40 protein-coding genes are annotated in these 42,999 nt (G+C 73.4%); 18 read left to right on the forward strand and 22 right to left on the reverse strand.

All coding sequences use genetic code 11. The features are described from left to right. Nucleotides 1–1,405, forward strand: a 1,405-nt coding sequence (locus AB0E02_RS14270) for a transketolase C-terminal domain-containing protein (protein WP_362138768.1), incomplete at its 5' end; no start/stop codon positions are given. A gap of 198 nt (nt 1,406–1,603) precedes the next feature. Continuing rightward, entirely contained in the window at nt 1,604–3,139 is a 1,536-nt protein-coding gene (locus AB0E02_RS14275) for an amino acid permease (RefSeq protein WP_362138770.1), read from the forward strand. Nucleotides 3,140–3,233: 94 nt separating this feature from the next. On the opposite strand, the gene AB0E02_RS14280 is transcribed toward AB0E02_RS14275, so the two are convergent. Then, on the reverse strand, nt 3,234–4,217 hold the full coding sequence (locus AB0E02_RS14280) for an NAD(P)-dependent oxidoreductase (RefSeq protein ID WP_362138772.1): 984 nt from the start codon (nt 4,215–4,217) through the stop codon (nt 3,234–3,236). Nucleotides 4,218–4,246: 29 nt separating this feature from the next. On the opposite strand from AB0E02_RS14280, the gene AB0E02_RS14285 reads away from it, so the two are divergent. After that, on the forward strand, nt 4,247–5,116 hold the full coding sequence (locus AB0E02_RS14285) for a helix-turn-helix transcriptional regulator (protein WP_362138774.1): 870 nt from the start codon (nt 4,247–4,249) through the stop codon (nt 5,114–5,116). Nucleotides 5,117–5,159: 43 nt separating this feature from the next. Here the strand turns inward: AB0E02_RS14285 and AB0E02_RS14290 are convergent, their stop codons facing one another. The 3 genes from AB0E02_RS14290 to AB0E02_RS14300 form a co-directional block, all read right to left on the reverse strand. Beyond that, on the reverse strand, nt 5,160–5,546 hold the full coding sequence (locus tag AB0E02_RS14290) for an NTP pyrophosphohydrolase (protein ID WP_362138776.1): 387 nt from the start codon (nt 5,544–5,546) through the stop codon (nt 5,160–5,162). A 102-nt stretch (nt 5,547–5,648) separates the two neighbouring features. Further along, complete coding sequence (locus AB0E02_RS14295) at nt 5,649–7,784, reverse strand: 3-hydroxyacyl-CoA dehydrogenase NAD-binding domain-containing protein (protein WP_362138778.1); 2,136 nt, start codon at nt 7,782–7,784, stop codon at nt 5,649–5,651. Then, nucleotides 7,781–9,007: an acetyl-CoA C-acyltransferase gene (locus AB0E02_RS14300; RefSeq protein WP_362138781.1), complete on the reverse strand. Its 1,227-nt coding sequence runs from the start codon at nt 9,005–9,007 to the stop codon at nt 7,781–7,783. Before AB0E02_RS14300 ends, AB0E02_RS14295 begins: the two co-directional genes overlap by 4 nt. A gap of 262 nt (nt 9,008–9,269) precedes the next feature. Here AB0E02_RS14300 and AB0E02_RS14305 point away from each other — a divergent pair, with 262 nt between their 5' ends. Further along, on the forward strand, nt 9,270–9,929 hold the full coding sequence (locus tag AB0E02_RS14305) for a PepSY domain-containing protein (RefSeq protein WP_362138783.1): 660 nt from the start codon (nt 9,270–9,272) through the stop codon (nt 9,927–9,929). A 44-nt stretch (nt 9,930–9,973) separates the two neighbouring features. Here the strand turns inward: AB0E02_RS14305 and AB0E02_RS14310 are convergent, their stop codons facing one another. From AB0E02_RS14310 to AB0E02_RS14320, 3 genes are all read right to left on the reverse strand, one after another. Further along, on the reverse strand, nt 9,974–11,254 hold the full coding sequence (locus AB0E02_RS14310) for a ribonuclease D (protein WP_362138785.1): 1,281 nt from the start codon (nt 11,252–11,254) through the stop codon (nt 9,974–9,976). Nucleotides 11,255–11,332: 78 nt separating this feature from the next. Then, nucleotides 11,333–11,995, reverse strand: a complete 663-nt coding sequence (locus AB0E02_RS14315; protein ID WP_006602452.1) for a response regulator transcription factor — start codon at nt 11,993–11,995, stop codon at nt 11,333–11,335. 253 nt (nt 11,996–12,248) lie between these two features. Further along, on the reverse strand, nt 12,249–12,905 hold the full coding sequence (locus AB0E02_RS14320) for a DUF3000 domain-containing protein (protein WP_030416214.1): 657 nt from the start codon (nt 12,903–12,905) through the stop codon (nt 12,249–12,251). A gap of 102 nt (nt 12,906–13,007) precedes the next feature. Between AB0E02_RS14320 and hemE the strand changes: the two genes are divergently transcribed. Next, nucleotides 13,008–14,075: a uroporphyrinogen decarboxylase gene (gene hemE / locus AB0E02_RS14325; protein ID WP_362138788.1), complete on the forward strand. Its 1,068-nt coding sequence runs from the start codon at nt 13,008–13,010 to the stop codon at nt 14,073–14,075. Between the two features lie 30 nt (nt 14,076–14,105). Here hemE and AB0E02_RS14330 read toward each other — a convergent pair whose 3' ends face one another. Further along, nucleotides 14,106–15,491 carry an FAD-dependent oxidoreductase gene (locus AB0E02_RS14330; RefSeq protein WP_362138790.1) on the reverse strand — a complete coding sequence of 462 codons (1,386 nt, stop codon included), beginning with the start codon at nt 15,489–15,491 and terminating at the stop codon, nt 14,106–14,108. Between the two features lie 215 nt (nt 15,492–15,706). Between AB0E02_RS14330 and AB0E02_RS14335 the strand changes: the two genes are divergently transcribed. Then, the gene (locus tag AB0E02_RS14335; RefSeq protein WP_362138793.1) at nt 15,707–16,237 is read left to right on the forward strand and encodes a hypothetical protein; all 531 of its coding nucleotides are present in this window, start codon (nt 15,707–15,709) and stop codon (nt 16,235–16,237) included. A gap of 33 nt (nt 16,238–16,270) precedes the next feature. On the opposite strand, the gene AB0E02_RS14340 is transcribed toward AB0E02_RS14335, so the two are convergent. Further along, nucleotides 16,271–17,467: a thiolase family protein gene (locus tag AB0E02_RS14340; protein WP_362138795.1), complete on the reverse strand. Its 1,197-nt coding sequence runs from the start codon at nt 17,465–17,467 to the stop codon at nt 16,271–16,273. 96 nt (nt 17,468–17,563) lie between these two features. After that, nucleotides 17,564–18,679, reverse strand: a complete 1,116-nt coding sequence (locus tag AB0E02_RS14345; RefSeq protein WP_362138797.1) for a DUF4349 domain-containing protein — start codon at nt 18,677–18,679, stop codon at nt 17,564–17,566. A 140-nt stretch (nt 18,680–18,819) separates the two neighbouring features. Between AB0E02_RS14345 and hemG the strand changes: the two genes are divergently transcribed. Next, nucleotides 18,820–20,295: a protoporphyrinogen oxidase gene (gene hemG / locus AB0E02_RS14350; protein ID WP_362138799.1), complete on the forward strand. Its 1,476-nt coding sequence runs from the start codon at nt 18,820–18,822 to the stop codon at nt 20,293–20,295. An 11-nt stretch (nt 20,296–20,306) separates the two neighbouring features. Then, complete coding sequence (gene hemQ / locus AB0E02_RS14355) at nt 20,307–21,059, forward strand: hydrogen peroxide-dependent heme synthase (protein WP_037809834.1); 753 nt, start codon at nt 20,307–20,309, stop codon at nt 21,057–21,059. Between the two features lie 64 nt (nt 21,060–21,123). Here hemQ and AB0E02_RS14360 read toward each other — a convergent pair whose 3' ends face one another. From AB0E02_RS14360 to AB0E02_RS14390, 7 genes are all read right to left on the reverse strand, one after another. Continuing rightward, entirely contained in the window at nt 21,124–22,809 is a 1,686-nt protein-coding gene (locus AB0E02_RS14360; RefSeq protein WP_362138802.1) for an alpha/beta hydrolase, read from the reverse strand. 84 nt (nt 22,810–22,893) lie between these two features. After that, a complete protein-coding gene (locus AB0E02_RS14365; protein WP_362138805.1) occupies nt 22,894–23,712 on the reverse strand; it encodes a TIGR04222 domain-containing membrane protein in 819 nt (272 codons plus the stop codon). A gap of 136 nt (nt 23,713–23,848) precedes the next feature. Further along, entirely contained in the window at nt 23,849–24,880 is a 1,032-nt protein-coding gene (locus AB0E02_RS14370; protein ID WP_362138808.1) for a TIGR04222 domain-containing membrane protein, read from the reverse strand. After that, nucleotides 24,880–25,410 carry a hypothetical protein gene (locus AB0E02_RS14375; protein ID WP_362138811.1) on the reverse strand — a complete coding sequence of 177 codons (531 nt, stop codon included), beginning with the start codon at nt 25,408–25,410 and terminating at the stop codon, nt 24,880–24,882. Before AB0E02_RS14375 ends, AB0E02_RS14370 begins: the two co-directional genes overlap by 1 nt. Then, nucleotides 25,394–26,257 carry a DUF692 domain-containing protein gene (locus tag AB0E02_RS14380; protein ID WP_362138813.1) on the reverse strand — a complete coding sequence of 288 codons (864 nt, stop codon included), beginning with the start codon at nt 26,255–26,257 and terminating at the stop codon, nt 25,394–25,396. The genes AB0E02_RS14375 and AB0E02_RS14380 overlap by 17 nt, the downstream gene beginning before the upstream one ends. Before the next feature lie 145 nt (nt 26,258–26,402). After that, nucleotides 26,403–27,074 carry a LysE family translocator gene (locus AB0E02_RS14385; protein WP_362138816.1) on the reverse strand — a complete coding sequence of 224 codons (672 nt, stop codon included), beginning with the start codon at nt 27,072–27,074 and terminating at the stop codon, nt 26,403–26,405. A gap of 7 nt (nt 27,075–27,081) precedes the next feature. Next, nucleotides 27,082–27,834 carry an aminoacyl-tRNA hydrolase gene (locus tag AB0E02_RS14390; RefSeq protein ID WP_362138818.1) on the reverse strand — a complete coding sequence of 251 codons (753 nt, stop codon included), beginning with the start codon at nt 27,832–27,834 and terminating at the stop codon, nt 27,082–27,084. A 403-nt stretch (nt 27,835–28,237) separates the two neighbouring features. Between AB0E02_RS14390 and AB0E02_RS14395 the strand changes: the two genes are divergently transcribed. The 3 genes from AB0E02_RS14395 (at nt 28,238) to AB0E02_RS14405 (ending at nt 30,215) form a co-directional block, all read left to right on the forward strand. Next, entirely contained in the window at nt 28,238–29,245 is a 1,008-nt protein-coding gene (locus tag AB0E02_RS14395) for an ATP-binding cassette domain-containing protein (protein WP_362138820.1), read from the forward strand. Further along, entirely contained in the window at nt 29,242–29,910 is a 669-nt protein-coding gene (locus AB0E02_RS14400; RefSeq protein ID WP_362138822.1) for an ABC transporter, read from the forward strand. Before AB0E02_RS14395 ends, AB0E02_RS14400 begins: the two co-directional genes overlap by 4 nt. Nucleotides 29,911–30,029: 119 nt before the next feature. Next, nucleotides 30,030–30,215, forward strand: a complete 186-nt coding sequence (locus tag AB0E02_RS14405; protein WP_362138824.1) for a hypothetical protein — start codon at nt 30,030–30,032, stop codon at nt 30,213–30,215. A 199-nt stretch (nt 30,216–30,414) separates the two neighbouring features. Here the strand turns inward: AB0E02_RS14405 and zapE are convergent, their stop codons facing one another. Next, nucleotides 30,415–31,557 carry a cell division protein ZapE gene (zapE, locus tag AB0E02_RS14410; RefSeq protein ID WP_362138826.1) on the reverse strand — a complete coding sequence of 381 codons (1,143 nt, stop codon included), beginning with the start codon at nt 31,555–31,557 and terminating at the stop codon, nt 30,415–30,417. 67 nt (nt 31,558–31,624) lie between these two features. On the opposite strand from zapE, the gene AB0E02_RS14415 reads away from it, so the two are divergent. Then, nucleotides 31,625–32,449 (forward strand): dihydrofolate reductase family protein, encoded by an 825-nt coding sequence (locus AB0E02_RS14415; protein ID WP_362138829.1) that lies wholly within the window; start codon nt 31,625–31,627, stop codon nt 32,447–32,449. Nucleotides 32,450–32,585: 136 nt separating this feature from the next. Continuing rightward, nucleotides 32,586–33,083, forward strand: coding sequence for a hypothetical protein (locus AB0E02_RS14420; protein WP_030803677.1), 498 nt, complete (start codon nt 32,586–32,588; stop codon nt 33,081–33,083). 30 nt (nt 33,084–33,113) lie between these two features. Here the strand turns inward: AB0E02_RS14420 and AB0E02_RS14425 are convergent, their stop codons facing one another. Both AB0E02_RS14425 and AB0E02_RS14430 read right to left on the reverse strand, forming a co-directional pair. After that, entirely contained in the window at nt 33,114–33,800 is a 687-nt protein-coding gene (locus tag AB0E02_RS14425; RefSeq protein ID WP_362138833.1) for an ABC transporter ATP-binding protein, read from the reverse strand. Next, nucleotides 33,797–34,879 carry an ABC transporter permease gene (locus AB0E02_RS14430; RefSeq protein ID WP_362139049.1) on the reverse strand — a complete coding sequence of 361 codons (1,083 nt, stop codon included), beginning with the start codon at nt 34,877–34,879 and terminating at the stop codon, nt 33,797–33,799. The genes AB0E02_RS14425 and AB0E02_RS14430 overlap by 4 nt, the downstream gene beginning before the upstream one ends. A gap of 185 nt (nt 34,880–35,064) precedes the next feature. Between AB0E02_RS14430 and AB0E02_RS14435 the strand changes: the two genes are divergently transcribed. The 5 genes from AB0E02_RS14435 (at nt 35,065) to AB0E02_RS14455 (ending at nt 40,312) form a co-directional block, all read left to right on the forward strand. Next, nucleotides 35,065–36,300, forward strand: a complete 1,236-nt coding sequence (locus AB0E02_RS14435) for a sensor histidine kinase (protein ID WP_362138837.1) — start codon at nt 35,065–35,067, stop codon at nt 36,298–36,300. Between the two features lie 8 nt (nt 36,301–36,308). Continuing rightward, on the forward strand, nt 36,309–36,950 hold the full coding sequence (locus tag AB0E02_RS14440) for a response regulator transcription factor (RefSeq protein WP_362139051.1): 642 nt from the start codon (nt 36,309–36,311) through the stop codon (nt 36,948–36,950). A gap of 350 nt (nt 36,951–37,300) precedes the next feature. Beyond that, the gene (murC, locus tag AB0E02_RS14445) at nt 37,301–38,701 is read left to right on the forward strand and encodes a UDP-N-acetylmuramate--L-alanine ligase (protein WP_362138839.1); all 1,401 of its coding nucleotides are present in this window, start codon (nt 37,301–37,303) and stop codon (nt 38,699–38,701) included. A gap of 17 nt (nt 38,702–38,718) precedes the next feature. Continuing rightward, complete coding sequence (gene msrB, locus AB0E02_RS14450; RefSeq protein WP_362138841.1) at nt 38,719–39,156, forward strand: peptide-methionine (R)-S-oxide reductase MsrB; 438 nt, start codon at nt 38,719–38,721, stop codon at nt 39,154–39,156. A 559-nt stretch (nt 39,157–39,715) separates the two neighbouring features. Beyond that, nucleotides 39,716–40,312, forward strand: a complete 597-nt coding sequence (locus AB0E02_RS14455) for a hypothetical protein (protein WP_362138843.1) — start codon at nt 39,716–39,718, stop codon at nt 40,310–40,312. 629 nt (nt 40,313–40,941) lie between these two features. Here the strand turns inward: AB0E02_RS14455 and AB0E02_RS14460 are convergent. Continuing rightward, on the reverse strand, nt 40,942–41,601 hold the full coding sequence (locus AB0E02_RS14460; protein ID WP_362138845.1) for a 4'-phosphopantetheinyl transferase superfamily protein: 660 nt from the start codon (nt 41,599–41,601) through the stop codon (nt 40,942–40,944). Beyond that, on the reverse strand, nt 41,598–42,452 hold the full coding sequence (locus AB0E02_RS14465; RefSeq protein ID WP_362139053.1) for a metallophosphoesterase: 855 nt from the start codon (nt 42,450–42,452) through the stop codon (nt 41,598–41,600). The genes AB0E02_RS14460 and AB0E02_RS14465 overlap by 4 nt, the downstream gene beginning before the upstream one ends. Between the last annotated feature and the right edge of the window lie 547 nt (nt 42,453–42,999).

The raw sequence follows: 42,999 nt of genomic DNA on the forward strand, positions 1-42,999 counted from the left end.
CGCCACCCTGCGCACCACCGACGGCTACGAGCGTTTCCTGGCCCGCGGCAAGGACCTGCTGGAGCGCACCCCGGTCGTCGGCAAACCGCTCTACGAGACCCTGCACGGCGCCAAGAAGGGCCTGAAGGACTTCATCGCGCCGCAGGGCATGTTCGAGGACCTGGGCCTGAAGTACGTCGGCCCGATCGACGGCCATGACATGGAGGCGCTGGAGTCCGCGCTGCAGCGTGCCAAGCGGTTCGGCGGCCCGGTCATCGTGCACTGCCTCACCGAGAAGGGCCGCGGCTACAAGCCGGCCGAGCAGGACGAGGCGGACCGTTTCCACGGCATCGGCGTCATCCACCCCGACACGGGGCTGCCGGTGGCCTCCGGCGGCGCCAGCTGGACCTCCGTCTTCGGCGACGAGATGGTCGAGCTGGGCCGGGAGCGCGAGGACATCGTGGCGATCACCGCGGCGATGCTGCAGCCGGTCGGCCTGGGCAAGTTCGCCAAGGCGTTCCCCGACCGGGTCTACGACGTGGGCATCGCCGAACAGCACGCGGCCGTCTCCGCGGCGGGCCTGGCCACCGGCGGCCTGCACCCGGTCTTCGCGGTCTACGCCACCTTCCTCAACCGCGCCTTCGACCAGATCCTGATGGACGTCGCTCTGCACAAGTGCGGCGTGACCTTCGTCCTGGACCGGGCCGGCGTCACCGGCGACGACGGCGCCTCGCACAACGGCATGTGGGACATGTCCCTGCTCCAGGTCGTCCCGGGCCTGCGGATCGCCGCCCCGCGCGACGCCGACCAGGTGCGCGCGCAGCTGCGCGAGGCCGTCGAGGTCAAGGACGCACCGACCGTCGTGCGCTACTCCAAGGGCAAGGTCGGCCCCGCCGTCGAGGCGGTGCGCCGGGTCGGCGGCATGGACGTGCTGCGCGAGCCCGCCAGTGCCGTCGAGCGGCCGGACGTGCTGCTGGTGTCCGTGGGCGCGCTCGCCCCGATGTGCCTGGAGATCGCCGACCTCCTCGACAAGCAGGGCATCTCCACGACCGTCGTGGACCCGCGGTGGGTCAAGCCGGTCGACGAGGCGCTGCCCGGCCTGGCGGCCCGGCACCGGGTCGTCATCACCGTCGAGGACAACTCCCGGAGCGGCGGCGTCGGTTCGGCGATCGCGCAGGCGCTGCGGGACGCCGGTGTGGACCTGCCGCTGCGGGACTTCGGCATCCCCGAGCGGTTCCTGGACCACGCCTCCCGCAAGGAGGTCATGGCGGAGATCGGGCTCACCGCCCCCGACATCGCCCGCCAGGTGACCGGCCTGGTCGCCAAGATCGACAACCGCGACGAGGACACCGCCGGTGCCGCGTCGACCGAGGACGCCGCCGGTGCCCAGGGCACGGCGGAGCCCGCCGAGGTCGCCCGCGACTGACCCCCGCGCACTGCCGCCGATGGGCCGGCCGGTCATCCGTACGGATGTTCCGCCCGGCCCATCGGCATCACGGCAACCGCACCCCATCGGGTGAATCCCCACCGCCCGGGGGCCCGCCGAAGCTGACTGTTTCACGCCATTGCGGAGACTCGGTCAGTTCAGGAGAGTTGCCAGGGTCGTCCAGGCGGAGGTTCGCCCATGAGCACACAGCACGGACCACACATCGGACCACGACACACGGCGCGGCGGGACAGCGGCCTGTTCCGCACCAAATCCGTCGAGCAGTCGATCCAGGACACCGAAGAGCCGGAACACACCCTCAAGAAGTCCCTCTCGGCGCTCGACCTGACCGTGTTCGGCGTCGGTGTCATCATCGGCACCGGCATCTTCGTCCTCACCGGAAAGATCGCCAAGGAACAGGCCGGACCGGCCGTCGCGCTGTCCTTCATCGCCGCCGGCGTGGTCTGCGCGCTGGCGGCCCTGTGTTACGCGGAGTTCGCCTCCACCGTGCCGGTCGCCGGATCGGCCTACACCTTCTCCTACGCCTCACTGGGCGAGCTGCCCGCCTGGATCATCGGCTGGGACCTGATCCTGGAACTCGCCCTGGGGTGCGCGGTGGTCGCGGTCGGCTGGTCCGGCTACATCCGCTCCCTGCTGGACACCGCCGGTTGGCATCTGCCCGCCGGCCTCGCCGGCACCCACGAGGGCCACTTCGGGTTCGATCTGCTCGCCTGCGTCCTCGTGCTCGTCCTGACCGGCATCCTCGTCCTCGGGATGAAGCTGTCCTCCCGGGTGACCGGCGTGGTCGTGGCGATCAAGGTGACCGTGGTCCTGCTGGTCATCATCGCCGGGGCCTTCCTGATCAGCGGCGCCAACTACCACCCGTTCGTCCCGCCCAGCCAGCCGACCGCGGCCGGCGCCGGGGTGTCCGCACCCCTGATCGAGCTCATCTTCGGGTTCACCCCGTCCCACTTCGGCACCATGGGCATCTTCGCCGGGGCGGCCGTGGTCTTCTTCGCGTTCATCGGCTTCGACGTCGTCGCCACCGCCGCCGAGGAGACCCGCCACCCGCAGCGCGACGTGCCGCGCGGCATCCTCGGCTCCCTGGCCATCTGCACCCTGCTGTACGTCGCGGTCTCGGTCGTGGTCACCGGCATGGAGAACTACCACAGGCTCTCGGTCGACGCCCCGCTCGCGGACGCGTTCAAGGACCTCGGCAAGCCGTTCTTCGCCGACGTCATCAGCTTCGGCGCCGCGGTCGGCCTGACCTCGGTCTGCATGATCCTGCTGCTCGGCCAGAGCCGGGTGTTCTTCGCGATGAGCCGGGACGGGCTGCTGCCGCGGGTGTTCTCCCGCGCCCACCCGCGGTTCGGCACGCCCTACCGCTCGACCATCGCGCTCGGCGTCATCGTCGCCGTCGTCTCCGGCTTCACCTCGATCGACGTGCTCGCCGAACTGGTCAACATCGGCACGCTCTTCGCGTTCGTGGTCGTCGCCGTCGGCGTCATCCTGCTCCGCCGCTCCCGCCCCGACCTGCCGCGCTCCTTCCGCACCCCGTGGGTGCCGGTGGTGCCGGTACTGTCGGTCCTCGCCTCGCTCTGGCTGATGCTCAACCTGCCCGCCGAGACCTGGATCCGGTTCGCGATCTGGATGGCGATCGGCTTCGTCATCTACTTCCTCTACGGCAGATCGCACAGCCGCCTCGGCCTGCGCAACCGGCAGAAGAACGGCTAGCGCGGCCCGTCCCACGGATCACCCGGGCCGGCCGGGACCCCGACCGGACCTGCCCGACCCGGGTGATCCGTGAGAACTCCCTGCGCAACGACCCCTACGAACCGGCCGCCGTCGGGTTGACCGTGCTCCAGTCCTCCTTGCCGCGGCCCTCGGCCAGTGCCGTACCGAACAGGGACAGCACGCCGTCCAGGACCGGATGCGGGAGTCCGCCGGCCATGCGGGCCGCGTACTCAAGGTCCTTGTGGGCCCACTCCGCCGAGAAGTTGACCGGCTCCGGCGGGGTCAGATAGCTGCTCCAGGCCAGCTCGGTGACCACGCCGCCGGGCCGGTCCAGCAGGGCCGCGCCGACCTGCCCGGTGTCCAGCCCGGCCGCCTCCGCCAGCCGCAGCGCCTCCCCGAAGCCCGCCAGGTGGATCGCCTGGAGGGCGTTCAGCACCAGCTTGAAGCGGGTGCCCGCGCCGGCCGGCCCGAAGTGCTTGACCTCCTTGGAGACCGCGTCGAGCACCGGCGCGAGCGGCGGCAGCGCCTCCTGGTCACCGCCGGCCAGCAGCACCAGGTTTCCGGTCCGGGCGCCGGCCGCGCCACCGGTGAGCGGCATGTCGAAGAAGACGGACCCGCGGTCGGCGCACGCCGCGGCGAGCTCCTCCACCCACCCCACGGACAGCGTCGCCGAGGTGATCAGCACCGCCGGCGCCGGGGCCCCCGCCAGGATGCCGTCGGTCCCCAGCCACACCTCGCGGGAGGAGGTGTCGTCGGCCGTGACCTCGAAGACCACCTCCGCGCGGGCGACCGCGGCCGCCGGGCTCCCGGCCACCACGGCCCCGGCCGCCTCCAGGTCCGCGGCCCGCTCCGGGGTGCGGTTCCAGACCACCACCTCGTGCCCGTTCTTCAGCAGGTTCTCGGCCATGCCCCGGCCCATGATGCCCAGGCCCACCACTGCGACGCTCGCCACTTCGACTCTCCCGTTCCGCCGGCCCGCCGACGCGGTCCGGCACCTCCTCGGTACGGAAGAAGTCTGCGCCCCGGGGCCCCGGACGTGGGAGACCCGCCCAAGGGGGGCCCTCGCAGGGCCCCGCACCAGGATCCGGCGAGGGGCATACTCAACGGGTGGAGAACGACACGGGGTTGGGAGAGTTCCTGCGCGCCCGCCGCGCCCGGGTGGCCCCGCAGGACGCGGGTCTGCCGGGCACCACCGGCCGACGCCGCACCGCGGGCCTGCGCCGGGAGGAGGTGGCGATGCTCGCCGGGGTGAGCATCGAGTACTACCGGCGCCTGGAGCAGGGCAAGCAGAACCGTCCGAGCGCGGCGGTCCTGGAGGCCGTCGCAGGCGTGCTGCGCCTCGACGACGACGAGCGGGCGCACCTCTTCGCGCTCGCCCGCGCGGCGTCCCCGGCCGCCCCCGGCCCGTCCCGGGAACCGGAACCCCCGTCGCGGACCCTGCGCCGGGACGTCCTGCGGATGCTCGACATCGTCGCGCCCTGCCCGGCGTACGTACTGGGCCGGTCCAACGACCTGCTGGCCGCCAACACCGCCGGGATGCGGCTGCTGCCCGGCATCGAGGAGTGGCCGGTCCGGCAGCGCAACACCGCGCGCTACACCTTCCTGCACCCGCGCGCCCGCACCCTCTACGGCAACTGGGACGAGGTCGCCGCGGCGACGGTGGCCCATCTGCGGGCCGTCTCCGGCGCCCACCCGGACGCGCCCGACCTCACCACCCTGATCGGTGAACTCACCGTCAAGAGCGGGGAGTTCGCGACCCTCTGGCAGCGTTACGACGTGCGCTCACGGACCAACGGCCGCAAGTGCTTCGCGGATTCGGCGGTCGGGCGGATGGACCTGAGCTACGAGGCGTACACGGTGGCCCGTACCGAGGGCCACCGCCTCGTCGTCTACCAGGCCGAGCCCGGCACCCCGGACCACGACGCGATGCTTCTGCTGAGCCTCGCGGACGCACCGGCCGCCCCGTCGGCGCCCTGACCCGGGCCGCAGTCGCCTCGTCCGGGCGCGGCCGCCGCGCGCGTCACGCGCGTCCGCGCCCCCGGACCGCCCGCGGCCCGGTCACCCGGGCGCCCAGCGCCTGGACGCGGTCGCGCAGTCCACGGTCCGCGGTGACCACCAGGCAGTCCCGCCCGGCGCCCTCGTCCGCGACCAGTTCCACGATCTTGTCGTCGCCGCTGCCGGGCGCCGGAACCACCCGCACGCCCGCCACGGACGTCACCCCGCGCGCCGCGCCCTCCACCACGAGGACCAGCTCCAGGGGCGGTTGGGCGAGGCCCGGCAGCCCGTCCGCGGCGTAGGCCGGCAGGGTGTCGCGCAGCCGTTCCGCCGCCCCGTGCCGGTCCCGCCACCAGCCGTCGGGGACCGAGCCCACGACGTTCGCGGCATCGACGATGACCAAGGTATCCATGGCGCCACCCTGCCATGCCGGGGCGCCGGCGGCTCCCGCCCGGACATACGGCAGCGCGGGCCGGCTCCGCCGAGCCGGCCCGCGCCTTCGTACCGAGCCGCGTTACGCGGGCACGCTGGCCACGCCCGGGGCCAGGAACTTCTTGCCGGTCACCCGCTCGGCGACGCCCTCACGGTCCAGGTACGGCGTGATGCCGCCCAGGTGGAAGGGCCAGCCGGCGCCGGTGATCAGGCACAGGTCGATGTCCTGCGCCTCGGCCACCACGCCCTCGTCGAGCATGATGCCGATCTCCTCGGCGACCGCGTCGAGCACCCGGTCGCGGACCTGGGTCTCGGTCAGCACCGAGTCGCCCTGCTTGAGCAGCGCGGCGACCTCGGGGTCCAGCTCCGGCTTGCCGCTGTCGTAGACGTAGAAGCCGCGCTTGCCGGCCTCGACGACCGCCTTGAGGTTCGGCGAGACCTTGAAGCGGTCCGGGAAGGCCCGGTTGAGGGTCTCCGAGACGTGCAGGCCGATCGCGGGGCCGACCAGCTCCAGCAGCACCAGCGGGGACATCGGCAGGCCCAGCGGCTCGATGGCCTTCTCGGCGACCTCGACCGGGGTGCCCTCGTCGATGACGTTCTGGATCTCGCCCATGAAGCGGGTCAGGATGCGGTTCACGACGAACGCCGGGGCGTCCTTGGTGAGGACCGCGGTCTTCTTCAGCTTCTTGGCGACGCCGAAGGCCGTGGCCAGCGCGGCATCATCGGTCTTCTCGCCGCGCACGATCTCCAGCAGCGGCAGGATCGCGACCGGGTTGAAGAAGTGGAAGCCGACGACCCGCTCGGGGTGCTGGAGCTTCGACGCCATCTCGGTCACCGACAGCGAGGAGGTGTTGGTGGCGAGGATCGCGTGCGCCGGGGCGACCGCCTCGACCTCGGCGAACACCTGCTGCTTGACGCCGATCTCCTCGAAGACGGCCTCGATGATGAAGTCCGCGTCCGCGAAGCCCTCGGCCTTGTCGAGGACACCGGTCACCAGGGCCTTGAGGCGGTTGGCCTTGTCCTGGTTGATCCGGCCCTTGCCCAGCAGCTTGTCGATCTCGCCGTGGACGTAGCCGACGCCCTTGTCGATGCGCTCCTGGTCGATGTCGGTGAGGACCACCGGCACCTCCAGGCGGCGCAGGAACAGCAGCGCCAGCTGAGAGGCCATCAGACCGGCGCCGACCACGCCGACCTTGCTGACCGGGCGGGCCAGGTTCTTGTCCGGGGCGCCCGCGGGCCGCTTGGCGCGCTTCTGCACCAGGTTGAACGAGTAGATGCCGGCGCGGAGTTCGCCGCCCATGATGAGGTCGGCGAGCGCCTGGTCCTCGGCGTCGAAACCGGCCTGCAGGTCACCGCTCTTGGCGGCCGCGATGATGTCCAGCGCGCGGTAGGCGGCCGGGGCGGCGCCGTGCACCTTGCCGTCGGCGATGAAGCGGCCCTTGGCGACGGCCTGGTCCCAGGCCTCGCCGCGGTCGACCTCGGGACGCTCGACGGTGACGTCACCCTTGAGCACCTGCGCGGTCCAGATCAGCGACTGCTCCAGGAAGTCCGCGCCCTCGAAGATCGCGTCGGCGATGCCGAGGTCGAAGACCTGCTGGCCCTTGAGCTGCTTGTTCTGGTTGAGCGAGTTCTCGATGATGACCGAGACGGCCTTGTCCGCACCGATGAGGTTCGGCAGCAGGGCGCAGCCGCCCCAGCCGGGCACCAGGCCGAGGAAGACCTCGGGCAGCGAGAAGGCCGGCAGGGCCTTGGAGACCGTGCGGTACGAGCAGTGCAGACCGACCTCGACGCCACCGCCCATCGCGGCACCGTTGTAGTACGCGAAGGTCGGCACGGCGAGCCCGGAGAGCCGCTTGAAGACCTCGTGGCCGCCCTTGCCGATGGCCAGCGCGTCCTCGTGCTTCTTCAGCAGCTCGACGCCCTTGAGGTCGGCGCCGACCGCGAAGATGAACGGCTTGCCGGTGATGCCGGCGCCGACGATCTCGCCGTCCGCGGCCTCCTTCTCGACCTGGTCGAGCGCGGCGTTGAGGTTCGCCAGCGAGCCCGGGCCGAAGGTGGTCGGCTTGGTGTGGTCGAAGCCGTTGTCCAGCGTGATGAGGGCGAACCGGCCCGCACCGAAGGGCAGATCGAGGTGGCGGACGTGCGCCGACGTCACGACCTCGTCCGGGAACAGCTCGGCCGCGCCCTTGAGCAGCTCGGCGGTGGTGGTGGTGCTCACTTGCTGCCTCCGGCGTCCTTGTGGTTCGGGTTCTCCCAGATGACCGTCGCGCCCATGCCGAAGCCGACGCACATGGTGGTCAGGCCGTAGCGGACCTCGGGCTGCTCCTCGAACTGGCGGGCCAGCTGGGTCATCAGCCGGACGCCGGAGGAGGCCAGCGGGTGGCCGAAGGCGATGGCGCCGCCGTACTGGTTGACCCGCTGGTCGTCGTCCGCGATGCCGTAGTGGTCGAGGAAGGCGAGGACCTGGACGGCGAACGCCTCGTTGATCTCGAACAGGCCGATGTCGCCGATGCCGAGGCCCGCCTTGGCGAGCGCCTTCTCCGTCGCCGGGATCGGGCCGTAGCCCATGACCTCGGGCTCGACGCCCGCGAAGGCGTAGGAGACCAGGCGCATCTTCACCGGGAGGTCGTGCTCCCGGGCGAAGTCCTCGGACGCGATGATCGAGGCGGTGGCACCGTCGTTGAGACCGGCGGCGTTGCCGGCGGTGACCCGGCCGTGCGTACGGAACGGGGTCTTGAGGCCCGCGAGGTTCTCCAGGGTGGTGCCCGGGCGCATCGGCTCGTCGGCGGTGACCAGACCCCAACCGGTCTCGCCCACCTCGGCGTTGGTGTTGCGCACCGAGATCGGGACCAGGTCCTGCTGGATCTTGCCGTTGGCGTACGCCTTCGCGGCCTTCTCCTGCGAGCGCACCGCGTACTCGTCGGCGCGCAGCTTGGTGATCTGCGGATAGCGGTCGTGGAGGTTCTCCGCGGTCATGCCCATGAACAGGGCCGACTCGTCGACCAGCTTCTCGCTGACGAAGCGGGGGTTGGGGTCGACCGCCTCGCCCATGGGGTGGCGGCCCATGTGCTCGACACCGCCGGCGATGACGGCGTCGTAGGCGCCGAAGGCGATGGAGCCCGCGGTGGTCGTGACGGCCGTCAGCGCACCGGCACACATGCGGTCGATGGAGTAGCCGGGCACCGACTGCGGGAGGCCCGCGAGGATGCCGGCGGTGCGGCCGAGGGTCAGGCCCTGGTCGCCGATCTGGGTGGTGGCGGCGATGGCGACCTCGTCGATCTTCGCCGGGTCGAGACCGGGGTTGCGGCGCAGCAGCTCCCGGATCGACTTCACGACCAGGTCGTCGGCGCGGGTCTCGTGGTAGATGCCCTTCGGGCCCGCCTTGCCGAACGGGGTGCGGACGCCGTCGACGAAGACGACGTCCCTAGCGGTACGAGGCACGTTGGCTCTCCTCCAGGTGCGGGATGGCACTGCTGCGGGGCGCCCCCAGGGACGCTTCCCACCGACATGCTACTTACGGGTAACCAGCCTGCCCACCCCCACCGCCCGGAGCGGTGAAGGTCACACCGGATGGAGGTGTGGGGCAGGCCGGGACGGCGCGTCACCGACGGGGAACGGGGCGGCGGAGAGCCGGCGATCGAAAACGTCCGGATGCCGTCGGGTCCTGGCGCAAACCACACCAAGCCACACTTAAAGTGACGGTATGGACACAAAGAGGAGTGCGGCGCTCTGCACCGCCGTCGCCCTGGGCGGCACCCTGCTGGTGGGCTGCGGAAACGGGAACACCATGGGCACCGGGACGCCCGGCCGGGACAGCGCGGCCCCTTCCCGGGCGGTGGCCGCCTCGGCCCCCGGCTCACCGGGCGCCACGCTCACCGCGGACCAGACCGAACGGAAGGCGCTCATCCCGGCCGCCAAGGTGGACTACGCACGGGCCCTGAAGGCGGCGGTCGCCGCGGTGCCGGCCTCGGAGCCGGTCGCGGCCGAACTCAAGGGCACGCCGAAGAGCCCCTACTGGCGGACGGTGGTCGCGACGTCCGACGGAACCGCGTACGCCGTCCGCGTCAACGCGGTCTCCGGGAAGGCCGACCCGCCGCACACCGAGTCGGACGACGCCGACGACAAGAAGGAACTGGCCGCCCGGCTCGACGAGGCCACCGTCACCGCGCAGCAGGCCGCCGAAACGGCCACCGCGAAGACGAAGGGCACGGTCAGCTCCCTGGAGCTGGGCGAGGCCGACAACGGCAGCAGGAAGGCGGCCTGGTCCGTCGCCGTGGTCACCACCGACGACTGGAACCAGACCACTTACGACATCGACGCGACCAACCGCAAGGTCCTCCGGATGCACGTCGACCAGGACTGATCCGACGGATCGGTCCTGGTCGAGGCGGTGATGGGCCGGGCGGCTCAGCCTTCCTCGGCGCCCGTCAGCAGGGCCTCGGTGAGGATCGGGGCGACCTGCTCGATCTGCCAGGGGCGGGCGCCGTGGCCGGTGAGGATCTCGGCGACCGTCTCGCGGCTGGGTGCGGCGGGCGGCTCCCAGCACAGCCGGCGCACGGTGTCCGGCGTGATGAGGTTCTCCTGCGGCAGGTTGAGCTCCTCGGCCAGCGCGGTGACCGCGGCGCGGGCGGCCGCCAGCCGGGCCGCGGCGACCGGGTCCTTGTCGGCCCAGGAGCGGGGCGGCGGGGGGCCGTTGAGCGGCTGGCCGGGCTGCGGCAGCTCGCTCTCGGGCAGCGCGCGGGCACGGTCGACGGCGGCCTGCCACTGCTCCAGCTGGCGACGGCCCATGCGGTGGCCGAAGCCGGGCAGCGCGGCCAGCGCGTGGCTGTTGGGCGGGAGGTTCAGCGCCGCCTCCACGATCGCGGCGTCGCCCAGCACCTTGCCCGGCGAGACGTCGCGCCGCTGGGCGACCTGGTCGCGGGCCGTCCACAACTCCCGTACGACCGCCATCTGGCGGCGCCGGCGGACCTTGTGCATACCGGACGTGCGGCGCCAGGGGTCCTTGCGGGGCGGCGCCGGGGGAGCGGCGGCGATCGCCGCGAACTCCTGGTGGGCCCACTCCAGCTTCCCCTGCCGGGTCAGCTCCTCCTCCAGCGCGTCACGCAGGTCCACCAGCAGCTCGACGTCGAGCGCGGCGTAGCGCAGCCAAGGCTCGGGCAGCGGGCGGGTGGACCAGTCGACCGCGGAGTGGCCCTTCTCCAGCGCGAAGCCGAGGACGTTCTCGACCATCGCCCCGAGACCGACCCGGGCGAAGCCGGCCAGCCGCCCGGCCAGCTCGGTGTCGAACAGCCGGGTGGGGACCATCCCTATGTCACGCAGGCACGGCAGGTCCTGGGTGGCGGCGTGCAGCACCCACTCGGCGTCGCCGATCGCCTCGCCCAGGGCCGTCAGGTCGGGACAGCCGACCGGGTCGATCAGCGCGCTGCCGGCGCCCTCGCGGCGCAGCTGCACGAGGTAGGCGCGCTGGCCGTAGCGGTAGCCCGAGGCGCGCTCGGCGTCGACGGCCACCGGGCCGGTGCCGGCCGCGAAGGCCGTCACCACCTCGGCGAGCGCCTCGTCCGTCGCGACCACCGGGGGAATGCCCTCACGGGGCTCCAGGAGAGGGACCGGCGCCGGTCGGGTATCCGGAGGGGAGTCTCCGGGGGCTCGCAGTGTCGTGTCTGCTGCGGTCTTTTGGGCGTCGGTCACCAGTCAAGGGTATCTGTGTATGCACGTCGCCCGTCGAGGGAACGTTCCCTCGACGGGCGAGCCGGTCGTGTAAAGGGGTCAGTGGATGATGCCGGTGCGCAGCGCGACCGCGACCATTCCGGCCCGGTCGCCGGTGCCGAGCTTGCGGGCGATGCGGGCGAGGTGGCTCTTGACGGTGAGGGCGGAAAGCCCCATCGACACGCCGATGGCCTTGTTGGACTGGCCCTCCGCCACCAGCCGCAACACCTCGACCTCACGGCCCGACAACTCCCGGTAGCCGCCGGGGTGCCCGGGGGCGCCCGGAGGACGGCGCTGCATACGGGCCGCGTTGGCCCCGATGGGAGAGGTGCCCGGCCGGCCCGGGATGCCCAGGTTGGTGCGGGTTCCGGTGACGACATAGCCCTTGACGCCGCCGGCCAGGGCGTTGCGGACGGCGCCGATGTCGTCGGCGGCGGAGAGGGCGAGGCCGTTGGGCCAGCCGGCCGCCCGGGTCTCGGACAGCAGGGTGAGGCCGGAGCCGTCGGGAAGGTGGACGTCGGCAACGCAGATGTCACGCGGGTTGCCGACGCGGGGGCGCGCCTCCGCGATGGACGACGCCTCGATCACGTCACGCACTCCGAGGGCCCACAGGTGGCGGGTGACGGTGGAGCGGACGCGGGGGTCGGCCACGACGACCATGGCCGTCGGCTTGTTCGGGCGGTAGGCGACCAGGCTCGAAGGTTGCTCAAGGAGAACAGACACCGGGCCTCCTGGGGGAGTGGCGGGGGGGGACGGAAGCCGGCTGGGGGGAGCCGGAATGATCCGTGTTTGAAGGGTCACTGACCTCTTCGGCAGCAATCCGGCGGGACTTTAGACTTTGATCACGATTTAGTTAGGGGCAATTCGGGCAAATCGGATGCGTGATCGATCAGGTGGGCACCCAGTGCATACCGAGGTGATCAGAGCCGGCGCGAACGTGATCAATACGGCCGGAGCGCGCCCGCCGCGACGGCGGTCAGCGGGGATGGGCACCGCGGCGCTGCGGCAACGGCACGACCCCGCCGCGCGGTGCCGCGTCCGGCGCGGCCGGCGGCAGCCCCGCCACCTGCGCCAGCAGATCGCACCAGGCCGCCAGGTGCACGCCCAGGTCCAGCGCACCACCGGGCCCCTCGGCCGGTGTCCAGGACGCCCGGATCTCGATCTGTGTCGCCGGCTCGCGCGCCGCGAGCCCCCCGAAGTAGTACGACCCGGCCCGGGTCACCGTGCCGCTAGGCGCGCCGTACCGCACCCCCCGGGCCTCCAGCGCACCCGTCAGCCAGGACCAGGACACCTCCGGCAGCAGCGGGTCGGCGCCCATCTCCGGCTCCAGCTCCGCCCGCACCAGCGTCACCAGACGGAACGTGCCGTGCCACGCGTCCTCGCCGGCCGGATTGTGCAGCAGCACCAGCCGGCCGTCCGCCAGGTCCCGGTCCTCCTCGCCCGGCGCCGTCGCCCGCTCGACGACCGCCGCCTCCAGCGCGTACGCGTACGGGGCGAGCCGTCTCGGCGCGGGTGCCGGGTCGATCTCGACCTCCGGCCGCAGTCGTGCCGCGCGGAGCGCCTCGACCGCCTGACGGAAGGGGATCGGGGCCTCGTCCGCGCTGTCCGCGAGGTGTTCGTGAGCCGCAGCCATGCCCGGAAGATTAGGCGGAACCGGGCCCGCATACGGGGAGGACACCCGGTACACGCGTCGCCCATTCGGAGGCGCCCCGGAGCGCATGCGAAGATTTGGGGCGTGAGCGCCAACCACAGCCCCGAGGGCACGCAGCAGACCGCTACCCACGACTCGGCCTTCCTCCGGGCCTGCCGGCGCGAACCGGTACCGCACACGCCGGTGTGGTTCATGCGCCAGGCCGGCCGCTCGCTGCCCGAGTACCGCAAGGTGCGCGAGGGCATTCCGATGCTGGACTCGTGCATGCGGCCCGACCTGGTCACCGAGATCACGCTGCAGCCGGTGCGCCGCCACAACGTGGACGCGGCGATCTACTACAGCGACATCGTCGTCCCGCTCAAGGCCATCGGCATCGACCTCGACATCAAGCCCGGCGTCGGCCCCGTCATCGCCGACCCGATCCGTTCGCGTGCCGACCTGGCGCAGCTGCGTGATCTGACTCCGGAGGACGTCTCGTACGTCACCGAGGCCATCGGGCTGCTCACCGCCGAGCTCGGCCCGACGCCGCTGATCGGCTTCGCGGGTGCCCCGTTCACGCTCGCCAGCTACCTCGTGGAGGGCGGCCCGTCCCGCAACCACGAGCACACCAAGGCCCTCATGTACGGGGACCCGCAGCTGTGGGCCGACCTCCTCGACCGGCTCGCGGAGATCACCTCGGCGTTCCTGAAGGTGCAGATCGAGGCCGGTGCGAGCGCCGTGCAGCTCTTCGACTCGTGGGTGGGCGCGCTCGCCCCGGCCGACTACCGCCGGTCCGTGATGCCCGCCTCGGCGAAGGTCTTCCGGGCCGTCGAGTCGTACGGCGTGCCGCGCATCCACTTCGGTGTCGGCACCGGTGAGCTGCTCGGTCTGATGGGCGAGGCGGGCGCGGACGTCGTCGGCGTCGACTGGCGGGTGCCGCTCGACGAGGCCGCGCGCCGCGTCGGCCCCGGCAAGGCGCTGCAGGGCAACTTCGACCCGGCGATCCTCTTCTCCACGCCCGAGGCGGTCGAGGTCAAGGCCCGCGAGGTGCTCGACGCGGCGGCCGGACTGGAGGGCCATGTCTTCAACCTCGGCCACGGCGTCCCGCCGACCACCGACCCGGACGCGCTGACCCGGCTCGTGGAGTACGTGCACACGCAGACCGCGCGCTGACCGGTACCTGAGCGGTACGCCGGGCCGCGGTCAGGCGCCCGCCGCCCGCACCGCACCCGCGGCCTTGCGGGCGGCCACCAGGACCGGGTCCCAGACCGGGGAGAACGGCGGGGCGTAGCCCAGGTCGAGGGCGGTCATCCGCTCCACCGTCATCCCGGCGGTGAGCGCGACCGCGGCGATGTCCACGCGCTTGCCGGCGCCCTCCCGGCCGACGATCTGCACACCGAGCAGCCGGCCGGTCCGGCGCTCGGCGAGCATCTTGACGGTCATCGGCCGGGTGCCGGGGTAGTAGCCGGCCCGGCTGGTGGCCTCGACGGTGACCGCGACGAACTGCAGCCCGGCGGCGTGCGCCTGGCTCTCCAGCAGCCCGGTCCGGGCGATCTCCAGGTCGCAGACCTTGCTGACGGCCGTGCCGACCACGCCCGGGAAGGTCGCATAACCACCGGCCACGTTGGCGCCGATGACCTGGCCGTGCTTGTTGGCATGGGTGCCCAGCGCGATGTGGCGGGTGCGGCCCGAGACCAGGTCCAGGACCTCGACGCAGTCGCCGCCGGCCCACACCGTTTCGTGGCCGCGCACCCGCATCGCCAGATCGGTGAGCAGCCCGCCGGACTCGCCCAGCGGCAGCCCCGCCGCCTCGGCCAGTGTGGTCTCCGGCCGGACGCCGAGGCCCAGGACCACCACGTCCGCCGGGTACTCGGCGTCCTCGGTGGTGACCGCTCGGGCCCGGCCGTCCTCATCGGTCAGTACGCCGGTGACGGTGGCGCCGAGCACCGTCTCGATGCCCATCCGGCACATCGCCTCGTGGACCAGCGCCCCCATGTCCGGGTCGAGGGTCGACATCGGCTGGTCGGCCTGCTCCAGGACGGTCACCTCGTAACCACGGTGGATCAGCGCCTCGGCCATCTCCACGCCGATGTAGCCCGCCCCGACGACCACGGCCCGCCGGCCCGCGGACTTCTCCAGGGTGTCCAGCAGCGCCTGGCCGTCGTCCAGGGTCTGCACGCCGTGCACGCCGGGGGCGTCGATCCCCGGCAACGGGGGCCGCTTGGGCGTCGCGCCGGTGGCCAGCACCAGCTTGTCGAAGCCGGTCCAGGTCTCCCGCCCGCCGTCGTCCAGCTCCCGGCTGCGCACCCGCCCCCGGTCCAGGTCGAGTTCGGTGACCTCGGTGCGCATCCGCAGGTCGATGTCCCGGGCGCGGTGCTCCTTCGCCGTACGGGCCACCAGCGCGTCCGGCCCGTCGACCTGGCCGCCGACCCAGTAGGGGATGCCGCAGGCGGAGTAGGACGTGAAGTGGCTGCGCTCGAACGCGGTGATCGCGAGCTCCTCGGGCTTCTTCAGCCGGCGCGCCTGCGACGCGGCCGCCATCCCCGCCGCATCGCCCCCGACGATCACCAGCCGCTCGGCCGTCGCCATGTCATGTCCCTTCGTCCAAAAGTGCCTGATGTGCCTGGTATGCCTGATGTGCCGGTCCGTTGCTTGCTGGGTACCCGGTCGCCCGGCGCGTCTACCGCGTGCCCGTGAGGCGGTGCCGGATCGCCCCCGGGGCGGGTGGTGTTCCGCCGCGCGGGGGAGCGGTGATGCGCCCGTGGGGCGATGTGCGGCCGGGGCGCGGTGGCCACCCTGGAACGGTGACTGGACACCGCAATTCCGTGACCGCCCCCGCCCGCCGGCCCCCGCTGGACGTGCCGCGGTGGGCGCGGCTCGCCGCCCACGCCGTACCGCTCGTCATCCTGCCGTCCGGGCTCTGGCGGATCGGCGTCATGCTCGCCGTCCCGGGCTTCGGCAGCGCCGCGGCCCGGGCCCAGGGCACCGGGACGCATCTGTACCTGCTGGTCCTCGTGATCGTCTCCGAGGGGCTCGGGCTGCTGACGCTGGGGCTGGTCCGGCCGTGGGGGGAGCTGGTGCCGCGCCGGGTGCCGCTGCTGGGCGGGCGCACCCTGCCGCCGCCGGCCGCGGTGGTCCCGGCCGCCCTCGGCGCCCTCGCCGCCACCGGAGTCGTCTGCTACTTCTTCGCCTCCGTACTGCTGACGGGCTTCCCGCCCGGCCACACCCCCACCGAAGAACTGATCCTGACGGTCTGTTACCTGCCGCTGCTGGCCTGGGGACCGCTGGTCGGCGTGCTGGCGTACGCCTACCACCGGCGCCGGGCGGGCAGCTGAGCCGACCGGGCCCGCCGCCGCACGGACGTCCCGCTACCGCTCCAGTACGAGCGCCAGGCCCTGGCCCACTCCGATGCACAGGGCGGCCAGGCCGGTGCCGGAGCCCGCGGCGGCGAGCTGGTGGGCGACCGCGCCGGCCAGACGGGCGCCGGAGGCGCCGAGGGGGTGGCCGATGGCGATCGCGCCGCCGCGCGGGTTCACCACGGACGGATCGAGCTCCGGCCACTGGCCCAGACAGCCCAGCGCCTGGGCCGCGAACGCCTCGTTCAGCTCGAACGTGGCCAGATCGCCGAAGCCGCGCCCGGACCGGTCCAGCGCGCGCCGGACCGCCTCCACCGGGCCCAGCCCGAACAACTGCGGCTCGATACCGGTCACCGCGCTCGCCCGGATCCGGGCCAGCGGCTCCCGCCCGGTGGCGCGCAGCCCCTCCTCGTCGACCAACAGGAGGGCGGCCGCACCGTCGTTGAGCGGTGAGGAGTTGCCGGCGGTGACCGTGCCCCCGGCCGTCCGGAACACCGGCTTCAGCTTGGACAGCGCCTCCAGGGAGGAGCCCTCACGGATCGTCTCGTCACGGTGCAGCTCGACGCCGGGAAGCGGTACCACCTCGGCGTCGTAACCGCCCTCCCGCCAGGCCCGTACCGCCTTCTGGTGGCTGGCCAGCGCGAACACGTCCTGCTGTTCCCGGGTGATGCCGTGCGCGTCGGCGATCAGCTCGGCGCCCTCGCCCAGCGCCACCGTCCACTCCGGGCGCATCCGCGGATTGACCATCCGCCAGCCCAGCGTCGAGGAGAACATCTCCTGATGGCCGGCCGGGAAGGCCCGCTCGGGCTTGCGCAGGACGTACGGCGCGCGGCTCATCGACTCCACCCCGCCCGCCACCACGACCTGCGCATCGCCGTGCGCGATCGCCCGGGCCCCCTGGATGACCGCCTCCAGGCCGGAGCCGCACAGGCGGTTGACGGTGACGCCGGGCACGGTCACCGGCAGCCCGGCGAGCAGCACGGCCATCCGCGCGACGTTGCGGTTGTCCTCGCCGGCGCCGTTGGCGTCACCGAAGCAGACGTCGTCGATCCGCGCCGGATCGAGGTCGGGGGTGCGGTCGACCAGGGAGCGCACCACATGGGCGGCGAGGTCGTCGGGCCGGACACCGGCCAGCGCGCCGCCGTATTTGCCGACGGGGGTCCGTACGGCGTCGACGATGTAGACATCCCGCAGGCGTGGCTCGGTCATCAGGCGCTGTCCTCGCTGTCCCGGCTCTCGAACGGTCGGCGGACGGTACGAAGATCGCCGCCGCCGAACCGAGTCTTTGCCCGCCGCCGCCCGCTGTCAACGGGGTCCTCGGTCACCCTCCCCGGCCGGCCCGGTCCGGTCGGGGGCTCCCGGCGCGTTCGCCGGCCCGTCGTCCGCGGCACGGTCCCCGGCGGCCGGTCCCGGCCCGTCCCGCTTCTCCGCGGCCCGGGCCCGGCGCCGGAGCGCCGACGGCAGCCGGCCGCGGACCAGCCGCAACAGGCCGTACAGCAGGCCCACCGCCACCGCGAACGGCAGCACCGCGCCGAGCGCCACCAGCAGCCACTTCACGGCGGCCAGGAAGGCGTGCCAGCCGCCGGACAGCGCGTCCCCGAAGGACCTCGTGTCGTCTTCGGAGGCGCCGTCGGGGGTGGCGTCCGGCTGCCGCAGCAGCAGCGTGACGGTGGCCATCGCGGTCCGGTCCTTGAGCGATTTCAGCTGCGCCTCCAAGGACTCCAGATCCGCCTGCCGGCTGCTCAGTTCGGACTCCAGCGAGACGATGTCGCCGATCGACGTCGCCTTCTCCATCAGCGCCCGGACCCGCGCCACGCTCGCCCGCTGCGTCCGGACCCGGCTGTCGACGTCCACCACCTGATCGGTGACGTCCTTCGCCGAGACCTCACGGGACACCACGGTGCCCAGGCGGGCCAGCCGCCCCAGTACGGCGTCGTACTCCGCCGTCGGCACCCGGAGCACCAGCCGCGACCGCTCATGCCCCTCCGGGTCCCGGTCGGTGGTCTCCGCGGCCGGGTAGCCGCCCGCGCCGTCGACGACCGCCCGCGCCCGGGCCACCGTCCCGGAGACGTCCTCGGCCTGCACGGTGAGCGTCGCGGTCCGGACGAGCTGCGACGAGGCCGCCCTCGGCACCTTGGCGAGCCTGCCGCCGGGGCGGGCGACGGCGCCCTGCGCGGGGCCTTCCGCGGGGCCTTCCGCGGGGCCCTCCGCGGCGCCCTCCGCGGCGCCCCGGGCACCGGTCCGGCCCTCGGCCGCGCCGGTCCGGCCGTCCGTCGCCGCCCGGCTCGGCGCCGCCGTGCCGGGCCGCGCCGCCCCGGTCGTTTCCGGGCCGGCCGACGCGCTGCATCCGGCAGCCGTCAGGGCGACGGCGAGCAGCAGCCCCGCCGTCGCCGTTCGCCCGGCCCGTGCTGTTCCCCGCATGTGCGCTCCCCGCGAAGTGATGTTCCGGTGGCGCTACTTCGACCGGCCCTTCTTCGACGGGGGCGCCCGGAGCGGGGTTGTGCTGTGCCGGGTCGCGATCCGGTCACGGCGCTGTCAGTGCCCTTTGAGAGAGTGGAGCCATGAGCGCAGCGCACACGAGTACGCCCCCCGGGACCGGCGGCGGGCAGGTCGTCGTCATCGGCGGCGGTATCTCCGGACTGGCGGCCGCCCACCGGCTGCTCGAAGGCGGCGCCCGGGTGACCGTCCTGGAGGCGTCCGACCGGCTCGGCGGCAAGCTGCGGGCGGGCGAGATCGCGGACGTGCCGGTCGACCTCGGCGCCGAATCGATGCTGGCCAGGAGGCCGGAGGCGGTGGAGCTCGCGCGCGCCGTCGGGATCGGCGACCGGCTCCGGCCGCCCACGACGGCCACCGCCTCGCTGTGGACCCGCGGTGCCCTGCGCCCGATGCCCAAGGGCCATGTCATGGGAGTCCCCGGGGACCTCGCCCCGCTCGCCGCCTCCGGTGTCATCTCCCCGGAGGGCCTCGCCCGCATCGAGGAGGACACCGAGCTGCCCCGGACGGAGGTCGGCACGGACGTCGCGGTGGGCGAGTACGTCGCCCGGCGTTTGGGCCGCGAGGTGGTCGACCGCCTGGTGGAGCCGCTGCTCGGCGGGGTGTACGCCGGCGATGCGTACCAGATCTCCATGCGGGCCGCCGTACCGCAGCTGTTCGAGGCCGCGCGGACCAGCCGTTCGCTGTTGGAGGGCGTCCGCGCCATCCAGGCCCGGACCGCCGCCACGATGCACCGGACCGGACCGGCCGCCGGCGGAGGCGGCCCCGGCGCCCCGGTGTTCATGGGGATCGAGGGCGGGATCGGCACCCTGCCCGGCGCGGTCGCCGAGGCCGTCCGGGCCAAGGGCGGCGAGATCCGGACCGGCACACCGGTCGTCGAGGTCCGACGAACCGCCGACGGCTGGCGGATCGAGCTCGACGGCGGGATGCTCAACGCCGACGCGGTCGTCCTCGCCACCCCGGCCCCGGACGCCGCCCGGCTGCTCGCCCGGGACTGCGCACCGGCCGCCCGCGAACTGGCCACCGTCGAATACGCCTCGATGGCCCTGGTCACCATGGCCTTCCGCCGCTCCGAGCTGGAGCGGCAGCCGGCCGGCAGCGGCTTCCTCGTACCGCCGGTGGACGGCCGCAAGATCAAGGCCGCCACGTTCGCCGGCAACAAGTGGGGCTGGATCGACCGCGCCGCCCCGGACCTCTTCGTGCTGCGCACCTCCCTCGGCCGGTACGGCGACGAGGCGGACCTGGCGCGCGAGGACGCCGAGCTGGCCACCCTGGCCCGCGCCGATCTCCGCGAGGCGATCGGGCTGACCGCCGCGCCGGTCACCACCCGGATCACCCGCTGGGAGGACGGCCTGCCCCAGTACCCGGTCGGCCATCTGGACCGGGTGGCCCGCATCCGGGAGGCCGTCGGGCAGCTGCCGGGCCTGCGGGTGTGCGGGGCGCTCTACGACGGGGTCGGCATCCCGGCCTGTATCGCCTCGGCCCGCAAGGCCGCCGAGGACATCCTCGGCACCCTGCGGCCGCCCGGCCTCCCCGGCGAGTGAGAATGGACGACATGACAGACGCTTCCACCCCCGCTTCCGCACCGCAGACCCCTGCGGCGCCCGAGAAGGCACCGAACGCCGGCAAGAAGGCCAAGGACCTCAACGAGGTCATCCGCTACACCCTCTGGTCGGTGTTCAAGCTGCGCGACGTCCTCCCCGAGGACCGCACCGGCTACGCCGACGAGGTCGAGGAGCTGTTCGCGCAGCTCGCCGCCAAGGACGTGGTGGTCCGCGGCACCTACGACGTCTCCGGCCTGCGCGCCGACGCCGACGTCATGATCTGGTGGCACTCGGAGAGCTCGGACGCCCTCCAGGACGCCTACAACCTCTTCCGTCGCACCCGGCTCGGCCGCGCGCTCGACCCGGTGTGGTCCAACATGGCGCTGCACCGCCCCGCCGAGTTCAACAAGGCGCACATCCCGGCCTTCCTGGCCGACGAGCGGCCCCGCGCCTACGTGAGCGTCTACCCCTTCGTGCGCTCCTACGAGTGGTACCTCCTCCCCGACGAGGACCGCCGCCGGATGCTCGCCGACCACGGCAAGATGGCCCGCGGCTTCCCGGACGTCCGCGCCAACACCGTGCCGTCGTTCTCGCTCGGCGACTACGAGTGGGTGCTCGCCTTCGAGGCCGACGAGCTCTACCGCATCGTCGACCTGATGCGTCACCTGCGCGGCTCCGAGGCGCGGATGCACGTCCGCGAGGAGGTCCCGTTCTACACCGGCCGTCGCAAGGCGGTCGCCGAACTGGTCGCCGGGCTGGCCTGACCTCCCGGCACGGACGAGCGGGCCGCCCCTGCCCCGGGGCGGCCCGCTCGTCGGTCGTTTCCGCTTACTTCCCCGGGCGCGCGTGCTGGGCCCGGGCCGTCTGCTGCCCCGGCACCGGCTCCGCGCGCGACGCGCAGTACACCTTGTGCGCCGGGATCTTCCCGTGCAGCAGATACGCCTCGGCGTAGCGGTTCACGCAGTCGTTCTCGCCGAAGCCGATGCCGTGCGTGCCCGCGCCGTTCTCGGTGACCAGCGACGAGCCGGGCAGCCGGCGCTGCAGCTCCAGCGCGCCCCGGTACGGCGTCGCTGCGTCCCGCTCGGCCGCCAGCAGCAGCACCGGCGGCAGCGCACCGGGCTCCGTGTGGACGTCGAGCGGGAGGCGCCGGCCGTGCAGCGCACCGTCCAGCTCGGTGGCGGCCGCATGGCCGGCGGCGTCCGCCAGCTCCCGGCCCGACCCCTGCTCCACCCGGCGGGCCGCCGCCGCGACCCCGGCCGCCGCGGACTGCGTCCGGTCCGGCCAGAACGCGCACGGCAGGTTCATCCAGGCGTTGTCCCAGGTCTCGAACGGCGCGATCTCGGCGACGTCGGTGTTGTCCCGGTCCCAGGTCCGCCAGGACCGCGGCCAGGGCGCGTCGTTGCACTCCACGGCCGTGTAGACCGCATTGGCGTTCTCCGCGTCCTTGGCGCCGGTCCCCTGGGGCAGGGCCTGGGCGATCAGCGGTTTGGGATCGCCGTGCAGATAGCTCGCGAGCGCCTCGGCGCGCAGCGGCCAGAAGCCGTCGTTGTAGCCCGTCTTGAGGAAGGCGGACTGCAGCTCGCCGGCGCCGAGCTTGCCGTTGAGGGGATGGCGGCGCAGCTTCCCGGAGGCCGTGTCGTACGCCTGCTGCACGGCCTTCTTGGTCGTGCCGAGGTGGTAGTGGTCGTCGTGCTTGGCGACCCAGCGCAGCCAGTCGCCCCAGCGGCGCTCGAAGGCGATGTCCTGATCGAGGTTGTTGCGGTACCAGATCTGCCGGGGATCCGGGTTGACCACGCTGTCGAAGATCATCCGCCGCACATGGCCGGGGTAGAGCGTCGCGTAGACCGCGCCGAAGTACGTCCCGTACGAGGCACCGATGAAGGTCAGCTTCTTCTCACCGAGGGCGGCCCGCAGCATGTCCAGGTCCCGGGCGTTGTTGACCGAGTTGTAGAACGGCAGGTCCGCGCCGGCCCGCCGGGCGCAGCCCCGGGCGTACGCCCTGGCCTGGTCCCTCTTCTTCCGCTTGAACGCCGCGTCGGGGTACCTCCGGCTGTCGGTGGGCGCCTTGGCGAACTCCTCGGGGTCCTGGCAGGACAGCGGCGCCGAACGGCCCACCCCGCGCGGCGCGTAGCCGACGAAGTCGTAGGCCCGGGCCAGCCTGCTCCATTTGGGCAGCGTGCCGTAGAACGGGAACTCCAGGCTGGAGGCGCCGGGGCCGCCCGGGTTGAACACCAGCGAGCCCTGCCGCTCGCGGTGCTCGGTGGCACGCGCCCGGCTGACCGTGAGCTGGATCTTCTTGCCGTCGGGGCGCGCGTAGTCGAGGGGGACGGTGAGCTTGCCGCACTCGACGGACGACGGCAGATGTTCCACCGGCGCGCACCGGCCGAAGTCGATGCGGTGCGCGACGGGCGCGGGTGGCGCCCCGGCCGCCTGCGTGGTGCCGCCCGCCGGGGCAGTGGCGAGGGCGGTCACGATCAGCGACCCGATGGTGCCGTACAACGCAAGTGCTCTCACTGGCCGTCCCTTCGTGTGTGCATACAAAAGGGATAGTTGGGGCGGTGATTGGCGATGTAAAGCACCGGGCACCGGTGTCGGACGCTATGCCCCGGAAGAGTGGAGCGCGGCGCGAAGGGCGGGATCGGTGAGGGCGCTGGGGCCATTCAGGGCGAGTGAGATGAGGGAGGTGAGGGGGGCCAGAGGGGCGGAGGGGAGCCGCGAGCCGGGCGGGTCGGCCTTCCCGGGAAGGCGCTGTTCGCCCGCGTCGGTGGCCCAGTCCCGGTACGGGTGGAGCTCGAAGCGGGCCACGGCCAGGGTCCCGAGGCAGAGCACCAGCGGCAGCGAGAACCACCCCAGGAGCAGCGCGGTGTCCGCGCCGGGCGGCGCCATCCAGTGGGCCGCGGCGGCGGCCAGTACGACCAGGAGGGCGGCGGCCCACACCTGGCGGACCCCGCTGCGGATGCCGGGACGGGCCGCGGCCGGCAGTGCCAGCCCGTCGGCCACCAGCTTGTCGGCCACCGCCCGTACCGCCTCGTCGGCCACCAGGGCCTCCCGCACCGCGGGTATCGGGCGCTGTCCGTCCGGGCCTATCGCGCTGAGGGTCGCCTGCTCGACCGGGTCCTGTGCGACCGGCTCGACGACGGTGGCCCAGCCGGTGTGGGCGAGCAGCAGCCGCCGCTTCTGGGCCATCAGCACCAGGACCACATCGGCGAGCCGCTGCGGCCCGCCGGAAAGGTAGGCCATCTCGTAGAGGGTCAGTCCGGGCGCGTGCCCGTCGTCACCGGCCGGGTCCGGGACCGGAGCGGAGACCGGTGGGCGGTCCGGGCGGGCGGTCCGGGCCGCGGCGACCGCGGCCCGGCACACCCGCGCACAGGAGAACACCGCCGCGACCGCGGCGACGAGGAGGAAGAGAAGCCACATGGTCCATTTTCTACGGGAAGGTCCATGACAATGGCCATTAATTTTCCCCTTGTGTGGACCACATCACGTCCCTTCCTTCCCTGCTCAGGGCCGGTGCGGCTCGCAAACCGGACACCTTTGGCCGGAGAGTCGTCGCTCAGCTGCTGCCGCAGCCGGAACCCCCGCCGCACGACGAGCCACCGCCGCACGAGGAACCGCCCCCGCAACTCGAACCGCCGCCGCACGACGAACCGGAGCCACAGGACGAACCGCCGCTGCCGCAGCCCGCACCGGAGCCGCCGTCGGACGCGCCGCACCAGAAGGAGCTGTCGCCGCCCACGTCGCCACCGGAGTCGTAGCCGGACGCCGCGCTGCCGGACGACGACGAGCCGCCGGCGGTGGCCAGTGCGGCGGTCCGCCGGGCCTCCTCGAACTGCTGCCGCAGCAGCTCGTCCGCTATCAGCGCCGTACCGCCGAGTGCCACCACCAGCCCGGCGGCCTGCCATGCGCCGCCCGCGCCGCCCCGGGACTGGGCGGCCTGCGCGGAGCGCAGCGCGCGGGCACCCGCCTTGGTGACGCGGTTCCGGAAGACCGTCCGGCACAGTGCGGCCACGATCAGACCCGCTATCAGCGCCGGCATGATCGTGATCACCGCCGGCGGGTCGAACCCCTCGCCGAGGCCGTCGTCGTTGCCGGCGTCCGCGACGGAGAGCAGGATCCCGAGGGCGAACAGCACGATGGTGGCGGCCATTTGGGTGCTCGCCAGCTGGCGCCAGCCGCGTCCCCGCCGCGGGTGACGCATCAGTCCGCGGGCCGCCAGCCGGTCGCCGATGTCCTGGACCGCGGGGCTGCGCATGGCCTCGGCACGCACCGCGGCCAGCGCCGCGCCGGGCGTCCGGGCGACCGCGTCCAGGACGGCGGTCTCGACCGCGTGCTGCGCGGTGGCCTGGCGGACGGTCACCACGCCCGGGCCGCCCACCGCCAGCCGGCCGTCCTCGCACATCCCGGCCAGCGCCGCGTCCACCACCCGCCCGGGACCGCCGGCCAGGAACGCCGTCTCCCACACGTTGCGGGCCTGCGCCTCGCCCCTGCGGACGGACGGGGTGCCGCGCCGCACCAGGACCGTGCCGAGCAGCAGCACCAGCGAGGAGGCACCGAGGCCCACGTACACCCATTGCGTGAAGGACATCACCGCCACCTTCCCTTCAGTGCCTGGCGGACGGCGTGGACGGCGCGGGCGAGCCGGGCCGCGGAACCGGGGGGCGGTGGGGTGGGGCCCGCGCGGTCCCGCCACCAGCGGGTCAGCCGCTGGCGGGCAGCGGGGTCCGCGGGACGGCCCTGGGCCAGCAGGTGCGCCGCGAAGTCCAGCGCGTCCTGGCGGTAGCCGCCACGCATCGGACGGTTGCGGGCATAGCCGGCGAACGCCGGACGGTAGTCGTCGCCGAGGATCTCGGGCAGCTCGGGCGCGACCTTGGCGACCACCCCGGACCGCTTGGCGGTCAGCGCCCGGCTCTGCACGCCCAGCCGGTTGCGGTCGAAACCCTCGGGCGCCGGGGTGCCGGCGACCAGCGCGGAGAGCAACGCGGTCTGCGCCAGCGCCAGCCGCTGCCGCGCTGCGTCGGTGCCGGTGGCGGGGATGGCGGGGGCCGAGGCGGTGGGGGCCACGGCGGGGCGGGAGCCGGCGTCCGGCTTCCGTACGGGCTCAAGCCGCCTGGACATGGCGGGCCTCCTTCAGGACGGTGCGGATCGCGTCGAGTTCCCCGGCCAGCTCGCCGGCCTCGGGGAAGTCGTCATCGCGCTCCAGCAGCACACCGGGCGGGGTGATCCGGGCACACAGCTCGGCGAGCACGTCCAGCACCGGCCGGGTCACCGGATGGGCGTGGCTGTCGTGCCAGACCCCGTCCCGCTCCACGCCGCCCGCCACATGGACGTAGGCGATCGCCTCGACCGGCAGCTCGTCCAGCGCCACCGCCGGGTCCTCACCGCGGTTGACGTGGTTGGTGTGGAGGTTGGCGACGTCGATGAGCAACCGCACCCCCGTCCGCTCGACGAGCTCGGCCAGGAACCGCCCCTCGGTCAGCTCCTCGCCCGGCCAGTTGACCAGGGCCGCGATGTTCTCCAGCGCCAGCGGCACCGGCAGCGCGTCCTGGGCGATGCGGACGTTCTCGCAGAGCACGTCCAGCGCGTCGCGGGTGCGCGGGACCGGCAGCAGATGCCCGGCCTCCATCAACGGCGAGGCGGTCAGCGGCCCGCCGGCCCGGACGAACGCGATGTGCTCGGTGACCAGCGGGGCGCCCAGCACCTCGGCACGCTCGGCGAGGGCGGCCAGCCGGCCGGGGTCCGGACGGTCGGCGCCGCCGACCCCGAGCGAGACGCCGTGCGGGACGACGGTCGTCCCGCGCTCGCGCAACTCCCGCAGGGCGTCGGGGAGATGGCCGGGACAGATGTTCTCCGCCACCACCTCGACCCAGTCCACACCGGGCAGCCCGGCGATCTCCGCAGCGATTTCCGGCCGCCAGCCGATGCCCGTCCCCAGGCGCTCGATGTCCGTTCCCGGACGCTCCATGGTTCCCCCTCCCGCTCCGTGGTCGGGGTACTCATGGCCCCGTCAGGACCGGCCGAATCCTGCACCTGCCGAGTTCAGAGCTTCATTTGAGCTTCCCGCCGGGGGCCCCGCCGCCCTACGGCAATCCGCCGGCCGCCCCCGCCGGTCAGCGCGCGGTCTCGAACCCCACTGCGGCACCGAGCGCCAGCAGCACCCCACCGGTGGCCTGATCCAGCCGCCGCCGTATGCGCGGCCGCTGGAAGACGGCCCGCGCACGGTGCACCGCGAAGGCGATACCGCCGAGCCACAGCACGCCCAGCGCGGCATGGACGGCGACCAGCAGCAGCGTCGTCGCGATCACCGGCGCGCCGTGTGGGATGAACTGCGGCAGCAGCGACATGTAGACCACCCCGACCTTGGGGTTGAGGACATTGGTCAACAGGCCCGTCCGCAACGCCCGCAGCGGGGTCACCGGCCGCGCGCCCGCGCCGTCACCGGGCGCCTCCCGCCCCGCGGCGGGTACCTCGGCCCCCGACGCCCCGGCGGTCCGTATACGCCGGGCGCTGCGCAGCGCCTGTATCCCCAGCCACATCAGATACAGCGCGCCGGCCACCCGCAGCACGTCGTACGCCGTCCTCGACGCGGCGAGCATCGCGGTCAGCCCGACCGCACCGGCCAGCCCCCACACGAAGCATCCGGCGGCTATGCCCAGCGCGCTGCACAGCGCGGCGCGCCGCCCCGAGCCGAGCGCGGTCCGCAGGACCACCGCGAAGTCGGGGCCGGGCGAAATGGTCAGCAGCGTGGCCACGAGGGTGAAACCGAGCAGGGACGTCAGCACGGCCGCCTCACCGCCCCTGCGGCAGCGCGCCGCGCAGCGCGGGGTGGTCCGCGACGACCGTGCAGGAGCCCGGCGCGATCTCCGTGAACCCGGCATCGCGGACCACGGGCAGCCCGCTGCGGGTCAGCGCCTCCCAGCGCGCGGGATCCGCGGACCGGACGGCCAGCGGGAAGCCCGCCGCGCGCCAGGCCGCCCGCTCCGGCTCGGACAGCTCCCACCACGCAAGCTGGGCGCCGTGGCCGGCCTGCGCCATCTCCTTGCCCGCCGACATCTCCAGCGCCGGGTTCAGCCACAGCACCGGCGCGCCGTCGGCGGGCGGCCCGGGCGGCTCGGGGTCGTCCAGCTCGGTGCCGGAGACCTGAAGCTTCACCAGCTCCTTGGGCCAGCCGTCCAGCGGCACCGGGGGGTAGACCCGCACCTCGGCGCTGCCTCCGGTGACCGTGATCCCGGGCAGCGCCCCGGCGCGCCGCCACTCCGCGCCGCGCGCCCGCCGCACCACCTTCCGGATCCGGGCGTCCTGCCAGTCCCGCACCGCCGCCGCCCACTCGCCGTCCCCGGCCGACCGCTCGTCCGACAGCAGCACCAGCACCGCCCGGGCGGCCGTCTCCAGCGCGTCCGTACGCGCCGGAGGGTCGGCCCGCTCCAGCCGCACGACGAGCGGCAGCACGAACTGCAACGCCGCGTCCCGGTCGCTCTCGTCGGGCCGGAACGGGCTGGTGGAATCGTTGCCGGACTGCCCGGCGGTCTCGGTCCTGGTCACCCGATCAGTCTGCCAGCCGCCACTGACAACGCCCCTGGCACCGCCCGCGCAGGCCCGCCAGCGCACACCTGCCGCGCTGGCGCGGGACCACCCGCGCGGCCCCGTCCTCCCGGCACAGGCCCGCTGCCCGGACCCACCTGTCCGGACCTGACTGTCCGGACCCGTCCGTCCGGCCTGTCCGCGCGTACCCGTCCGCGCGTACCCGTCCGCGCGCGCCGTGTCGTCGGCCGCGTCCCTGAGCGGGCACCCGGCGACGGGCCCCGCTACCGTCGAGGGCGGCGGACGGCGCGACGCCGTACGGCAGTTGGGCCTCCGGCAGAGGAGCGACGCCACACGCCCACGGGCGTGCCGGCACGGGCATCGGGGCGCCGGGCCGGGCAGTGGGGATAGGGGGAGGCAGCGGGTGCCGGAGCGGATGCGGCTGGACGGGGTGGGGCGGCGCTACGGGGTCCGCGGCCCCTGGGTGCTGCGTGAGGTCCACCTCGCGGTGCCCGAAGGCGCGCTGCTGCGCATCGAGGGGACCAACGGCACCGGGAAGTCCACCCTCCTGCGGCTGCTCGCCGGGATCGACCGGCCCAGCACCGGACGCATCACCGGTCGGCCGCGCCGCGCCTACGTCCCCGAACGCTTCCCCGCCGCCATGCCCTTCACGTCCGCCGGCTACCTCACCCACCTGGGCCGCGTCCACGGCCTGACCGGCGCGGAAGCGGCCCGGCGCGCCGCCGAGTGGCTGGAACGCTTCGGCGCGGCCGGGCACGCCCGTACCCGGCTGGCCGAGCTGTCCAAGGGGACCAGCCAGAAGGTCGCGGTCGCCCAGGCGCTGCTTGCCGAGCCCGAACTCCTCGTCCTGGACGAGGCGTGGACCGGCCTGGACCGCGGCGCCCGTGAGGTGCTCGACCGCGCGGTCGCCGAACGGGTCGCGGACGGCGGCACCGTGGTGTTCGTCGACCACGACCCACAGCGTCTGGCCGGCGCGGCCGACGCCCGCTACCGGGTGGCGGACGGGCGGCTGCTGGCCCAGGAGGAGCGGCCCGGCGCGTCCGCGTATCCGGACGCCGCGACCGGCCCCCGGGTGACCATCGAGGCCGAGGGCCCACCGGGCGCCGCTCCTCCGACCGGCCCACCTGGCGCCGCCCCGCCGACCGGCCCACCGGGTACGACCGCCGGCGCCCCGCGACTACCGGGCGGCCCGGAGATCACTCCCGGCCCTGACGGCGCGTTCCGCTTCACGGTCCCCGCCGTGCACTCCGATGCGCTGCTGCGCGCCCTGCTCACCGCCCGTCCGCCGTGGCACATCCGCGCCGTCACCACCGCCCCCGGCCCGGCCGTACCGCCAGGTCCGGCAACCCCGTACGTCCCCGCCCCTTCCCCCGCCCCTTCCCCCGACCCCGACGAGGCCCCGCACCCGTGATCGCTCTCCTCCGCTATCAGGCGGCGCTGCTCGTCGGCTCGCACCGCTGGCTGCCGCCGGTCATCCTCTACGCGGCATTCCTGGCCATCGGCATCCAGAGCGGCGGTCCGATCCTCGACGCGTTCGGCTACGCCGCGGTCGGTGTGCTGCCGGTCGCCGTCTGGCTGACCCGGATCTGCGTCACCAACGAACCGCCGGCCGCCCGTAGTTGCACCGCGACCGCCGCCGGGCCCGGCCGGGCGCACCTCGCCGGTGTGCTGACCGCGGCCGGTGCCGGGCTGCTGCTCGGGCTGCTCGGTACGGCCCTGGTGGTGCTGATGGCCGATCCGCACTCCGCCGACCACCAGGTCGCGGTACCCGTCCTGCCCGCGACCGTCGCCGGCCTGTTCGCCGTGCTGACCTGCCTGTTGACGGGCCTGGCCATCGGTGCGCTGTGCGCCTGGCCGGTGCTGCGCGTCCCCGGCTGGGGCATCCCGGCCGGGCTGCTCGGCTCGCTGCTGCTGCTCGTCCTGGGCGGCTCGCCCGCCAACGCCGCCATGACGGGCCTGGTCACCGGCTCCCTGCACGGCACGATCACCGTCCCCTGGCTCCCGGCCGCCGCGGCCGCCCTGCTCGCGGCCGCCGCCACCGCCGCTGCGTGCACCCTGGCGTCCCGTCGCGGCTGAACCACGGAGTGAGGGCCCGGGGTCGGGTGGAGCTACGAGCCTCCCGAACGGCGAACCTCAGGACGGGCGCCAACGGCACGGGCGCCCCCCCCGGGACCGGCGGGCGTACCCTCGGCCCCATGCCGCACACGCCCGTCACCCCCGAGCCCGCTCGCCCGGCCCCCGCCGCCACCGCCCCCGAACCTGTCGTCGCCGACTGCCTGTACTGCGGCCGGCCCACGGAGTACCCGGTGGACCGGCCGGGGATCGTGCTCTGCCCGGTGTGCGAATGGCAGGAGGCCCAGCGGACCGCGTGCTCCGGCTGAGACCCGGATGAGCCGGACGACGTACTGGGCACCGTCGCCGGTCGCCGTCCGCGTAGGCCATCGGGCAGGCGGCCCGAGCCGCCCGCGAACCAGGCGGAGGGACCGGGGGAGGATCCAGGCGGACCGACGGCCCCCGCAGGCCCCCGACGGACGTCGCCCGGCGGACGTCATCCAGCAGACGTCGCCCCGCGGACGTCCGCTAGCGCACCTCGCCGGTCACCAGCGACTTCGCGTCGCGCGCCAGGGCCGTCAGCCGGGAGATCGCCCGGAAGTACTTCTTGCGGTAGCCGCCGCGCAGCATCTCCTCGCTGAACAGCTCGTCGAAGGGCTTGCCGGAGGCCAGCACCGGCACCTCACGGTCGTAGAGCCGGTCCGCGAGGACGACCAGGCGCAGCGCGGTGGACTGGTCGGGCACCGCCTGGACGTCGGTCAGGCAGACCGCCTCGATGCCGTCGCACATCGCGCCGTACCGGCTGGGGTGCACCTTCGACAGGTGGTCCAGGAGGGAGGGGAAGTCGTCGAGCGAGGCCCCGGGGGTGCGGTACGCGGTACGGGTGACGGTCTCGTCGTCGAACGGGGCGGGCGCCTCGGGCAGACCGCGGTGGCGGTAGTCCTCACCGTCGATCCGCAGCGGGCGGAAGTGGGCGCTCAGGCCCTGGATCTCGCGCAGGAAGTCGGCGGCGGCGAACCGGCCCTCGCCGAGCTTGCCGGGCAGTGTGTTGGAGGTGGCGGCCAGCGCCACACCGGCCTCCACCAGCTTGCCGAGCAGCGTGGAGACCAGCACCGTGTCGCCCGGGTCGTCCAGCTCGAACTCGTCGATGCACAGCAGCTTGTGCTCGCCGAGCGTGCGGACGGTCTGCTGGAAGCCGAGCGCGCCCACCAGGTTCGTCAGCTCGACGAAGGTGCCGAACGCCTTCCGTTCGGCGGGCGCCGGGGACGCGTGCCACAGGGAGGCGAGCAGATGGGTCTTGCCGACGCCGTAGCCGCCGTCCAGATAGACGCCGCGCGGGCCCTTGGGGACGGCGGGCTTCTTGGGGCTCCTGGCGAACCAGCGGCGCTTGCCGCCGCCGGTGTCCGCCCCGGCGGCGATCGAGTCCGCGAAGTCGCTCAGGACCTGGACCGCCTCGGCCTGGCTGGGCTGCTTCGGGTCCGGGATGTACGTGTCGAACCGGGCGTCCTGGAAGCGCGGCGGCGGCACCATCTCGGCGACCAGGCGGTCGGCCGGGACGTGCGGGGCGCGGGCGGTGAGCGCGGCGGGGGCTGCGTCGGCCGGGTCGGCCGCGTCGGCCGGCGGTCCGGCTATCGGGTCGGCCTGCGGCGCGGAGGGCTGGGAAGGTGACACAGCCGTCCAGCCTATCTCCTTCGCCCGAGGTGCCGGACCGTCCGGCGAGGCATGTCACACTGCCGCCATGCGACGCCTGTTCCCCCTCCCCGCCCCGCCCGTACCCGCCGCCGACGGGACGGCCGCAGCGCCCGCGGCGCCCGGTGCCGACGACCGCGAGTGGACGCTGGACGAGCTGGCCGACGCCTACGCCTACCCGGCGGCGGACGACCCGGCGCGCGCGGGACGCCCCGGCTGGCTGCGCGCCAACATGGTGTCCTCCATGGACGGCGCGGCCCATCACGACGGGCACTCGCAGCCGCTCTCCAGCGACGCCGACATGCGGATCTTCGGGGTGCTGCGGGGGGTCGCGGACGTCGTGGTGGTGGGCGCGGAGACGGTGCGCCAGGAGGGGTACCGGCCGGCCCGCGCCCGGGAGGCGTTCGCCGCCCGCCGGGCCGTCGCGGGGCAGTCCCCGGCGCCCGCCATCGCGGTGGTCACCGCCGGGCTCGGGCTGGACTTCGGGCTGCCCCTGTTCACCGAGGCGCTGGCACCGACCGTCGTCCTGACCGGCGCGGGCGCCCCCGCCGATCGGGTGGCCAAGGCCCGGGCGGCCGGTGTGGAGGTGCTGTTCGCCGGCGAGGGCCTGGGCGTCGACCCGTCCCGGGTGGCCGGTGTCCTGGCCGAACGCGGTCATACCCGGCTGCTCACCGAGGGCGGACCGATGCTCCTGGGGCAGTTCGCCGCGGCCGGTGCGCTGGACGAGATGTGTCTTTCGCTCGCTCCGGTGGTAACCGTCGGAGATGCGCCGAGGATCATGAAGGGGCCGGCCGTCGAGGTTCCCGAGCGGTTCACCCTGGCATCCGTATTGGAGGAGGCCGGGTTCCTGTTCACTCGCTACCGTCGGTCCTGACAAACAGCGGAATTATCTGTTCCGCTTAGCTTCCTTTGGGCACACTAAAAGCCAACAGGTCCCGCGTGGCGACGGGGCAGGATGGTGTCTGTCGGGCTCCGCACAATGCGGCCTGAGGAGAAGAAGGGCGTCCGTCGTGTTCACGAGCGTATTGATGATCGAGAAACCTCTGACGCCCGCCGACGTGGAGTTCGTGACCACCCTGCACGGCGACGACCCGGTCTCGTTCGTCGTGCTCATGCAGCCCCGCGGCAAGCAGGACGTCCTGCTGCGGGCCATCGACGATGTCGCCCTCGGGGAGTTCGACGACGCCGTGCGCGAGGGTGCCGAACCGGGCGGGGCACAGGCCGAGGCCCCCGCCGAGGTCGGGCTGACACACACCCTGCAGGCACTGCGCGAGGCCGGTGCGCAGGCCGTCGGACAGGTCGTCGAGGACCATCCGCTGGACCTGCTGCGCTCCGTCGTGGACGAGACCGGGGCGGACGAGGTGATCGTGCTGACCGCCCCGCACTTCGTCGAGGAGTTCTTCCACCGCGACTGGGCCTCCCGCGCCCGCCACAAGGTCGGCGTCCCGGTCCTCAAGCTCTTCTCGCACGCCGCCGACGACCAGCCCCAGGGGACGCCCGGAGGCTGACCGCACCCCCGGGGCCGGCCACCGGCACCGTCACAGCCGGCCGGCCGGCCGGGGGCGCAGCCGTCCGTCGTGCACCTCCGCGATCTCGTCCGCCACGTCCAGATGGCTGTGGTCGTGGGTGACCAGCACCGTCGCCGTCGCCCGCTGGTGGGTCAGGTTGACCAGCAACTCCAGCACCGCGGCGCCCCGTTCGTGGTCCAGCGCGCTGGTCGGCTCGTCCACCAGCAGCACCGCGGGGTCGTTCATCAGCGCCCGGGCGATGTTGATCCGCTGCCGCTGGCCGCCGGACAGCTGGTGCGGCCGCCGGCCGGCCAGCCCCTCCAGGCCGACGGCCGCCAGCAGCTCCCGCGCCCTGGCCCGGGCCGTGCGCGGCGAGCGGCCGTCCAGATGGGCCATCACCTCCAGCTGCTCGGCGGCGGTCAGGGCCGGCAACAGGTTCGGCTGCTGGAAGACCATGCCGAGGGCTGTCCGGCGCAGCGCGGTCAGCTCGGCGCGGCCGAGGCCCGTGGTGTCCGTGCCGTCGATCACCACCCGCCCGCGGTCCGGGCGGATCAGCGTCGCGGCGACCGCCAGCAGGCTGGACTTCCCCGACCCGGACGGCCCGATCACCGCGGTCAGGCGGCCGGCGGACACGGTCAGCGAGACCGCGTCCAGCGCGGTCAACCGGTCCTCGCCGTCGGGGTAGGTCAGGGTCACATCGGTCAGTTCGAGGCTCATCGGGCACTTCCCAGGGCGGTCAGCGGGTCGACGGAGGTGATGCGGCGGATGGACAGCGCGGCTCCGGCGGCGCCGAGCGCGATCATGATCAGGGCCGGGACCAGCACGGTCGGCGGATCGAGCACGAACGGCACCGCGCCGCCGATGCCCGCACCCACCCCCGCCGCCACGGCGGTGCCCAGTCCGGTCCCGATCACCAGCAGGACGACGGCCTGCCCGAGCGCGTCCCGCAGCAGGTAGCGGGTCGAGGCGCCCAGCGCCTTCAGCACGGCGACATCGCCGCTGCGCTGGATCGTCCACACGGTGAAGAACGCGCCGATCACCAGCGCGGAGATGGCGAACAGGAAGCCGCGCATCAGCTGGAGCGAGCCGTTCTCGGCGGTGTACGAGCCGATGGCCTGCAGGGCGTCCTCCAGGGGCACCGTCTTCGTGCCCAGCCGCCCGTCGGCGTCGGCGAGACTCTGGGTCCCCGTGGTGGAGAGCGCCAGCACCGTCGCCCCCGGGGAGCCGCCGCCGGTGCCGCCCGTCAGGGACCGCCAGTCGGCGAGCGACGCCCAAACCACCGGGGTGTGGCTGTACATGGCCGCACCCGCCACCGCCGCCACCCGGAACGTGCGCCCGCCCAGCGACACCTTGCCGCCGGCCCGCACCCCGAGCGAGGCCGCGGCCTTCTCCGAGAGCACCACCTTGCCGTCCCCGGCCCGCCCCTGCGCCGGGGCCAGCCGCGACCCGGGGCGCACCCCGAAGGCCGACACCGCGGCCGCCCGGTCGCCCGCCTCCGCCTTCGTCGTGGCGATCCCCAGCGGCTCGGCCCGCCGTACGCCGGGCACCCGCGCCCACTCCCTTACGGTCCGTTCGGTCAGCCGGGAGTCGGTGAAGGCGACCGTACGGCCCTCCAAGGGCGCGGAGAACACCAGGTGGTCGGCGGGCAGCCCGGTGATCGCCGAGGTGTTCTCCCGGCCCAGGCCCGCCGTCAGGCCCGACAGCAGACCCACCAGCACGGTGATCAGCACCACGACGGTGCCCATCAGGGCGAACCGCCCCTTGGCGAATCTCAGATCTCTCCAGGCGACGAACACGGGCTCGGCCATCCTCCGGGTACCGGCGCCGGACCCACTGCCCGGCGGCTCGACCCCACCGTCGCCCGCCGGAGGGGGCCGCGGCATCGCGCCGCGGAGTGGTCCGCGGAGATCGAAAGGTGCGCCCCGGCATCAACCCTTCGGTTGATGCCGCAGGCCGTACCCGCCCGTAGCCTGAAGGAGCCGTGACCGAAGAAGCCGTGACCGCTCACTCCCTCACCCCCGTCCTGCGGGTCCTGCGCAGCTGCCTCCATCTGATGGTGGCCGCGCTGCTCGGGCTCGCCGCCGTCCGCGCGGTCGCCGATCACCGGCCGCACACGCCCGCGGTCCTCGCCACCGCCGTCGTGCTGTTCGCGCTCTACGTCGCCGGCCCCCGGCTGCCCCGGCTGCGCAGCTCCACCGGCGCCGCCGCGCTCTGGCTCACCGCCGTCGGGCTGGTCTGGCTGGTGCTGCTGGCCCTCACCCCGGACGGCGTCTGGCTGGCCTTCCCGCTGTTCTTCGTCCAGCTGCACCTGCTCCCGTTGCGCTGGGCGCTGCCCGTCGTCGCGGCCACCACCGTCGGCGCCGTCGCCGGCTTCGGATGGCACACCCACACCCTCAGCGTCGGCACGGTCCTCGGCCCGGCCCTCGGGGCGGCGGTCGCGGTCGCCGTCGTCCTCGGCTACCAAGCCCTCTACCGCGAGAGCGAGCAGCGCCGCCGCCTCATCGAGGAGCTCACCGCGGCCCGCAGCGAGCTGGCCACCGCGGAGCACGCCGCCGGCGTGCTCGCCGAACGGGAGCGGCTGGCCCGCGAGATCCACGACACCCTCGCCCAAGGCCTCTCCAGCATCCAGCTGCTGCTGCGCGCCGCCGAGCGCGCCCTTCCCGAGCGGCCCGGGACGGCGCTCGGGCACGTCCGGCAGGCCCGTACGGCCGCGGTCGACAACCTCGCCGAGGCCCGCCGGTTCGTCCGCGCGCTCAGTCCGCCCGACCTGGAGACCGGCTCGCTGCCCGCCGCCCTGGAGCGGCTGTGCGCCACCACGGAGCGCACCTCCGGCCTGACCGTGCACTGCCAGGTCTCCGGCGCGCCCACCGCGCTCCCCACCCCGCACGAGGTCGCCCTGCTGCGCATCGCCCAGTCCGCGCTGGCCAACACCGTCCAGCACGCCGCGGCCGGCCGGGTCGAGCTGACCCTCAGCTACATGGACACCGAGGTCGCCCTGGACGTCGTCGACGACGGCACCGGGTTCATCCCGGCGCAGGTGCCCGCGCCGGGCTCCGCGGCGGCCTTCGGCACCGGTTTCGGGCTCGCCGCGATGCGTGCCCGGGCCCGCGCCCTCCAAGGCACCCTCGCCGTCGAGTCCGCCCCGGGAGAGGGCACCGCCATCGCCGTCACCCTGCCCTGCCCCGCAGCGCCCGCCCGCCCGGAGGCCGCCCTGTGACCAGCCCCGTGACCGGCCCCGCGACCCCCGTCCGGCTGCTGCTCGCCGACGACCACCCCGTCGTACGGGCCGGCCTGCGTGCCGTCCTGGAGACCGAACCGGGCTTCGAGGTCGTCGCGGACGTGCCCACCGCCGAGGAGGCCGTCGAGCTCGCCGGGCGGTGCGAGGTGGACGTGGTCCTCATGGACCTCCAGTTCGGCGGGCGGATGCTGGGCTCGCAGGCCACCGCCGCGATCACCGCCCGGGCCGGCGCCCCGCGCGTCCTGGTCCTGACCACGTACGACACCGACGCCGACATCCTCGCCGCCATCGAGGCCGGCGCCACCGGCTACCTCCTCAAGGACGCGCCGCCCGAGGAGCTGGCCGCCGCGGTGCGCACCGCCGCGGCCGGGAAGTCCGCGCTCGCACCCACCATCGCGCTGCGCCTGATGGACCGGATGCGGACACCCGCCACCGCGCTCTCCCGCCGCGAGACCGAGGTCCTCCAGCTCGTCGCCGACGGCCTGTCGAACGCCGCGATCAGCAAGCGGCTCTTCCTCAGCCAGGCGACCGTCAAATCCCACCTTGTCCACATCTACTCCAAGCTGGGAGTGGACTCCCGCACATCCGCGGTCGCCACGGCCACCGCGAAGGGCCTGATCCGCCGCTGATCGCTGATCGCTGAGCATCTGCTGACCGCTGACCGCTGACCGCTGACCGTGTGCTCACCCGTTGACCGCTGTCTCGCAGCCCGGGTGCGGGCGGTCCGCGGTCGTCCGCGGGCCCTGCGGGGGTCGTCCGGGGACGTGCGGGGGCCGTTCCGGGGCCGTCCGGGGTCCGTGGATCGGCGCTGTCGGTGCCGGGTGCGACAATCTTCGGCAGCGGGACAGCCGTACCGGCAGCACGAGCACCGGAACCCGGCAACCCGACAGCAGAACCGCACGACCGCACGACCGCACCACCGCATGACCGCACCACCGCACCACCGCTCGCGATGATCGACGATCAGGGAGACCCGCTCATGGCACCCGCCATCCCAGCCTCGATGGACCGACCGCACTTCATCGGTATCGGCGGAGCCGGCATGTCGGGCATCGCCAAGATCCTCGCCCAGCGCGGCGCCCGGGTGGCCGGCAGCGACGCCAAGGACTCCCCGACCGCCGAGGCCCTGCGCGCCCTCGGCGTCACCGTCCACCTCGGCCACGCCGCCGAGCACCTCGCCGCCGACGCCACCAGCGTCGTGGTCTCCTCCGCGATCCGCCCCGACAACCCCGAGCTGGCCGCCGCCCATGAGCGCGGCGTCCCCGTCGTGCACCGCTCCGACGCCCTCGCCGCCCTCATGGACGGCCTGCGCCCGATCGCCGTGGCCGGCACGCACGGCAAGACCACGACCACCTCCATGCTCGCCGTCTCCCTCGGTGCCCTCGGCCTCAAGCCGTCCTACGCCATCGGCGGCGACCTCGACGCCCCCGGCTCCAACGCGGAGCACGGCACCGGCGAGATCTTCGTCGCCGAGGCCGACGAAAGCGACCGCAGCTTCCACAAGTACGCCCCCGAGGTCGCCATCGTCCTCAACGTCGAGCTGGACCACCACGCCAACTACGCCTCGATGGACGAGATCTACGAGTCCTTCGAGACCTTCGTGGGCCGCATCCGCCCCGGCGGCACCCTGGTCATCGCCGCCGACCACCCCGGCGCCCGCGAGCTGACCGCCCGGGTCTCCGGCCGCGAGGACATCGAGATCGTCACCTACGGCGAGTCCAAGGACGCCGACGTCCGCATCCTCCAGGTCACCCCGCACGGCCTGACCAGCGACGTCACCGTCAGCCTCACCAGCGGCAAGATCCTCACCTTCACCGTCTCCGTCCCCGGCCGGCACTACGCCCACAACGCCGTCGCCGCCCTCGCCGCCGGGGTCGCCCTCGATCTGCCGCCGCACAACCTCTCCACCGCCCTCGGCAAGTACACCGGCGTCAAGCGCCGCCTCCAGCTCAAGGGCGAGGCGGCCGGCGTCCAGGTCATCGACTCCTACGCCCACCACCCGACGGAGATGACCGCCGACCTCGAAGCGATCCGCGGAGCCGTGCCCGAGGGCTCCCGCGTCCTGGTCGTCTTCCAGCCGCACCTCTTCTCCCGCACCCAGGAGCTCGGCACGGAAATGGGCCAGGCGCTCGCCCTCGCCGACGCCTCCGTCGTGCTGGACATCTATCCGGCCCGCGAGGACCCGATCCCGGGTGTCACCAGCACCCTGATCATCGACGCCGCGCGCGCCGCAGGCGCCGAGGTCACCGCCGAGAGCGACAAGTCCGCCGTCCCGGACGTCATCGCCGGAATGGCCCGACCCGGTGACCTTGTTCTCACCATGGGCGCGGGCGATGTGACCGACCTCGGCCCCGCCATCCTGACCCGCCTGGGCAGCTGACCCGGAGGAGGCCCCGAATGCCGTACGAGATCGACAAGCCCGATGAGCAGTGGCGCGCCGAGCTGACCCCTGCCGAGTACCAGGTACTCCGCCAGGCCGGCACCGAGCCCGCCTTCGTCGGTGAGTACACCGACACCAAGACCTCGGGCATCTACTCCTGCCGCGCCTGCGGCGCCGAACTCTTCCGCTCCGACACCAAGTTCGAGAGCCACTGTGGCTGGCCGTCCTTCTACGACCCCAAGGACTCCGACGCCGTCGAGCTCCTGGAGGACCGCTCGCACGGCATGCTCCGTACCGAAGTCCGCTGCGCCCGCTGCGGCTCCCACCTCGGCCACGTCTTCGAGGGCGAGGGCTACCCGACGCCTACGGACCAGCGGTACTGCATCAACTCGATCTCGTTGCGGTTGTTGGCGGACGAGGACGAGCCCCGCTCGCACGGGGAGCAGAGGCCGTAGGCCGACGCGTCCAGCAGCACCTTGTGGACCACTTGCTGACGCGGGGAGCGGCCCACTTCATCGTCACGAAGACGTCCGAGGTGGGGGCCTCCCCGCACGTGCGGCAAGCAGACAGTGCGTGCCGCGCCGTTCGACCACTGAACCGGCCAGCTAGCTACGAGGCAGGAGATCACGGGCCGGCTGAACCCCGGACCATGGCGGACTCGATCTACCGCACCACGGGCAAAACCGCACCGTGACCACCCGCTGCGCTTCAGCGACAGCCGCCTCCTCGCCCAATGGGTTCCCGGCGGCCCCTGGGGGCTTGAGCATCGCAGGATGGCGACGGGAACAGGGGCAGCACGAGCCTGGCCGACCCGGGACGCAGCATCGCCGGCCAAGTTGCCCCGGAAGGCGACTACGTCTCATGCCCCTGCTTCCCCTCGAAGGGGACCGGTTGCCAAGCCCGCAGCCGCCTATTGAATCTCGGGATTTATGGGCGGCGGGCGACGTCGTGCGGAGAATCTGCCGAACCCAGCCTCCTCGCAGACGTGCGACTCCGGCAGGGTGGCCCAGGCGCGTGACCGAACCACCCTGCGGACGCACGGACAGGAAAGGGGAGCAGGGCATGAAGGGGCAACGGAAGGCAGTGAAGCTCCGAAGGAAGTCGCAGCGCGTTCTGCAATGGTCCTTCTCTGCAATCCTCCTTTTTATGGCGGCCCTCGTTATTGGGAAAATGGGCTTTCGTGGACCAAACAAGGCTGAAGTTGGCCTAACGGCCTCCTTTGCAACCATATTCTTGGTGCAGAGGGTTTGCCGATCTCGCGTGCTCATCTTTCAAGATGAGGTATGTGTCGTCAATGCGGTGTTTAAATACAGTGTGGCGCGCAGTGCCGTTGCTCAAGTTTTCGTCGACCTCGGAGGGAATCTGACGCTAGAAACGACAGGTGGTGAGGAGGTTTACGTAGCTGCCTATAGCGGCTCTCTCATAGATCATTTTGTGGGCAGCTCGGAGAGGGCGGCCAAAACGATCCGTCAGCATGTGAAAATGAAAACGGCTACCTCGCGAGACTCCGCTGTCCGTAGAGGGCTGGCAATTTCCTGGCTTTCGGATATCTGGCTGGTCGCCGCAGTGATCTGTGCGGTGTGGACCGCCATCGGCAATGTGGTTGGGTGAGTGGTAGCCGCGGCGAATCAGTAAGGCGCTCATCTTTCGTCCGGCGCCTCCTTCGCAGAGGGGCGGATCTCAGCCATCAGCCGGGCCCGTGTCGACTGCATCAACTCGATCTCGCTGCGGCTGATGCCGGACGAGGACGGTCCCCGCTCGCACGGGGAGCAGAGGCCATAGGGCAGCGCGTCCAGCGGCACCGCGGAACCACCTGCTGACGCGCGAGGAGCCACAGCTACGACCGGAAGAGCGGGCAGTCGGACACCGACGGAGCGCGATGGTCCAACCTCGAACACCGGGCCACCCCAAGCCTCCTCGAACCGCGCACCGGCTGGGCGTCGGGCAATGCCGGCATCGTCCGCGAGCTACTGCGCTACGTACGGATGAGCCGGGGAGCCGACCCGACGTATGTGGTCACCTGGCCGGACCAACCAGCGGTGAATCAAACCAGGTGGGGAAGGCGAAACAGGCCACGAGCGGCGGAAGTTCGACGCGGCGGTGAGTGAGGTCTGCCTGCGATGACATAGGGGCGGTCGGCAGGTGGCCGGTATTCCGGCACGGCAGGCAGGAGTGGGTGGTGCCCGCGAAAGCCTTCGCCTTTGCGGGCACCGCGCTTTTCCCGTGGGAAAGGTTCCGGATCAGGCCGGCATGGTGATGGCTGTCACCACCAGGCCCTCCTCGACCAGCCAGCGGCCGGTGAACTCGGTGACTTCGGTGCCGTTGACGAGTGGGCCGGGGACGAGGAGGCGGGCGGTGAAGGTGGCGTCGGTGGGGTCGAGGGTGAGCAGGGCGTCCTCGAAGCCGAGCCAGCGGTGGGCGAGGGGGTACCACGCCTTGTAGACGCTCTCCTTCGCGCTGAAGATCAGGCGGTCCCAGGCGATCTCCGGTTCGAGGTCGGCCAGATGGTGCAGCTGGGCGCGTTCCTCGGGGAGGGTGACGAGGTCCATGACGCCCGGGTCGGAGACCGGGAGGTTGGGTTCGGCGTCCAGGCCGACGGTCCGGACGTCCCGTTGGCGGGCCACGGCCGCGGCGCGGTAACCGGTGCAGTGCGTCATCGCGCCGACGATGCCTTCCGGCCACTCCGGCGCCCGGTCACGGCCGGGGAGCAGCGGTGCCGGGGCGATGCCCAGCCGGGACATTGCGGCGCGGGCGCAGCCGCGTACGGTGCCGAACTCCCGCTGACGCTTGGGCACGGCGCCTGCGACCAGGGCCCATTCCTCGGGGAACATCTCGGACAGCGGGGCGTCCTCGAAGGACTCGGCGGTCACGATCGGCGCCGGGAGCAGCTTGTCGATCACGCCCGGACCCCCGTCGTGCCGGAGCCGACGGTGGCCGGGGCCGGCAGGATCTGCACCGGACGGCCCGGTGTGCCGGAGCGGCGCCGCCACTCCCGGGGATAGCCGAGCGAGACCTCCTGGTGCGGTACGCCGTCGCAGACCAGCAGGCGGGGGATGTGCAGATGGCCGTAGACCACGGTGGCGGCACGGAACCGGCGCGGCCAGTCGGCGGTCGCCTCCGTGCCGCACCACAGCGCGAAGTCCGGGTACCACAGCGGGTCGGTGGGCTCCCGGACCACCGGCCAGTGGTTGATCAGGATGGTCGGCAGGTCCTCCGGCAGGGCCGCGAGCCGTGCTTCGGTGGCCGCCACCCGGGCCCGGCACCAGTCCTCGCGGGTGGGATACGGGTCCGGGTGCAGATGGAACTCGTCCGTGCACACCACCCCGGCCCGCTCGGCCTGGGCGAGCGCCTCCTCCTTGGAGGTCACGCCCGGCCGCCGGAAGGTGTAGTCGTAGAGCAGGAACAGCGGGGCGAGGACGACCGGGCCGCCGGCCCCCTCCCAGACCGGGTACGGGTCCTCGGGCGTCAGGACGCCCAACTCCCGGCAGATCTCCACCAGATGCTCGTACCGCGCCACCCCGCGCAGCTGCACCGGATCGTCGGCGGGGGTCCACAGCTCGTGGTTGCCCGGTACCCACACCACCTTGGCGAAGCGTTCGCTGAGCAGGCCGAGCGCCCAGCGGATGTCGGCGACGTACTCGCCCACGTCGCCGGCGACCAGCAGCCAGTCGTCGGCGGACTCCGGTCTTAACCCCTCGACGATCTCGCGGTTCTCGGCATAGCGGACGTGCAGGTCGCTGACCGCGACCAGGGTGCCGGGTCCGTGGGCCGGTGTGGGGTGTGGGGTTGGGGCGGGGGCCGGGGCCGGCGCGGCGGGGCCGTCGGCACCGGGAGCGCCGGGAGCGCCGGGAGTGAGGGTGCGGATCTCGTAGGTCACCCTCGCAGTAAAGACGGTGCGCCGAGGAGAGTGAAGGGCGGGCCGGGGGACGGGCGGTGTGTCACCGGTCCGGGTGCAGGGGGCGGGGCGTCACCAGTTGGGGTGCGGCGGGGGCGGCGGCCCGGGCGTGCCGTTGGTCCGGGTGCGGCGGTGGTCCGGCTGGCGGTGCCGGAGGCGGACGGTGTGTCACTGGTCCGGGGCGCCCGGGGTCCGGGGTGCCGGGTGTCGGGTGCCGAGGGCAGGCGGTGGGCACTGGGCCGGGCGTGCCAGTGGCGGTGCGGTGGTGGTCGGGCTGGCGGTGCCGGGGGAGGGGCGGGGCGTCACCAGTTTGGGTGCGGCGGGGCGGTGCGGTGTGCCGTTGGTCCGGGTGCGGCGGTGGTCCGGCCGGTGGTCCCGGGGGCGGACGGTGTGTCACTGGTCC

It is taken from the genome of Streptomyces sp. NPDC048196, from assembly GCF_040652715.1.
Classification (GTDB): domain Bacteria; phylum Actinomycetota; class Actinomycetes; order Streptomycetales; family Streptomycetaceae; genus Streptomyces; species Streptomyces siderophoricus.

Excerpts from the sequence above, each read along its gene's own strand:
- AB0E02_RS14275 (WP_362138770.1), top strand. The coding sequence starts at position 1,604 with ATGAGCACACAGCACGGACCACACATCGGACCACGACACACGGCGCGG.
- AB0E02_RS14290 (WP_362138776.1), bottom strand. The coding sequence starts at position 5,546 with ATGGATACCTTGGTCATCGTCGATGCCGCGAACGTCGTGGGCTCGGTC.
- AB0E02_RS14305 (WP_362138783.1), top strand. The coding sequence starts at position 9,270 with ATGGACACAAAGAGGAGTGCGGCGCTCTGCACCGCCGTCGCCCTGGGC.
- AB0E02_RS14320 (WP_030416214.1), bottom strand. The coding sequence starts at position 12,905 with ATGGCTGCGGCTCACGAACACCTCGCGGACAGCGCGGACGAGGCCCCG.
- AB0E02_RS14330 (WP_362138790.1), bottom strand. The coding sequence starts at position 15,491 with ATGGCGACGGCCGAGCGGCTGGTGATCGTCGGGGGCGATGCGGCGGGG.
- AB0E02_RS14340 (WP_362138795.1), bottom strand. The coding sequence starts at position 17,467 with ATGACCGAGCCACGCCTGCGGGATGTCTACATCGTCGACGCCGTACGG.
- AB0E02_RS14345 (WP_362138797.1), bottom strand. The coding sequence starts at position 18,679 with ATGCGGGGAACAGCACGGGCCGGGCGAACGGCGACGGCGGGGCTGCTG.
- hemG (WP_362138799.1), top strand. The coding sequence starts at position 18,820 with ATGAGCGCAGCGCACACGAGTACGCCCCCCGGGACCGGCGGCGGGCAG.
- hemQ (WP_037809834.1), top strand. The coding sequence starts at position 20,307 with ATGACAGACGCTTCCACCCCCGCTTCCGCACCGCAGACCCCTGCGGCG.
- AB0E02_RS14365 (WP_362138805.1), bottom strand. The coding sequence starts at position 23,712 with ATGTGGCTTCTCTTCCTCCTCGTCGCCGCGGTCGCGGCGGTGTTCTCC.
- AB0E02_RS14370 (WP_362138808.1), bottom strand. The coding sequence starts at position 24,880 with ATGTCCTTCACGCAATGGGTGTACGTGGGCCTCGGTGCCTCCTCGCTG.
- AB0E02_RS14375 (WP_362138811.1), bottom strand. The coding sequence starts at position 25,410 with ATGTCCAGGCGGCTTGAGCCCGTACGGAAGCCGGACGCCGGCTCCCGC.
- AB0E02_RS14380 (WP_362138813.1), bottom strand. The coding sequence starts at position 26,257 with ATGGAGCGTCCGGGAACGGACATCGAGCGCCTGGGGACGGGCATCGGC.
- AB0E02_RS14405 (WP_362138824.1), top strand. The coding sequence starts at position 30,030 with ATGCCGCACACGCCCGTCACCCCCGAGCCCGCTCGCCCGGCCCCCGCC.
- AB0E02_RS14415 (WP_362138829.1), top strand. The coding sequence starts at position 31,625 with ATGCGACGCCTGTTCCCCCTCCCCGCCCCGCCCGTACCCGCCGCCGAC.
- AB0E02_RS14425 (WP_362138833.1), bottom strand. The coding sequence starts at position 33,800 with ATGAGCCTCGAACTGACCGATGTGACCCTGACCTACCCCGACGGCGAG.
- murC (WP_362138839.1), top strand. The coding sequence starts at position 37,301 with ATGGCACCCGCCATCCCAGCCTCGATGGACCGACCGCACTTCATCGGT.
- msrB (WP_362138841.1), top strand. The coding sequence starts at position 38,719 with ATGCCGTACGAGATCGACAAGCCCGATGAGCAGTGGCGCGCCGAGCTG.